Source organism: Micromonospora inaquosa (assembly GCF_003857055.1).
In the GTDB taxonomy this organism is placed as follows: Bacteria; Actinomycetota; Actinomycetes; order Mycobacteriales; family Micromonosporaceae; genus Micromonospora; species Micromonospora inaquosa.
Window position 1 is genome coordinate 1 of record NZ_QGSZ01000325.1, and the last position, 55,167, is coordinate 55,167.

At 72.3% G+C, this 55,167-nt stretch carries 50 protein-coding genes and 1 tRNA gene; 15 read left to right on the forward strand and 36 right to left on the reverse strand.

Annotated elements, in window-relative coordinates; translation table 11 throughout:
- The 4 genes from DLJ59_RS29485 to DLJ59_RS29500 all read right to left on the reverse strand — a co-directional run.
- The coding region (locus tag DLJ59_RS29485) for a GNAT family N-acetyltransferase (RefSeq protein ID WP_148096979.1) at nucleotides 1-613 on the reverse strand (613 nt) is incomplete at its 3' end.
- Nucleotides 610-1,887, reverse strand: coding sequence for a lysine N(6)-hydroxylase/L-ornithine N(5)-oxygenase family protein (locus tag DLJ59_RS29490; protein ID WP_124776750.1), 1,278 nt, complete (start codon nucleotides 1,885-1,887; stop codon nucleotides 610-612). The genes DLJ59_RS29490 and DLJ59_RS29485, both read right to left, overlap by 4 nt.
- A gap of 35 nt (nucleotides 1,888-1,922) precedes the next feature.
- Nucleotides 1,923-3,461 carry a pyridoxal phosphate-dependent decarboxylase family protein gene (locus tag DLJ59_RS29495; protein ID WP_124776665.1) on the reverse strand — a complete coding sequence of 513 codons (1,539 nt, stop codon included), beginning with the start codon at nucleotides 3,459-3,461 and terminating at the stop codon, nucleotides 1,923-1,925.
- Between the two features lie 80 nt (nucleotides 3,462-3,541).
- Complete coding sequence (locus DLJ59_RS29500) at nucleotides 3,542-4,573, reverse strand: ABC transporter substrate-binding protein (RefSeq protein WP_124776667.1); 1,032 nt, start codon at nucleotides 4,571-4,573, stop codon at nucleotides 3,542-3,544.
- A gap of 73 nt (nucleotides 4,574-4,646) precedes the next feature.
- Between DLJ59_RS29500 and DLJ59_RS29505 the strand changes: the two genes are divergently transcribed.
- The 4 genes from DLJ59_RS29505 to DLJ59_RS29520 are packed head-to-tail and all read left to right on the forward strand — an operon-like array spanning nucleotide 4,647 to nucleotide 9,734.
- Nucleotides 4,647-5,759 (forward strand): FecCD family ABC transporter permease, encoded by a 1,113-nt coding sequence (locus DLJ59_RS29505; protein ID WP_425271471.1) that lies wholly within the window; start codon nucleotides 4,647-4,649, stop codon nucleotides 5,757-5,759.
- Nucleotides 5,756-6,784 carry a FecCD family ABC transporter permease gene (locus DLJ59_RS29510; RefSeq protein WP_124776669.1) on the forward strand — a complete coding sequence of 343 codons (1,029 nt, stop codon included), beginning with the start codon at nucleotides 5,756-5,758 and terminating at the stop codon, nucleotides 6,782-6,784. Before DLJ59_RS29505 ends, DLJ59_RS29510 begins: the two co-directional genes overlap by 4 nt.
- Nucleotides 6,785-6,813: 29 nt before the next feature.
- A complete protein-coding gene (locus DLJ59_RS29515) occupies nucleotides 6,814-7,638 on the forward strand; it encodes an ABC transporter ATP-binding protein (RefSeq protein WP_124776671.1) in 825 nt (274 codons plus the stop codon).
- Nucleotides 7,635-9,734, forward strand: coding sequence for a penicillin acylase family protein (locus DLJ59_RS29520; protein ID WP_124776673.1), 2,100 nt, complete (start codon nucleotides 7,635-7,637; stop codon nucleotides 9,732-9,734). The genes DLJ59_RS29515 and DLJ59_RS29520 overlap by 4 nt, the downstream gene beginning before the upstream one ends.
- Before the next feature lie 60 nt (nucleotides 9,735-9,794).
- Here the strand turns inward: DLJ59_RS29520 and DLJ59_RS29525 are convergent, their stop codons facing one another.
- The 4 genes from DLJ59_RS29525 to DLJ59_RS29540 all read right to left on the reverse strand — a co-directional run bounded on the left by DLJ59_RS29525 (nucleotide 9,795) and on the right by DLJ59_RS29540 (nucleotide 16,282).
- Nucleotides 9,795-13,508, reverse strand: coding sequence for a S8 family serine peptidase (locus DLJ59_RS29525; protein ID WP_124776675.1), 3,714 nt, complete (start codon nucleotides 13,506-13,508; stop codon nucleotides 9,795-9,797).
- Nucleotides 13,509-13,629: 121 nt separating this feature from the next.
- On the reverse strand, nucleotides 13,630-14,244 hold the full coding sequence (locus DLJ59_RS29530) for a bifunctional 4-hydroxy-2-oxoglutarate aldolase/2-dehydro-3-deoxy-phosphogluconate aldolase (protein ID WP_124776677.1): 615 nt from the start codon (nucleotides 14,242-14,244) through the stop codon (nucleotides 13,630-13,632).
- Nucleotides 14,245-14,311: 67 nt separating this feature from the next.
- A complete protein-coding gene (locus DLJ59_RS29535) occupies nucleotides 14,312-15,337 on the reverse strand; it encodes a sugar kinase (protein WP_124776679.1) in 1,026 nt (341 codons plus the stop codon).
- An 84-nt stretch (nucleotides 15,338-15,421) separates the two neighbouring features.
- Entirely contained in the window at nucleotides 15,422-16,282 is an 861-nt protein-coding gene (locus tag DLJ59_RS29540) for a S1 family peptidase (RefSeq protein ID WP_124776681.1), read from the reverse strand.
- 154 nt (nucleotides 16,283-16,436) lie between these two features.
- Between DLJ59_RS29540 and DLJ59_RS29545 the strand changes: the two genes are divergently transcribed.
- The gene (locus DLJ59_RS29545) at nucleotides 16,437-17,621 is read left to right on the forward strand and encodes a low temperature requirement protein A (RefSeq protein WP_158630924.1); all 1,185 of its coding nucleotides are present in this window, start codon (nucleotides 16,437-16,439) and stop codon (nucleotides 17,619-17,621) included.
- A 10-nt stretch (nucleotides 17,622-17,631) separates the two neighbouring features.
- Here DLJ59_RS29545 and DLJ59_RS29550 read toward each other — a convergent pair whose 3' ends face one another.
- The 14 genes from DLJ59_RS29550 to DLJ59_RS29615 form a co-directional block, all read right to left on the reverse strand.
- Entirely contained in the window at nucleotides 17,632-18,204 is a 573-nt protein-coding gene (locus DLJ59_RS29550) for a nucleosidase (protein WP_124776685.1), read from the reverse strand.
- A 54-nt stretch (nucleotides 18,205-18,258) separates the two neighbouring features.
- Nucleotides 18,259-20,949 (reverse strand): Hsp70 family protein, encoded by a 2,691-nt coding sequence (locus tag DLJ59_RS29555; RefSeq protein WP_124776687.1) that lies wholly within the window; start codon nucleotides 20,947-20,949, stop codon nucleotides 18,259-18,261.
- A gap of 216 nt (nucleotides 20,950-21,165) precedes the next feature.
- On the reverse strand, nucleotides 21,166-22,440 hold the full coding sequence (locus DLJ59_RS29560; RefSeq protein ID WP_158630925.1) for a right-handed parallel beta-helix repeat-containing protein: 1,275 nt from the start codon (nucleotides 22,438-22,440) through the stop codon (nucleotides 21,166-21,168).
- A gap of 356 nt (nucleotides 22,441-22,796) precedes the next feature.
- Nucleotides 22,797-23,249: a GNAT family N-acetyltransferase gene (locus DLJ59_RS29565; RefSeq protein WP_124776691.1), complete on the reverse strand. Its 453-nt coding sequence runs from the start codon at nucleotides 23,247-23,249 to the stop codon at nucleotides 22,797-22,799.
- Between the two features lie 116 nt (nucleotides 23,250-23,365).
- Complete coding sequence (locus DLJ59_RS29570) at nucleotides 23,366-23,893, reverse strand: DinB family protein (RefSeq protein WP_124776693.1); 528 nt, start codon at nucleotides 23,891-23,893, stop codon at nucleotides 23,366-23,368.
- Nucleotides 23,894-23,987: 94 nt separating this feature from the next.
- A complete protein-coding gene (locus tag DLJ59_RS29575) occupies nucleotides 23,988-24,695 on the reverse strand; it encodes a RibD family protein (protein WP_124776695.1) in 708 nt (235 codons plus the stop codon).
- Nucleotides 24,692-25,369, reverse strand: coding sequence for a GTP cyclohydrolase II (locus DLJ59_RS29580; protein ID WP_124776697.1), 678 nt, complete (start codon nucleotides 25,367-25,369; stop codon nucleotides 24,692-24,694). The genes DLJ59_RS29575 and DLJ59_RS29580 overlap by 4 nt, the downstream gene beginning before the upstream one ends.
- A 59-nt stretch (nucleotides 25,370-25,428) precedes the next feature.
- Nucleotides 25,429-26,367 carry a lysylphosphatidylglycerol synthase transmembrane domain-containing protein gene (locus tag DLJ59_RS29585; protein ID WP_124776699.1) on the reverse strand — a complete coding sequence of 313 codons (939 nt, stop codon included), beginning with the start codon at nucleotides 26,365-26,367 and terminating at the stop codon, nucleotides 25,429-25,431.
- Between the two features lie 66 nt (nucleotides 26,368-26,433).
- Entirely contained in the window at nucleotides 26,434-27,252 is an 819-nt protein-coding gene (locus DLJ59_RS29590; protein ID WP_124776701.1) for a class I SAM-dependent methyltransferase, read from the reverse strand.
- Nucleotides 27,249-28,298 carry a glycosyltransferase family 4 protein gene (locus DLJ59_RS29595; protein WP_244236297.1) on the reverse strand — a complete coding sequence of 350 codons (1,050 nt, stop codon included), beginning with the start codon at nucleotides 28,296-28,298 and terminating at the stop codon, nucleotides 27,249-27,251. The genes DLJ59_RS29590 and DLJ59_RS29595 overlap by 4 nt, the downstream gene beginning before the upstream one ends.
- Nucleotides 28,295-28,693, reverse strand: a complete 399-nt coding sequence (locus tag DLJ59_RS29600) for a 6-pyruvoyl trahydropterin synthase family protein (protein ID WP_124776703.1) — start codon at nucleotides 28,691-28,693, stop codon at nucleotides 28,295-28,297. Before DLJ59_RS29600 ends, DLJ59_RS29595 begins: the two co-directional genes overlap by 4 nt.
- A gap of 2 nt (nucleotides 28,694-28,695) precedes the next feature.
- Nucleotides 28,696-29,679 carry a zinc-dependent alcohol dehydrogenase gene (locus DLJ59_RS29605; protein ID WP_124776705.1) on the reverse strand — a complete coding sequence of 328 codons (984 nt, stop codon included), beginning with the start codon at nucleotides 29,677-29,679 and terminating at the stop codon, nucleotides 28,696-28,698.
- Nucleotides 29,680-29,751: 72 nt separating this feature from the next.
- Entirely contained in the window at nucleotides 29,752-30,693 is a 942-nt protein-coding gene (locus DLJ59_RS29610) for an alpha/beta hydrolase (RefSeq protein ID WP_124776707.1), read from the reverse strand.
- A 55-nt stretch (nucleotides 30,694-30,748) separates the two neighbouring features.
- Nucleotides 30,749-31,345, reverse strand: coding sequence for a helix-turn-helix domain-containing protein (locus DLJ59_RS29615; protein WP_124776709.1), 597 nt, complete (start codon nucleotides 31,343-31,345; stop codon nucleotides 30,749-30,751).
- 82 nt (nucleotides 31,346-31,427) lie between these two features.
- Between DLJ59_RS29615 and DLJ59_RS29620 the strand changes: the two genes are divergently transcribed.
- The 3 genes from DLJ59_RS29620 to DLJ59_RS29630 all read left to right on the forward strand — a co-directional run bounded on the left by DLJ59_RS29620 (nucleotide 31,428) and on the right by DLJ59_RS29630 (nucleotide 35,578).
- Entirely contained in the window at nucleotides 31,428-33,002 is a 1,575-nt protein-coding gene (locus DLJ59_RS29620) for a bifunctional NAD(P)/FAD-dependent oxidoreductase/class I SAM-dependent methyltransferase (RefSeq protein ID WP_124776711.1), read from the forward strand.
- A 244-nt stretch (nucleotides 33,003-33,246) separates the two neighbouring features.
- The gene (locus DLJ59_RS29625; RefSeq protein ID WP_124776713.1) at nucleotides 33,247-34,881 is read left to right on the forward strand and encodes a coiled-coil domain-containing protein; all 1,635 of its coding nucleotides are present in this window, start codon (nucleotides 33,247-33,249) and stop codon (nucleotides 34,879-34,881) included.
- Nucleotides 34,882-35,008: 127 nt separating this feature from the next.
- Complete coding sequence (locus DLJ59_RS29630) at nucleotides 35,009-35,578, forward strand: DinB family protein (RefSeq protein WP_124776715.1); 570 nt, start codon at nucleotides 35,009-35,011, stop codon at nucleotides 35,576-35,578.
- Nucleotides 35,579-35,605: 27 nt separating this feature from the next.
- Here the strand turns inward: DLJ59_RS29630 and DLJ59_RS29635 are convergent, their stop codons facing one another.
- Both DLJ59_RS29635 and DLJ59_RS29640 read right to left on the reverse strand, forming a co-directional pair.
- Entirely contained in the window at nucleotides 35,606-36,076 is a 471-nt protein-coding gene (locus DLJ59_RS29635) for a hypothetical protein (RefSeq protein WP_124776717.1), read from the reverse strand.
- Between the two features lie 130 nt (nucleotides 36,077-36,206).
- Entirely contained in the window at nucleotides 36,207-36,749 is a 543-nt protein-coding gene (locus tag DLJ59_RS29640) for a YbhB/YbcL family Raf kinase inhibitor-like protein (protein WP_124776719.1), read from the reverse strand.
- A 143-nt stretch (nucleotides 36,750-36,892) separates the two neighbouring features.
- Here DLJ59_RS29640 and DLJ59_RS36480 point away from each other — a divergent pair, with 143 nt between their 5' ends.
- Nucleotides 36,893-37,048: a hypothetical protein gene (locus tag DLJ59_RS36480; RefSeq protein WP_158630926.1), complete on the forward strand. Its 156-nt coding sequence runs from the start codon at nucleotides 36,893-36,895 to the stop codon at nucleotides 37,046-37,048.
- A 51-nt stretch (nucleotides 37,049-37,099) separates the two neighbouring features.
- On the forward strand, nucleotides 37,100-38,281 hold the full coding sequence (locus DLJ59_RS29645) for a low temperature requirement protein A (protein WP_124776721.1): 1,182 nt from the start codon (nucleotides 37,100-37,102) through the stop codon (nucleotides 38,279-38,281).
- A gap of 63 nt (nucleotides 38,282-38,344) precedes the next feature.
- On the opposite strand, the gene DLJ59_RS29650 is transcribed toward DLJ59_RS29645, so the two are convergent.
- Nucleotides 38,345-38,431, reverse strand: a tRNA-Ser gene (locus DLJ59_RS29650).
- A gap of 161 nt (nucleotides 38,432-38,592) precedes the next feature.
- On the opposite strand from DLJ59_RS29650, the gene DLJ59_RS29655 reads away from it, so the two are divergent.
- Entirely contained in the window at nucleotides 38,593-39,591 is a 999-nt protein-coding gene (locus DLJ59_RS29655; protein WP_124776723.1) for an NAD(P)H-quinone oxidoreductase, read from the forward strand.
- Nucleotides 39,592-39,618: 27 nt separating this feature from the next.
- Here the strand turns inward: DLJ59_RS29655 and soxR are convergent, their stop codons facing one another.
- Together soxR and DLJ59_RS29665 are read right to left on the reverse strand one after the other, a co-directional pair.
- On the reverse strand, nucleotides 39,619-40,092 hold the full coding sequence (soxR, locus tag DLJ59_RS29660; protein ID WP_124776725.1) for a redox-sensitive transcriptional activator SoxR: 474 nt from the start codon (nucleotides 40,090-40,092) through the stop codon (nucleotides 39,619-39,621).
- A 122-nt stretch (nucleotides 40,093-40,214) separates the two neighbouring features.
- Entirely contained in the window at nucleotides 40,215-40,922 is a 708-nt protein-coding gene (locus DLJ59_RS29665) for a glycosyltransferase family 2 protein (protein ID WP_124776727.1), read from the reverse strand.
- 123 nt (nucleotides 40,923-41,045) lie between these two features.
- Between DLJ59_RS29665 and DLJ59_RS29670 the strand changes: the two genes are divergently transcribed.
- On the forward strand, nucleotides 41,046-43,310 hold the full coding sequence (locus DLJ59_RS29670) for a glycosyltransferase family 39 protein (RefSeq protein WP_244236298.1): 2,265 nt from the start codon (nucleotides 41,046-41,048) through the stop codon (nucleotides 43,308-43,310).
- A 187-nt stretch (nucleotides 43,311-43,497) separates the two neighbouring features.
- Complete coding sequence (locus DLJ59_RS29675) at nucleotides 43,498-45,099, forward strand: ricin-type beta-trefoil lectin domain protein (RefSeq protein ID WP_124776729.1); 1,602 nt, start codon at nucleotides 43,498-43,500, stop codon at nucleotides 45,097-45,099.
- A gap of 48 nt (nucleotides 45,100-45,147) precedes the next feature.
- On the opposite strand, the gene DLJ59_RS29680 is transcribed toward DLJ59_RS29675, so the two are convergent.
- The 6 genes from DLJ59_RS29680 to DLJ59_RS29705 all read right to left on the reverse strand — a co-directional run bounded on the left by DLJ59_RS29680 (nucleotide 45,148) and on the right by DLJ59_RS29705 (nucleotide 50,932).
- Nucleotides 45,148-45,747, reverse strand: a complete 600-nt coding sequence (locus tag DLJ59_RS29680; RefSeq protein ID WP_124776731.1) for a hypothetical protein — start codon at nucleotides 45,745-45,747, stop codon at nucleotides 45,148-45,150.
- Between the two features lie 56 nt (nucleotides 45,748-45,803).
- A complete protein-coding gene (locus DLJ59_RS29685; RefSeq protein ID WP_124776733.1) occupies nucleotides 45,804-47,270 on the reverse strand; it encodes a sensor histidine kinase in 1,467 nt (488 codons plus the stop codon).
- Complete coding sequence (locus DLJ59_RS29690; protein ID WP_124776735.1) at nucleotides 47,263-47,955, reverse strand: response regulator transcription factor; 693 nt, start codon at nucleotides 47,953-47,955, stop codon at nucleotides 47,263-47,265. The genes DLJ59_RS29685 and DLJ59_RS29690 overlap by 8 nt, the downstream gene beginning before the upstream one ends.
- 90 nt (nucleotides 47,956-48,045) lie before the next feature.
- Nucleotides 48,046-48,552, reverse strand: a complete 507-nt coding sequence (locus DLJ59_RS29695; protein ID WP_124776737.1) for a hypothetical protein — start codon at nucleotides 48,550-48,552, stop codon at nucleotides 48,046-48,048.
- A 111-nt stretch (nucleotides 48,553-48,663) separates the two neighbouring features.
- A complete protein-coding gene (locus DLJ59_RS29700) occupies nucleotides 48,664-49,677 on the reverse strand; it encodes a phosphotransferase family protein (RefSeq protein ID WP_124776738.1) in 1,014 nt (337 codons plus the stop codon).
- Between the two features lie 82 nt (nucleotides 49,678-49,759).
- A complete protein-coding gene (locus DLJ59_RS29705; RefSeq protein WP_124776740.1) occupies nucleotides 49,760-50,932 on the reverse strand; it encodes a thiolase family protein in 1,173 nt (390 codons plus the stop codon).
- Nucleotides 50,933-51,030: 98 nt separating this feature from the next.
- On the opposite strand from DLJ59_RS29705, the gene DLJ59_RS29710 reads away from it, so the two are divergent.
- Entirely contained in the window at nucleotides 51,031-51,459 is a 429-nt protein-coding gene (locus DLJ59_RS29710; protein ID WP_124776742.1) for a PH domain-containing protein, read from the forward strand.
- Here the strand turns inward: DLJ59_RS29710 and DLJ59_RS29715 are convergent.
- Both DLJ59_RS29715 and DLJ59_RS29720 read right to left on the reverse strand, forming a co-directional pair.
- Nucleotides 51,452-52,363: a rhomboid family intramembrane serine protease gene (locus DLJ59_RS29715; RefSeq protein ID WP_124776744.1), complete on the reverse strand. Its 912-nt coding sequence runs from the start codon at nucleotides 52,361-52,363 to the stop codon at nucleotides 51,452-51,454. The two genes, DLJ59_RS29710 and DLJ59_RS29715, sit on opposite strands and share 8 nt — an antisense overlap.
- Nucleotides 52,364-52,451: 88 nt before the next feature.
- Nucleotides 52,452-52,982 carry a peptidylprolyl isomerase gene (locus DLJ59_RS29720; protein ID WP_030331635.1) on the reverse strand — a complete coding sequence of 177 codons (531 nt, stop codon included), beginning with the start codon at nucleotides 52,980-52,982 and terminating at the stop codon, nucleotides 52,452-52,454.
- An 84-nt stretch (nucleotides 52,983-53,066) separates the two neighbouring features.
- Between DLJ59_RS29720 and DLJ59_RS29725 the strand changes: the two genes are divergently transcribed.
- On the forward strand, nucleotides 53,067-53,846 hold the full coding sequence (locus DLJ59_RS29725) for a hypothetical protein (protein WP_124776746.1): 780 nt from the start codon (nucleotides 53,067-53,069) through the stop codon (nucleotides 53,844-53,846).
- 103 nt (nucleotides 53,847-53,949) lie between these two features.
- On the opposite strand, the gene corA is transcribed toward DLJ59_RS29725, so the two are convergent.
- Nucleotides 53,950-55,098 carry a magnesium/cobalt transporter CorA gene (gene corA, locus DLJ59_RS29730; protein ID WP_124776748.1) on the reverse strand — a complete coding sequence of 383 codons (1,149 nt, stop codon included), beginning with the start codon at nucleotides 55,096-55,098 and terminating at the stop codon, nucleotides 53,950-53,952.
- Nucleotides 55,099-55,167: the final 69 nt, after the last annotated feature.

Sequence of the window (55,167 nt, forward strand, 5' to 3'; positions counted from 1 at the left end):
GGGTGGGGGCGGCACGGTCGGCGGCGGCCCGGGCGGCGGCGGCACGGGCGGCGGCCCGGTCGGCGGTGGCGTGGAACTGGGCTCGGGTGCAGACGCTGAGCAGAGCGTCCTTCTCGGGCTTGGCGATCGGGCCGACGACGGTGAAGCCGACGGCGGCGTTCAGCGCGTGCACCGCGGTGTTGCGCACGTCCGGCTCGACCACCACCCGCAGGGTCGTCGGGTCGGCGAAGAGCCACGCCATGACGGTGCCGAGCACCGCCCGGGTGAAGCCGTGCACGGGTGTGTCGACCGGCGCGCAGAGGAAGTGCATGCCCACGTCACCGGGCTGGTGGTCGTAAAGACCGACCAGCTCGACGTGGGCCGGGTCGTAGCGTTCCGCGAGGAAGGCCGGGCTCCCCCGCCAGGACCCGAGGTACGCGTCGTGGTGCGGATGCCCGGCGATCCGCCGGTACTCCTCGCTCACCTGGGCCTGATCGGCGTCCTGCATGAGCCAGAACGTCGCCTTCGGGTGCGTCACCCAGCTGTGCAGCAGCGCCGCGTCGGCGTCCGGGTCGAGCGGCCGCAGCGCGAACTCACCGAGCCGCTCGTCGACACGGGTGAAGACGGTGGTCACGACGACACCCCGAACTCCTGGAAGGTGATGCTCTTCTCGATCGGGTAGTGCTCCCGGCCGAGCAGCTCGGAGATGATCCAGGAGTTGCGGTAGGCGCCCATACCCAGGTCCGGCGAGGTGATGCTGTGCGTGTGGGTGCCCGCGTTCTGCAGGAAGATGCCCCGCCCGCTGTGGTCGATGCTGTAGTTGCGGGCCACGTCGAAGCGGCCGTGCGCGTCCCAGCGGATCCGGTCCCGCACGGGCGTGAGGAACTCCGGCACCCGGTAGTGGTAGCCGGTGGCCAGGACGAGACCCTCGGTACGCACTGTGAAGTCGCGCTCCTGCTCCACCTGACGCAACCCCAGCGTGTACTCCCCGTCCTGGTGGTCGGCGCTGACCAGTTCGGTGTTGGTGAGCAGGCGGGTGTTCACCGGTCCGTCGACGCTCTGCGCGTAGAGCAGATCGAAGATGTCGTTGATCAGGTCGGCGTTGATCCCCTTGAACAGGCCCTTCTGCGCGGACTCCAGCCGGTAGCGGGTCGCCTCGGGCAGCGCGTGGAAGTAGTCCACGTAGTCCGGCGAGGTCATCTCCAGCGTCAGCTTGGTGTATTCGAGCGGGAAGAACCGCGGCGACCGGGTCACCCAGTTGAGCTGGTAGCCGTACCGGTCGATGTCGCCGAGCAGATCGTGGTAGATCTCGGCGGCGCTCTGCCCGCTGCCCACCACGGTGATGCTGCGCTTGGTGCGCAGCGCCGCGCGGTGCTCCAGGTAGTGGGAGTTGTGCACGGCGTCGCCGGGCAGTTCGGCGACGGCCGGGGGCAGGTGCGGTGGGGTGCCGGTGCCGAGCACCAGGTGCCGGGCCCGGTACTCGACCGACTCCCCCGTGCCGGTGCCGGCCCGCACCACGTACCGCTCATCGGTGGGGTCGTACTCGACAGTGGTCACGGTCTGGCCGAAGCGCAGGTTCGGCAGTTTCGCCGCCGCCCACCGGCAGTACGCGTCGTACTCGCTGCGCAACGGGTAGAAGCTCTCCCGGATGTAGAACGGGTAGAGCCGACCGATCTCCTTGAGGTAGTTGAGGAAGGAGTACGGCGACGTCGGGTCGGCGAGGCTGACCAGGTCGGCGATGAACGGGGTCTGCAAGCGGGCCGACTCCAGCAGCATTCCGGGGTGCCAGGCGAGGCTCGGCCGGGCCTCCAGGAACACTCCGTCCAGCTCGTCGATCGGCGCGGTGAGGCAGGCCAGGCCCAGGTTGTACGGGCCCAACCCGATGGCGATGAAGTCGTGGGTGGACATCGGGGTCTCCAGGCGCGGGTGCGTGGTCACCGGCGTCAGCCGACGGGGCAGGTCAGGTCGGCGGCGACGTGGTCGTGCACGTACCGCCCGGCGTGGGTGGCGATCAGGTCGAGCACGTACCCGACGTCGTCGACGGTGGTGGCCGGGTTGAGCAGTGTGAACTTCAGGAAGTGCCGGCCGTCCACCCGGGTTCCGGCGACCACCGCGAGACCGGACGCCGCGAGCGCCTCCCGGGCGTGCAGGTTGGCGGCGTCGGCCAGCTCCCGGCCGGGGCCGGTGGGCAGGTAGCGGAACACCACGGTGCTCAACTCGGAGCGCGTCACCACCTCGAAGCGCGGGTCCTCGCTGACCAGTTGCCAGGCGTCGGCGGCCCGGTCGACAACCTCGTCGAAGAGCGCGCCGAGCGCGTCCGGGCCCATCACCCGCAGGGTGAGCCAGAGCTTCAGCGCGTCGAAGCGGCGGGTGGTCTGCAAGCTCTTGTCGACCTGGTTGGGGATGCGTTGCTCGACCATCCGCGCCGGGTTGAGGTAGTCGGCGTGGTAGGTGACGTGTCGCAGTGTCAGCCGGTCGCGGACCAGCAGGGCGCTGGAGCTGACCGGCTGGAAGAACGACTTGTGGAAGTCGATCGTCACCGAGTCGGCCCGCTCGATGCCGTCGAGCAGATGTCGGCGCGTCGGCGAGACGAGCAGACCGCAGCCGTACGCGGCGTCCACGTGCAGCCAGACGCCGGCCTCCGCGCAGATCCCGGCCAGCTCGGTGAGCGGGTCGATCGAGCCGAAGTCGGTGGTGCCGGCGGTGCCGACGACGGCCATCACCACCAGCCCCGCCTGCCGGCACCGTGCGATCTCCGCGCGGACGGCGGCTGGCCGGATCCGTCGCCGGGCGTCGGTGGGTACCGCGATCACCGCGTCCGGGGCGAGGCCGAGCAGCTTGGCCGACTTCTGCACGCTGAAGTGACCGGCGGCCGAGGTGAGCACGCGCAGCCGGGGCAGCAGCTCGGCGCGGGCCGCCGGATCGATGGCGGCGGCACACGCCTCCTCCCGGGCCAGCAGCAGCGCCTGGAGGTTGGACTGGCTGCCGCCGCTGGTGAAGACGCCGTCGGCGCGAGGGCCGAGGCCGATCCGCTCGGCGGTCCAGTCGATCAGCCGGCGCTCGATGAGGGTGGCACCGGCGCTCTGGTCCCAGGTGTCCAGTGAGGAGTTCACGGCGGTGAGCACCGCCTCACCGAGCAGCGCCGGGATGGCCACCGGGCAGTTGAGGTGGGCGAGGTAGCGGGGGTGGTGGAACCAGACGGCGTCGCGCAGGTAGACGTTCTCCAGCTCGTCCAGTGCGGCGCCGGCGTCGCCCAGCGGACGGTCCAGGTCCACCCGGTCGACCAGGGGGGCCAGCTCGGCCGGCGTGATTCCGGTGCCGGGACGGTCCACGGCGGCCACCCGGCGGGCGACCCGGTCGACGCCGTCGGCGATGGTCCGGCGGTACTGCTCGACCGAGCCGCCATGCAGCAGTTGGGTCCGCGCGGCGGTTGACGCCGGCGGCGCCGTGGTGGTCTCGACGGGGTACGTCGGCACGGTCACGGAATGTCCTTCCACGTTCTCGACGAGGGCAGCCGGAACCGACCCCAGGCGCGGCGGTGCGCCTCGGGGAGCGGTGTCGGTCAGCTGACCTTCTTCGCGTTCCGGATGGCGGTGGCGAGGTTCTCCAGCAGCGGTGCGGAGCCCGCGTACGAGAAGCGGGGCACGGCGTCCCACGGGGTCACCTGGTTGGCCTTGACCGCCGGCAGTTGCTGCCAGGTCGGCTTGGCGGTGAGGTCCTTGGCCTGTAGCGCGGTGGCACGGTTGTCCAACAGGATCAGGTCGGCCGGGAACTTGCCGGCGCTCTCCCAGCTCAGCGCCTCGAAGTAGTCGCCGGCTTCGAGCTTGGTGGGGACCACGATGTCGACGCCCAACTCGGCGAAGTACATCAGGTCGGTGCTGACCTTCGGGTTGGAGACGTAGAAGAGGTCGGGGCTGCCGGAGCAGGCCATCACCTTGATCCCGGGGTTGGCCTTGACCGCCTGCCGGACCGCCTCGGCGGCGGCGTCGAAGCGGGCCTTCCCGTCGGTGACCTTCTTGGCGGACAGGTCCGCGCCGAGCGACTCGGCCAGTGCCGCGTACCGCTCGATGGGCTTGGTCATCGGCACCCGGGCGGTGGTGATCGCCACACTCGGGGCCAGCGGGAGGATCTTGGCCTTGCTCTCGTCCGGCACGTACCAGAGCGCGTCCGGGTCGTACATGTGGGTGACCAGCAGTTCGGGGCGCAGGGCGGCGTACTTCTCCAGGCTGAACTCGCCCCACACGTTGCCGAGGATCTCGACGCCCTCGATGTTCAGGTCGCCGGCCTGCGGATCGGCCGTGCCATCCGCGCGCTTGGTTTCACCGAACACGCCCACGAGCTGCTTGTCGAGACCGAAATCGATCAGGGCTGCCGCCACGCCGGTGAAGGCCACCACCCGGGTCGGACGGGCCGCGGACTCGACCTTGGTGCCGCGGTCATCGGTGAACGACCAGGGGCCGCCTCCGTTACTGGCGGCGGGCTTCGGGGTGTCGCCGTTGCCGCAGGCAGCGAGCAGGGTGGCCAGCGTGGCGGCACCGCCGGCGGCCAGCAGGCCACGGCGGGAGAGACGGCGGGCGGACAGGGCATCGGGCATGGTGTCGTCTTTCGATCAAGGGTTGGCCGGTGTCGACCGGGGCAGCGGGGTTAGGTTAGCCTAACCTCGGTCATTGTCAACAGCGGTTCGCCGTTTCGCCACCACCCCGGAGCCCACACTGGACGCCACACCCACCGTCACCAGACCGGCACCGTCCGTGCCGGGCAGGGACACGGTCGCACCCCCACGCCGGCGTGGCCGCCGGGCGGCCCGCGCCGCCGGCCTCGTCGCCGCCGTGGCACTGCTCGCGGTGATCGTGGTGCTCAGCATCGCGGTCGGCGCGAAGGCCATGCCGCTCGTCGACGTCTGGTCCGGGTTGCTGCACCGCGACGCCACCGAGTACGCCGTGGTGCACCGGATGCGACTGCCCCGCACCCTGCTCGGGCTGCTCGCCGGCGCCGCCCTCGGGGTCGCGGGCGCGGTCATGCAGGCCCTCACCCGCAACCCGCTCGCCGACCCCGGGCTCCTCGGCATCAACGCCGGCGCCTCCGCTGCCGTCGCCACCGCCGCCGCGTTCCTGGGCGTCACCGCCGTCGGCGGGTACGTCTGGTTCGCGCTGCTCGGCGCGGCGGCGGTGACCGCGCTGGTCTACGCCGTCGGCGGCGGACGGGGCGCCACCCCGGCCCGACTCGCGCTGGCCGGGGCGGCGCTCAACGCCACCCTCTACTCCTACGTGAGCGCGGTGATGCTGCTGGACACCGCCTCGCTGGAACGGCTGCGGTTCTGGACGGTCGGCTCACTGGCCAGCGCGGACCGCGCGACCGTCACCCGGGTGCTGCCGTTCATCCTCCTCGGCCTGCTGGTCGCGCTCGGCGCCGCCCGTCCGCTGAACGCGCTCGCGCTCGGCGATGACGCGGCGCGAGCCCTCGGCGCTCGACCCGCGCTGATCCGCGCCTCCGTGATCGTCGCGGTCACCCTGCTCTGCGGCGCGGCGACCGCCGCGTGCGGCCCGATCGTCTTCGTCGGTCTGCTGGTCCCGCACCTGGTCCGGGCCCTGACCGGCCCGGACCTGCGGTGGCTGCTGCCGTACTGCGCGGTGCTCGCGCCCGCGTTGCTGCTCGGCGCCGACGTGCTCGGCCGGGTGCTGGGTCGGCCCGGGGAACTCCAGGTCGGCATGGTGACCGCCGTGCTGGGCGGCCCGCTCTTCCTGTGGCTGGTCACCCGCCGACGGGTGGCCCAACCGTGACCGTCATCCGAACCTCTTTCGGTCTGTCGTTACGGTTCCGGCCCCGCGCGTTGGGCGTCGGCGCCGCTGCGGCGTTGCTCGCGGCCGGGTTCGGCCTGGTGGCCCTGGGCAGTGGCGACTACCCGATGGGGCCGGCCGACGTGCTGCGCACGCTGACCGGCGGCGGCACCCTGGCGGAGCAGTTCATCGTGTACGACCTGCGCCTGCCCCGGCTGGTCACCGCCCTGTTGGTCGGTGCGGCGCTGGCTCTCGCCGGCACGGTGTTCCAGTCGCTGGTCCGCAATCCGCTGGGCAGCCCGGACATCCTGGGCTTCACCCAGGGCGCGTCAACCGGCGCGCTGGTGGTCGTGGTCCTGGGCGGCAGCAGCCTGGCGTTGGCCGGCGCGGCGGTCGCCGGTGGGCTCGGCACCGGCCTGCTGATCTACGCGCTCGCCTGGCGGCGCGGAGTGCACGGCTACCGGCTCATCCTGGTCGGCATCGGGGTGGCCGCGATCCTGACCGGCGTCAACGGCTACCTGCTCACCCGGGCGCCCCTGATGGACGCCGCCCGCGCGGTCCTCTGGCTCACCGGCAGCCTCGACGGGCGGGGATGGGCCAACGCCGGGCCGCTGCTCGCCGTCCTGGTCGTGTTGGCGCCGCTGGTGCTCGTCGGCTGCGCCCCGGCGCTGCGGATGATGGAGTTGGGCGACGACGCGGCCAGCGCCCTGGGCGTGCCGGTACGCCGGCTGCGCCTGGCGCTGCTCGCCGCCGCCGTGCTGCTGGTCTCGTTCGCGGCGGCCGCCGCCGGGCCGGTGTCCTTCGTGGCGCTGGTCGCCCCGCACGTGGCGAAACGGTTGACCCGGGCACCGGGCCCGAACCTGCTGCCGTCGATGGCCGTCGGCGCGGCGCTGCTGGTCGGCGCCGACCTGCTGGCCCAACGCGCGTTCGCCGGGCACCAACTCCCGGTCGGCGTGGTGACCGGCGTGATCGGCGGCGGTTACCTGGTCTGGCTGCTGGCGATGGAACGTCGGGCGGGCCGGCTGTGAAAAATCGTGACGCCCTCGAAGGAGCACCCATGCGACCCGGCGATTCCCGGCTCGGCGGCACCGCGCTGACCCTCGCCTACGACCAGCGCACCATCGCCGAGAACCTGACCGTGGCGGTGCCCGACCGATCCTTCACGGTGATCATCGGCCCGAACGCGTGCGGCAAGTCGACACTGCTGCGCGCACTGTCGCGGATGCTGCGCCCCAGCGCCGGTGCGGTGCTGCTGGATGGCCGGGACATTCACGACCTGCCAGCCCGCAAGGTGGCCCGTACGCTCGGTCTGCTGCCGCAGTCCTCGATCGCACCGGACGGGATCAGCGTCGCCGAACTGGTCGCCCGGGGCCGCTACCCCCACCAGGGGCTGCTGCGGCAGTGGTCACGCGAGGACGAACGGGTGGTCGAGGAGTCGATGGCCGCGACCGGGGTCGACGACCTCGCCGACCGGGCGGTGGACGAACTGTCCGGCGGGCAGCGGCAGCGGGTCTGGATCGCGATGGCGCTGGCCCAGCAGACGCCGCTGCTGCTGCTCGACGAGCCGACCACGTACCTCGACATCGCCCACCAGATCGAGATCCTGGACCTCTGCGCCCGACTGCACGAGGAGCAGGGCCGCACCCTGGTCGCGGTGCTGCACGACCTGAACCACGCGGCCCGCTACGCCACCCATCTGATCGCCATGCGCGACGGACGCGTGGTGGCCGCCGGGGAGCCGGCGTCGGTGGTCACCGCCGACCTGGTGGCGGAGGTTTTCGGGCTGCCCTGCCGGGTCATCGACGATCCGGAGACGGGCACCCCTCTGGTCGTCCCGGCGGCCCGCCGTCACGCCACCACCCTCGCCCCGGAGCCCGCGTGAGCGAGCCAACCAGCGAGCCAACCAGCGAGCCAACCAGCGAGCCAACCAGCACCGCCCGGCGTTTCCGCGACCCGTGGGGGGTGCCGCACCTGCGCGCCGACGACCCGCTCGCGTTGGCGGCGGCACAGGGCCGGGTGACCGCGTACGACCGGGCCTGGCAGATCGAGGTGGAACGGCACCGGGCCCGGGGCACCAGCGCGGCGTTCCTCGGCCCCGACGCGCTCGCTTGGGACCGGTTCGTGCGGCAGGTCCGGCTCGACGACACCGCCCGCCGCTGCCACGCGGCACTGGACCCGGCGACCGCCGGGTGGGTGGGCGCCTACGTGGACGGCGTCAACGCCGGTCTCGCCGCCGGGGCGGCCCGCTCACCGGAGTTCGCCGGCGTCGGGCTGCGCCCGGGGCGGTGGGAGCCGTGGACGCCGCTCGCGGTCTGGCTGGGCCACCACATCCTGTTCGCCGGGTTCCCCGGCAAGCTGTGGCGCGAGCACGTGGCGCGGCGGCTCGGGCCGGACGCGGTCGACCTGTTCGCCACCGACGGGCTTGCTGTGGCCGGCAGCAACGGGTGGCTGCTCGCCGCCGAGCGCACCGGCACCGGGGGCGCGCTGCTCGCCGGGGACCCGCACCGCTTCCTTGAGGATCCCGGTGTCTACCAGCAGATCCGGCTGGCCTGCCCGGAGTACGACGTGGTCGGGCTGGCGGTGCCGGGCGTGCCGGGCATCGCGCACTTCGGGCACACCGGCGAGGTTGCCTGGGCGATCACCAACGCGATGGCCGACTACCAGGACGTGTACGCGGAGCGGCTACGCCGCGACGGCCCCCGGGTGCAGGCGCTCGGCCCGGACGGCTGGCGTCCGGCGCACCGGCACGTCGAGACGATCGAGGTGGCCGGGGCCGACCCGGTCGAGGTCGAGGTGGTGGAGACCGTCCGTGGTCCGGTGATCGCCGGTGGGCCGGACGACGAGACGGCGCTCAGCCTGCGCTACCCGCCCCGGGTCCGGGGTGACCTCGGTTTCGCGACGCTGCCGGAGCTGCTGTGCGCCCGTACCGTGGCCGATGTGGACCACGCGTTGCGGCACTGGGTGGAGCCGGTCAACGTGGTGCAGGCGGCGGACACCACCGGAGGGCTGCTGCACCGGGTCGCCGGGGCGGTGCCGGTGCGGCACCCGGAGAACGGCCGGCGGGTGGTACCCGGCTGGGACTCCGCGCACGCCTGGCAGGGCTGGCACGCGCCGATGCCCCGCGCCGAGGTGACCGGTCGGGCGGTGATGGCCAACGAGCGCGGGCTCGCGGCACCGTTCGGGGTGGAGTTCGCGCCACCGCACCGGGCGCAGCGCATCGGCGAACTGCTCGACGCCCGTTCGGCGTGGACGGCCGACGAGATGGCCACCGTGCACACCGACACGTACCTGGGGGCGGCCGCGCCGCTGCTGGCGGTCCTCGCCGAGTCGACCGGGCTCGGCCCGGCCGCCGCCGCGCTGCGCGAACGGCTGCTGCGCTGGGATCGCCGGATGACCGCCGACAGCACTGACGCGGCCGCCTACGCCATCCTGCGGGCGGCTGTCGTACGCCGGATCGCCGCCCACCCGGCGCTGGCCGCGGTCGCCGAGCCGCCCGCGTACCCCGAGGTGTTCGCGCCCTGGCTGGCGCTGACGCCGCGCGTCGGTTACGCGCTGGAGCACCTGCTCGGCACGACCCCTCCGCCCGGTGTGGACATCGCCGCGCTGGTACGCGCGGCGGCCGAGGAGGTCGGCGAGGCGGCGGCCGGGCAGGTGCCCTGGGGTGACCTGCACCGGTTGGCGCCGTGGCGGGCCCTGCCCGGCCCGGACGCCGGGCCCGGCCCCCGACTCGACGGTGACCACGACTGCGTGTTGGCCACCTCCAGCGTGCCCGGGGTCACCCACTGGTGCTTCCGGGGACCGGCGGCGCGCTTCGTCTGGGACCTGGCCCGCCGCACGGACAGCCGGTGGGTGGTCCCGCTGGGCGCCTGCGGGGTGCCCGGCGACCCGCACCACGACGACCAGAGCGCCGCCTGGCTGGCCGGGGAACTACTGCCGGTGAGCACGGACTGGGAGCAGCTCACCGAGGAGCGGGACTGACGGCACCGGCCGCCGCCGGGGTACGCGAGGCACCCCGAGCGACGGCCGGTCACCACGGCGTCAGCGAAGGCCGAACGCCCGGGTGATGCGCTGGCTCACGGTGTTGCCGGCGGCGTCCCGCGCGGTGGTGCGCAGGCTGACGAAGCTGGCCTTCGCCGGTGCGGCCAGCGTGGTACGCCAGCCGTCGCCGTGCCGGGTCAGCCGCTGCTTCTGCCAGGTCGCCCCGTCGTCGTAGGACACCTCGACGGTCACCGCGCCGATCGTGCCCGTGACGTCGGGCAGGTGGGAGGCGACCACGGTCAGCGGTGCGCCGCGTGACGCCCGACCGGCGGAGTCGATGGCCACCTGGTAGTCCAGCTGGATCATCGGCAGCACCTCGGCCGACTCCTCCCCCGTGACCGCCGAGGTGAAGCCCCACTCGGTGCGGGTCTGCCGCGAGTACGGGTTGGTCCAGGCGGCCCGGTCGTTCTCCACCACCAGCCGGTACGGCAGTCGCTGAGCCGCCAGCCCGGCGACCTGGAGGTACTCGGCGTTACCCCAGTTCAGTTCCTTGTCACCCTGGTAGAGGGTGGTCCGGTTGACCATGTCGTAGTTGGCGTACGCCTCACCGATGTGGCCGCCTCCGTCGCCCCACCCGGGCGCGGGCAGGTAGACAGTGTCCAGGTACCGGATCGGCACGTAGCTCCCGCCCATCCGGGGGCGCTGGATCGGCCCGAACCAGGTGACGGCGTTCGGCTTGCCCGCCGGGTACGTCGTCACCGCCTGGAGGTGCTGGCCGGTCTCGCCGGCGATGAACGCGTCGTCGACCCACCGCTGGTCGGCGCTCACCCAGTCGGTCCGCCGGCCCTGCGCCGGGGCCGGCTCCTGGTTGCTCGACGCCCAGCCGCGCCAGACGTCGGTGCGGAACTCCAACGCCTTGCCCTGCCGGTAGTTGCGGAACTCCACGTCGACCCGGGCCAACTGCCGCTTCGTCGGACGGTAGGTGGGGTCGGCCGGCACCGTGCCGGTCCAGTGGTGCGCCACGTCGTACAGGTAGGTGGTCTCTGGGTGCGACTCGACGGTGAGCCGCACCGCACCGCCCTCCAGCGCCGCGATGAGCTGCCCACCCTCGTCGGCGCCGAGCGTGGCCACGGTCACCGGGGCCGGGCTCTCCGGGCTCCACGCGAACTCGTCCCAGGGCTGGAGCCGACCGACGCCGTCGTTGACCACGAGCAGCAGCTTCGCCCCGGCCGCCGCGGCGGCCTGCGCCTGGGTGGCGATGTCGACGCTGTCACTGCGGCGCACCATCACGGCCCGGTCCCGGACCGGCCGCTTGGCCAGCCCCGCCGCCGACGCGTCGGCGACGTAGACCGCGTCGAGCTGACGACGACCGGCCGGCAGCGCCGGGGTCGCCCGCTTCACCAACAGATCGTCGTACGAGCGACCGCCCGCCGAGACGGTCAGGGCCGGCTGCTCCAGCCGCCACCGGGCACCGAACTCGAACTCGCCGTCGGTCACCGGGCGGGTCGTCGGCAACGCCCACATGCTGTCGTACGAGTCGTCGGGCAGCACCTGACTCTCGGTGAGACCGTTCTTCGTGGACCGGTGGATGTCCATCCGCAGCGCGCTGGCGGTGGCCTCCTGCGGCACCCGGGCCTGCACCTGTCGGGCGGCGCGCGCGTCCAGGGTGACGGTGCGGTCGCGATCCAGGTTCACGTCGGTGAAGCTGAGCATCGCCATGCCCTTGGAGTGCGGGCCGTGCACACCGCGCACGTCCGCGGAGATCCAGCCGTTCCAGCTCGCCACCGGCAGCCGCAGCGTGGCGGTGCCACTCTCGGGCAGGTCCACGGCGGTGAACAGGGTGTCGGCGGTGAGGATGACCTTGCCGACGAGCGGCTTGCCGTCCCGGTCCTTGGCGACCAGCGTCAGGTTCTGCCGCTGGCCCTCCTTACCGGCCCCGATCAGGGTGCGGCCACGCACCGCACCGGCGTCGTCGGTGGCGACGATCATGCCGCTGACCTGCTTCTCCACCGGCAGCTTGTCGTACGCGGCGGTCACCGTCACGGTGGCGGTGCCGCCGGCCGGCACTGTCACCCGGTCGGTGGAGAGCGCGAACAGGCCGGCCGGCGCGGTGACCGCGTCGAGAGCCAGCTTCAGGGCGACCGGTGCGCCGCCGACGTTGGTGTAGGTGACCGTACGGTCGACGGTCATGCCCGGCTGCTGCGGCCACGCCTGGAAGCCGGAGTAGGCGCTCGGGGTGGCGAAGACGGTGGCGTGCGCGGCGGCGACCGCGTCGACCCGGCCGGCACCCGCCTGGTACGGGGTGTACTCGGGGGTGGCCTTGACCGTGCTGACCAGTGCTTCCTTGATGCGCTGACCGGTCCAGTCCGGATGCGCGGCGGCGACCAGCGCGGCCGTGCCGGCCACGTGTGGGGTGGCCATCGACGTGCCGCTCATCAGCGTGTAGTCCCCGGAGCCGCCGCGCACGAAGTGCGAGCGGGCCGCCAGGATGTCCACGCCGGGGGCGGTGATCTCGGGCTTGAGCCCGCCGTCGCCGGCGCGTGGGCCCTGGCTGGAGAAGTCGGCGAGGTGGTCGGTGGCGTCGACCGCGCCAACGGTGAGCGCGGAGTTGGCGGCACCCGGGCTGCCGATGGTGGCCGGGCCGCTGTTGCCGGCGGCGATCACGAAGAGGGCGCCGGTCTCGGCGCTGAGTCGCTCGACCGCCTGGCTCATCGGGTCGCTGCCGTCGGTGGCCTCGCCGCCCAGGCTCATGCTGACCACCCGGGCCTTCTGCTCCCGGGCCGCCCACTCCATGCCGGCGATGATCCAGGAGTCCTGGCCGCTGCCCTCGCTGTTGAGCACCTTGCCGATGTGCAGTCGGGCACCGGGGGCGACGCCCCGCTCGGCACCACCGGACGCGGCGCCGGTGCCGGCGATCGTCGAGGCGACGTGCGTGCCGTGGCCCTTGTAGTCGAGGATGTCAGGCTCCTCGGGCACGAAGCTGCTGGACTCGGCGATCTGGCCGACCAGGTCCGGGTGTTCGGCGTCCGCCCCGGAGTCGAGGACCGCGACGTCGACCCCGGCGGCGGTGTTGCCCTCGGCCCACAGCTTCGGCGCGCCGATCTGCGCTGTGGACTCGGCCAGGTCGGCGTGCACCCGGCCGTCCAACCAGACCTTCGCGATGCCGTTGGCCAGGGTTGGCGCGTCGCCGGTACGTCGGGTCGAGCCGGCGGTGAGCGCGGTCCAGAACCGGTCGGCGGTGGCGCGCTGGCGGGTCAGCGCCGCGCCCTGCACGCTGTCCAACGGTCGGACCAGTTCGGCGCCGTCCAGGGCGGGCCGGGTGCGGTTGCGGGCCGCCGCGTCGGTCATCGTGACGATCAGCGGAAGCGCGTCGGTGTGCGCGTCGTCGTAGCCGTCGGCGATCAGGTCGGTGACGTTGAACAGTTGCCGGTCCAGCACGCCGCTGGTGACATAGGACAGCGCCGCGTCCGGGTAGACGTAGGTGTCGCCGTCGCGCACGGTGCGGTGGAAGCTCGGGGTGCTGCCGTCCGGCCGGCGTACGGTCGAGACCGTGCTGCCGTCCGCCGCGGTGGTGACCGTGACCGTGTCACCGGTGATCAGGGTGACGGTGGACGCGCGCCCGGCGGCGGCCGGGGGTTGGCCCGCCGGGCGGTCGGGTTCGTTCGGCGGGGCGGCGGCCGCTCCCGCGCCGGGTGGGGTGAACCCGGCCGCAAGGGTGAGGGCGGCGCCGAGGGCGATCAGCCCGGATCGGCGGCGCCGGTGAGACAGAGCCACGGTGACCTCTTTGTGTCGAGAAGTGGTACGCACCACAGCATCGACGTAACATCCGCCCCGACCACGCACCGCACCCCGACGCATTTCCGCCATGGCGCAAACCCGCCACCGCCGACTCAGGTCACGGGCGCGCGCCGAAAGACGTCAGCTCGGCGAGCCGGTCGAGTTGGGTGGGGTCGGAGAGGGCGGAACCGACGGCCACCACGCGTACACCAGCTTGCAGGAACGCCCCCGCGTTGCTGGCGTCGAGGCCACCGGTGGCGACGAAGCGCAACTGTGGCAGCGGACCGGCCACGGCCTTGAACCAGGCCGGCCCGAGGGAGATCGCGGGGAACGCCTTGAGCCAGGTGAGGCCGTGCCGCAGTGCCTGCTGGGCCTCGGTGGGGGTGGCCACGCCGGGCAGGTGCGGCAGGCCACGCGCGGCGGCGGCGTCGGCGACCGCGAGGTCCAGGCCGGGCGCGACGGTGAAGCGGGCGCCCGCGTCGGCCGCCGCGGCGACCTGTTCGATGTCGAGCACGGTGCCGGCACCGACGATCCGGTCGCGTTCGGCGCCCGCCTCGACGGCGGCCCGCAGCGCCGGCACCGCGTCGGCGGTGGCCACCGGAACCTCCACCACGTCGATGCCGAGGTCCCAGGCCCGTTCGGCGAGCCGAACGGTCTCGGCGACCGGCAGGCCGCGCAGGATCGCCATCACCCGGGCGCCGCCGAAGATGTGGTCGAAGTCCGGTGTGGTCATGGTGCACTCCATCCGAGGTCGCTGTGAAACTGTTGCTGCTGGCCGGGTCGCTACCCGGCGGCCCGACTCAGGTCGTCGCCCCAAGGTCGGTCAAATCGAGCGGCGACCACACGTCGGCGGGAGCGTCGATCAGCTTCTCGAACCAGGCCCACGGAGGAACCGGGGCGTTGTCGCCGATGCTGGTCAACGCCTGCGCCGCGACCAGGTGACCGAGGCGCAACCGCCGCACGGGGTCGACGCCGCGCAGCAGCCCGGCCAGGTAGCCGGCGGCGAAGGCGTCTCCGGCGCCGACCGGCTCCACCACCGTCACCCGGGGCGCGGGCACGAAGACCGGTTCGGCGTCACGGACCAGTGCGGTGGCGCCCACCGCGCCGTCCTTGACCACCACCGTCTCCGGAGCGGGCAGCAGCTCGCGGACGGCCGTCGGGTCGGTGACGCCCCAGAGAGTCTCCGCCTCGTCCTGCCCGACGAAGACGAGGTCGCAGCGGTTGGCGAGGTCGCGCAGCACCGGAGCGGCCTGCTCGGCGGGCCACAGCCGGGCCCGGTGGTTGACGTCGAAGCTGACCAGCGCCGCCGGCAGCGGTCGGTCGGTCACCGCGTGCTCGACCAGCGCCCGGCAGGAGGCGGAGAGCGCCGGGGTGATTCCGGACAGGTGCAGCACCCGGGCACCGGCCAGCGCCGGGTCGGCCAGCGTGGCGGGGTCCATCCGGCTGGCCGCCGACCCGGCCCGGTAGTAGTGCACGGCGGTCCCCTCCGGGCCCGGGTCCTTGACGTACAGGCCGGTGGGGGCGGCCGGGTCGACGCACACCTGGTCGACGCGGACGCCGGAGGCGGCGACGTGCCGGACGACGGCGCGGCCGAACGGGTCGTCGCCGACCCGGCTCACCCAGGTCGTCAGGTGCCCCAGGCGGGCCAGGTAACCGGCCACGTTGGACTCGGCGCCACCGACCGAGACGGCGACCTGCTCGGCGCGCTCCAACGGTTCACCCGGCGCGGGGCAGAGCACCACCATCGTCTCCCCCACCGCGGCCACCTCGACCGACGCGGAGCCGGCCGGGACACTCGCCTGGTCGGGTCGGGGGTTGGTCGGCATCGGGCACACGTCCTCGCGGCAGGGGTGCTGGGCGTCGCCGAGCCTAGGTGTCCCGCGCGGGACGGGCAAGCCGGTGTCCCACGGTCAGGGCAGCGTCAGCCCGTACGCGGCCAGCACCTCCCCGATCGGCTGGTAGTAGGTGGTGCCGCCGGCCGTGCAGTTGCCGGTGCCGCCGGAGAGGATGCCGAGGATGGTGCCGGTGGAGGCCACGTAGAGCGGTCCGCCACTGTCCCCCGGCTCGGCGCAGATGTTGGTACGGATCAGCCCGTAGATCACGCCGGTGGCGTAGTTGACGGTCTGGTTGAGACCGGTGACGGTGCCGCAGCGCACCCCGGTGGTGCTGCCGCTGCGGCACACCGCCTGACCGATGTAGGCGTTGCCGGGGCCGTTGATGGTCAGCAGGCCGGGGTAGGTGTAGACCGCGCTCGGGTGGGCGATCCGCCCGGTGTAGCGGATCAGCCCGTAGTCGTTGGTGGGGTAGCTGGTGGCGGTACGGGTGCCGAGCACTGTGCTCTGGGTGCTGTCGGCGTACCAGGTGGCGGCGGTGGCGGTGCAGTGCCCGGCGGTGATCACGTAGTAGGTGCTGCCGCTGCGTGCGTTCGCGCCGAGCGAGCAGCGCCCGCCGCCGCCGTAGATGCCCTGCCCGCCGGCGATCAGCGGGCGCAGCGTTCCGGGTTCGCGGCGCAGCAGCACGCCGGCCCGGTCGGCCACCGCCCGCAGCGCGCTCAGTTCGCCGGGGGTCACGGTGTCGTCGACGGTGAGGGTCATCCGCCCGGTGGTGGGGTCGAGACCCCAGGCGGTGCCCGCGGTGCGTACCCCGGTCAGCAGGGCCACCGGGTCGGCGGCGGTCGCGGCGGCCCGGTCGGGGACGGCGGCCCGCGCCGCGCCGGGCGCGACGAGCAGCAGGATGGTCAGGACGAGAGCGACCAGCGGAGAGCGGCGCATCCGAACCTCCGAAGAGATCGAGATTGATGGATGCACTGAAGCATCCCGCGGCGTCCGACGCCGTGGCAACCTCCGGCCGGCGGGAATCACCGATCCGGGGACGGGCCGCGCCGGCACCGCCCATAATCCTCGGAGACACGGCGGGAGGCCGGGCATGACCACCGGAGGCGGCGCGGCGCTGGTACGCCGTCTGGACGGGTCGACCCGGGCGACGCTGCTGGAGTTGCTCTTCGACGTGGTCTTCGTGGCCGCGCTGGCGCAGACCTCGACACTCCTCGCCGACCAGGAATCCTGGACGCGCATCCCGACGGTACTACTGATGCTGACGGCGATCTGGTGGACGTGGTCGGTCACCTCCACCACGACGGAGTTCTACGACCCGCAGCAGCGTCCCATCCAGGTCATCCTGATGGTCGCCATGGTCGGCTCGGTGGGGATGGCCGCATCGCTGCCCATGGTCACCAGAGCGCAGGCCACGGTCTTCGCGCTCGCCTACGTCGGCACCCACGTGGTGCGCGGCATCATCCTGGTCAGCACGTTGTACCGGCAGCAGCACCGCTCGGCCATAGCACGAGCCACCCGGTTCCTGTTCTGGTTTCTGGTGTCCGGCGTCCTCTGGATCGTCGGGGTGCTGGCCGACACCGCCCGGTGGTGGATCTGGGCCACCGCGATCGCCATCGACCTGCTCTCCGCGGCGGCGCGCTATCCCACACCGTGGCTCGGCCGGGTTCCTCTCGACCAGTTCGACCGGACCACCGCGCACCTGGGCGAGCGGTACCAGCAGTTCGTCATCCTGGCCCTCGGCGACATCATCCTGGTGCCCACCCTGGAGCTCGGCCGCAGCGAATTCGACCGACTCAGAATCGCCGCCCTGCTCTGCGCGTTCGCCATCATGCTGCTGCTCTGGCAGATCTACGTCTACCAGGCCGGCGAGTTGCTCGAGACCGCGGCCGCGTCAGCGACCGGCCGGTCCACCCGGATTGCTCCCTACACCCATCTGGTGCTGCTGGTCGGCGTGCTCGTCACGGCGGCCTCCTTCGACCTCGTCGTCGACCGACCGAGCGGGACGACACCGGTGCGGTGGCTGACGCTGATCATCGGCGGACCGCTGGTGTTCGTGCTCGGCCGGGCCCTGTTCGCCTATCTGCTGTCCGGCCGCGTGCCGTGGGGGCGAGTGGCGTCGCAACTGCTACCCCTCCTGTTACTGCCCTGGGCCGGCGGCTGGCCACCCGTGCTGGTCACCGCGATCGTGGCCCTCGCGCTGGCCATGCACGTCCTGTTCCCCAGGGGCGGCCGGGAAACCAGGCGAGGGCTCGGACCGCGACGGCCGGCCGGATGACCCTCGACGGTCAAGCGAGGTGTCGAGCGGCCCAGTCGGCGAGGTCCCGGGCGCAGGCGTCGACCGACTCCTGCCAGGTCCGGGCCGCGCCGTCGCCCGCCTCGTCGCTGACCTGCTTGACCAGCCGGCACGGCACACCGGCCTGCGCGGCGGCCCAGGCCACCGCGTACCCCTCCATGTCGACCAGGTCGGCGCGCTGCGCCAACCGGTCCCGCTGCGCGTCGTCGGCCACGAAGGTGTCACCGGTGGCCAGCACCGCGCCCTCGGCGGCCAGCGACAGCGGCGCGCCGTACGTCTCGCCGGTGAGGGTGCGCAGCAGGTCGGTGTCCAGGTCGTGCTGGAGCACGGTGGCGACCTCGTGGATGCCGGCCAATCCGGGCCGCAGCGCCCCGGCCGTGCCCAGGTTGAGCAGCAGGGCGGGGCGCGGCCCGGCGGCCAGCACCGCGGCCACCGCGCTGGCGGCGTTCACCTTGCCCATGCCGGTGAGCAGGACCGGTAGCTCGGGCGGCAGGTAGCGGGCCTCCTCCCCGACGGCGAGCACCACCAACGGACGATCGGCGCGGACCGTACCTCGAAGATTCACCGGAGCATCGTACGAGCCGGCCCGAGGGCCGTTGACGTCAGTCGCCGGTTGACGTCAGTCGTCGGTGAAGCGGTACAGCACGAAGTCCTTCTCCGCGCCGCAGGCGATCACCCGGGTGTTCCACGAGCAGGACGAGCTGCGCACGGCCTTCAGCTCACCCAACTCGTCGGGCTCGCCCGACTCGGCCCACACTCCGGCCAGCACCCGGTTGTCGACGACCACGCTGGGCGCCTTGGCGAAGACCAGCAGGTTGCCCTCGTCGAGGCGGACCGCCACCCCGCCCCGGTCCCGCAGCACCGGCGTGCCGGCGGCGTCGAAGACGGTGACGGTCGGCTCCGGGGACTCCCGCTGGGCAAGCAGTTGCTCACCCAACGGGACCAGGCCGGTCACGCCCGGCGCCGACCATGTGATCGCGCTCTCGCCCTCGGTGACCGCCACCACCTCGGTGCGCGAAACGTCACTGTTCGGCACCTGCAACAGGCAAGCCCGCCGCTCACCGCAGGCGACCAGTTCCTTCGGGCGGTACTGGTCGTTGCCGGACCGGTGCAGCACCACCGGCTCGGCGTCGGAACCCAGGTCGTACGCGAGCAGCTGGTAACCACCCTCGTTGGCGGCCACGTACAGGCGGTCCTCGTGGGCGACCACCAGGTCGTCGAGGTCGGCGACGCTGCCCCACTGGCGTAGCACCGCGCCGGATGCCATGTCGAGCAGCCGCACCGACCGGTCCGCACCCACCTGGACGAGTCGCCGCCCCTTGCTCGGCCACGGGTTGCGGGGCGTGCCGTCGAGGAAGGCCGGCCCGCCCGCCGCCGCGTCGGTGCCGACCGGCCGGACCACGGTACGGCCACCGGCGTACTGGTCGCGGGGGTTGGGTTCGGTCCACTTCACCGAGCCGTTGGTCAGGCGCAGGCCGACCAGTTCGTCTGCGGCCCGGTCCACCAGCACCGCCGTGTCGTCGGCGAAGTAGACGTCGTCATTACCACGGAGAACGCGCTGCCAGCGCTGCTCGCCGGTACGACCGTCGAGGACTGCCAACGGTCGGGGGGTGCTGTCGCCGGGCGCGTCGGCGAGGACCGCGACCGCCCCGGGAACGGCGATGATCGCCTCCCAGTCGTCGGCCCGCACGTCGGTCTGTTCGCGCCACACCTCGCGGCGGTTGCCCGTGTCGACGGCCACCACCTCCAGCCGGTCGTCCGGCAGCGGAAACGCGAGGTAGGCCCGGTCGTCGAGCACCGCCGTCCACATGTTGGCCGAACGTTCGGCGCCGGCCGGCACCCGGGTCAGCTCGCGCAGCGATGTGAACTCCAGGTCCGGGTAGCGGTCCCGGGTGAGGTAGAGCGTCGCCGCGGTGGCCACCCCGGCCAGGGCCAGCACCGCGCCGAGCACGACCCAGCGCCCCCGCCACCAGCGGGTCCCGCCGCCCGGCGGGGTCGGGGTGGCGCCGGCCAGGCCCGGCCCGGGCGGCGGGCCCGCCGGCGGGGTGGATCCCGGCCAGGGCTGCGACGGTACGACCGGTGCGAGGGCTCCGGCCGGGCCGGGCGGGCTCACCGGAGCGGGCGCGGGTGGTGCGAGTGCCGCACCCGCGTACGCCGGGGTGGGCGTCGGCTTCCGCAGCGGCAGGTCGGTCAGTGCGCCCTCGGCCACCGGCAACTCGGGCTGGTCCAGCACCGTCGGTGCGATCCCCAGCTCGGCGTGGAGCATGCGGGCCACCAGCGGGATCCGTGACGACCCGCCCACCAGGAACAGCCCGGCGAGCTGATCGGGGCGGAGGCCGGCGGCGGCGATCACCTCCCGGGCCCGCTGCACCGCCCGTTGCAGCAGCGGCGTCGCCACCCGCTCGACGTCCGCCCGGGTCAGATGGATCGTCTCGGCCACTCCCGGCACCGCGACCGGCGCGACAGCAGCCCGGGACAGGGTCTCCTTCGCACCTCGCACCTCGTCCCAGAGCCGGATCTGGTCGCGACGCTGCGCCGGATCCGCCGGTCGGGTGAGCCGGGCCCACTGCGCGGCGTGCCGCTCACCGACCAGCTCGCCGACCCGCCGCACCAGCGCGGCGTCGAGGTCCAGGCCGCCCAGGTCGGGCAGGCCACCGTCGGCGACCACGCTGAAGCCGGAGTCACCCCAGGGGTCCGCGCCCTCGTTGCGCAGCACCGCCACGTCGAGCGTCCCGCCGCCGAAGTCGAACACCGCGATCGCGTCGCCGACCGGCACCGGGCGGTGCAGCACCTGCGTGTAGTAGCGGGCGGCGGCCACCGGCTCCCGCAGCAGTCGGGTGCCCGGCGGCGTCGGCCCGGCGAGGGTGTGCTCGGCCGCCTGCGGCCAGCCCGCCCGCAGCAGCGCGTCGGCGAGGACCTGCCGTCGCGTCGCGTCCCAGGCGGCCGGGCAGGTGACCACGGCCGGGGGGAGGAAACCCACAGCTCCCACCGCGGCCCGCGCGACCGCCGCCAGCACCGCGGCGAGCAGGTCGGCCGGCGGGTACGCGTGCTCGCCGAGCCGCACTGTCGGCTCGTCCACCCGACGCTTCGGGTTCGCCTCGAACCGGGCCGGGTCGGCCTGCGCCAGCCGGCGGGCGTCCCATCCGCTGTGCAGGGTGCCGTCCGGGTCGGCGTAGACGGCGGACGGACTGAGCGGTTGACCGTCCATCAGCAACGGACGGGTCCGCCCGTCCGGCCAGCGCAGCACCGCCACCGTGTTGGAGGTACCGAGGTCGATGCCGAGAGCGAAACCCTCGTGCTGGCCTGCCATTGCCCGATACCTCCGCCGCGACGAGGGGAACTCGACCCCGCATCGTACGCAGGCCCCGCCGCACTGCTGATCACTCGGTCAGTCACACTCGCAGCCGTCAAGACGATTGGCGTCCGCGGGAGAGCGGGGATCGGCGCGACAGCCCGAACGGCTCAGCGCAGCGGTCGACCTACCGACCGCCGGAGCACGTCGCGGCGCTCGGGCGGCGGCGTCACGTCACAGCTGAACGTTGTCGGCGAGCACGGTGCCGGTCGCGCCGTTGCTGATGCCGCCGGCACCCAGCGAGCGCCATCGTGTGCCGGTGACCGTCATACCCACCCCGCTGGTGATCGCGACCGCATGCTTCGCATTGCCGTAGGCGACGTTGTCGCGGGCGGTGACCCGGTTCGAGCCGACGATGTCGATGGCGCTGTAGGTGTTGGGCGTCTGGTAACCGGCGTCGGAAACCGTGTTGTGCGCGACCTCGGTGATGTCGACGCCGCTCAGGTGGATGCCCTGCTGGAGCGGTCGGTAGATCCGGTTGCCCAGCACGCGCACCAACTCGGCGTTGACCACCTTCACTCCGTAGCTGCCGGCACCCGCTACGTGGATGTCGTTGTCGGACACTGTGATCCCGGTGACCTGGGAGAGGTTGTTCCGGGCGATCTGGACGCCGCCGTCGGTGGGCTCGGTGATGGTGTTACCGACGATGGTGACCCCGATGACCAGGGCCGGGGTCACCGTCTCCTGGCTGAGGACTCGCACCCCGCGCTGGGGCCGGTTGAAGGTATTGCCGTTGACGACAATGTTGGAGCTGGACGGGTCGCCGACGAAGACGCCGTCCTTGCCACCCTTGGTGCTGTTGCCGGCGATGGTGATCGTGTTACAACCCCAGCAGTCGATGCTGTTGTCGTCGAAGCCGACGACCGTGTTGTCGGCAATCTTGCCGTTGCGGCCGTGGCGGTTCGAGATGCCCTGCGAAATCGCAACGGGGGGACTGACCGCGGTGATGACGTTGGACTGACAGGTATAGAAGTTGATGCCAACCGCAGCCGAATCGCCGCGGAAGATGATGCCCCAGTTGCAATTGAGGACTCGGTTGTCGGTGACAGCGCAGAAGTCGGCATCGGCGACGTAGATCGAGCTGCGATAGTTGTTGTCGGCCACCGTGGAGCCGTGCCCGCAGTGGTCGAAGAAGCAGCCGGTGACTGTGACATGGTGCGCACCGGAAGAGACGGACACGCCTGAGGCGCCGATGTTCGTAAACCGACAGTTGACAATGGAGCTGTACTGAGCGTCACCCTCGACGATCACACCGACGCCACCCGGCTGGCTTGTTCCGTCGAAGTTGAGGCCGTCGAGCGAGTGGCGCGCCCTGCCCAGACGCATCAGGTTGACTGCCGCACCCGCCTTGATGGTGGCACCGTGACCTCGCAATATCTGCGGCACGCTCCGGTAGACCGTGAGCGTGTTCGTGATCAGGTAGACGTTGTCCGGCCCGCCGAAGTCCACGGCCCGGCCCTGCGACAGGCACCGCTGCACCGCCGCGGTGTCGTCCGTGACACCGTCACCAACCGCGCCATAGTCCTTCGGCGACACCACCGACGTGTCGGAACCCGCCGCCATCGCCGGCTCAGCGGCGGTCAGCGCCGCAGCTCCCGCGAGCACCGGCGTGCCGTAGAGCAGAGCGCGGCGGCTAAGGCTGTTCTTCGTCATGTCGAGCGATCCCCGTAGATTGGCTTCGCAACGCTGGGAGCCTACGCGGGGTAGGTCCGACGCGGTGCCCCTCGGAATGGGGCGGCAGTCACCACCGTCGCGCCCGCCGACCGCAGCTTAGGCCATCGAACAACCGGGGTGACGCCACCTGGTCAGTGGACGGACCGGACGGCGACGATCTGACCTCCGCTGGTCTCCCCGGTCGGACGGAATCCGAGGGTGAGATAGAACCCCTCCGGGCCGTCCTCCCCCGATTCCCAGGTCGTGTAGATCTGGTCGTGCCCTCGGCTGCGGGCCTCCGCACGGACGGCGTCCACCGCGAAGCGGCCGTACCCCCGGCCCTGGTGCTCGGCGGCGATGTTCAGCCGCCACAGGCCCGAGCGCCTGTCGTCCGGTCGATCCCACTCGATGTCGAAGAAGCCCATCAGGAAGCCGACGATCTCACCACCCTCCACGATCAGACGTGGCCAGGCGATTTCGGGCTGCGCGTACGCCTCGGCAAGGGACCAGGCGACCGGGGACGAATACTTCTCCTGGTCGGGTCGCACCTGCAACCGGCACGCGGCTTCCACGTTATGTTCAGTGATCTTCACCAGTCCGGGCACGCCCGCCACCCTATCGAGCGGAGTCCCCCCCCAGCAGGCCGTCGAGCGGCCCGCACCGACCGCACCGGAACCAGGTGTCAGGACGTTGACCAGCGCGACGCAGTCCTGGTCCGCCCTTAGACCGGCTGCGCCGCGCGCATCAGCCGGAGCTGGCCGATCTCCGCGACGTTCTTCATCAGCTCGGAGTTGACCCAACCGATCGTGTGCGTGACGGTGTGGTGGGTCCCGTCCGGCCAGGGGAACGTCGCGATACGGTCGAGGTCACCCTCGCTGAGCTGGTCGAGCAGACCCAGCCACTCGGAGCGCAGGCCACGCAGCCAGGCGACACTCGGCTCGCCCGCGCCCGGCCAGGCGACCGCCGTGCGGTCCCGAGCGGGCACCCCCCGGAGATGGTCCATCGTCACCGTCCACCACCAGCCGACGTGCCAGGTGAGCCAGCCGATCGTCGGCACCGGGACCGGGTCGGGTTCGGTGTCGGCCCAGTCCGGGGTCCAGGTGCCGTCCATGCCCTGCCGCACCGACCAGCAGTGGGCGGCCGGCTCCCAGAGGAAGTCCGCACCATCGAGTCGCTCGAGGTGGTACTCGAACAGCGACCAGGTCAGGTCGAACTGCCAGCGCAGAAGGGCCAGCGGCGGAACGGACATCAGGGGATTCTGCCCGGGCGCCGGCACCGCCGTCGACAGAATATTCACCCGACGGCTCGCGACGGAGCCCGGCGGCTCGGTGCGCAGGCCCCCATCAGTCGGCGGGGCAGCGGGCGGAGAGGGCGTAGCGGAGCAGGACCACGTCGCCGATCTGGCGGGCCTCGGCCAGGCGGGCGCGGCGACCCGGGTGCCAGGGGAAGCGACCCTCGCCGACGAACCGGGGCGCCCGGCCGTCACCGACGAAGAACGGGGCGACGACCAGGTGCAGTTCGTCGGCGAGACCGGCGGCGAGGAACTGGGCGTGCACCGTCCCGCCGCCCTCCACCATCAACCGCCGTACGCCCCGCGCGGCCAGGTCGGTCAGCAACCACCCCGGGTCGACGGGCTCACCCGCGTCGATGACGGTGGCCAGTCGGCCGAGGCGTTCCTGGGTCTTCTCCAGCGCCCCCGTGGCGCAGTAGACGAGCCGGGCCGGATCGCCGGCGGTGAAGAAGCGGGCGGCCGGGTCGAGATCGCCCTGGGCGGTCAGGGTGACCTTGGTGGGCGACGCGGGCCGACCGGCCGTCACCCGCTCGGCCCGGCGATTCGGGGAGCGCACCAGCAGCCGAGGGTCGTCACGTCGGACGGTGCCGGCGCCGACCAGGATGGCATCGCAGCTGGCCCGGACCGCGTCGACGCGGTCCAGGTCCTCGTCGTTGGAGAGCAGTAAACGCTGCGAGGAGGCGTCGTCGATGTACCCGTCGATGGAGGCGGCGCAACTCAGCAGCACGTACGGTCGCGTCGGCTCCGGCCGCCGACTCATCGGGGCCGCTCACTGGTACGACCCGCGAGCGCATCCATCGCCTCGACCTCCGCCGCCTTGGCCGCCTTTGCCGCCAGGTAGTCCGCGTTGGCCGGCGACAGAAAGACGCTGGTGAGCACCCGTTCGGCAACGTCCACACCCAGCCGGGTCAACTGGTCGGCCTTGTCCGGGTTGCTGCTCAGCAGGCGGACCCGGGGCACGCCCAACGTGGCCAGCATCTGCGCGGCGGCCGTGTAGTCCCGCTCGTCCTCACCCCGGCCCAGCGCGACATTGGCCTGGTAGGTGTCCAACCCGGCGTCCTGCAACGCGTACGCGTCCAGTTTGGCGTACAGGCCGATGCCACGGCCCTCCTGTCGAAGGTAGAGCAGAAAACCTCCGGTCTCGGCGATCCTCTGCACCGCCTCGCGCAGTTGCGGGCCACAGTCGCAGCGTTGGCTGCCGAACACGTCGCCGGTCAGGCACTCGCTGTGCGGACGGACCAGCGGGGCCTCTCCCCCGGCCGCGAGCCGGCCCAGGGAGCCGGCCCAGTCGCCGAGACCGAGGGCAAGGTGCTCCCGACCGTCCACCAGGCCCTTGAACGTGAACACCCGGACGGTCGTGGCGTAGCCATCCGGAAACGCCAGCGGCACCGTGACCTGCGTGCGGATCGTGGCAACCGGCAATGCTTCGGGCATGGGACTCCTTCGTCCGGCGCCGCCGCCGTCCGGCGACGCGTACCGTCTCACAACCGACTTCAACAGCCGCCGCCGGAGACGGCTTCCCGGGCGGCGACCGGAATTCGCCGCCGACGGGCCAGCAGCACGGCGGCGCCGGGAAGGCTGGCCACCAGCACCAGTGCACCGTAGACGGTGGCGGTGGCGACACCCTCGGCCGCGCTGAGGCCGGCCGCGCCGAACACCCACGCCGCCACCCCCTCCCGCGGCCCGAAGCCGGCCACGTTCAACGGTAGTCCCATGGCGAGCAGGGCGAGCAGCGTCAACGGCAGCAGTCGGGACAGCGGGGCGTCCGATCCGGCGGTACGCGCCGCCACCAGGAAGGTGGCCAGGTGGCCGGCGACCATCACGGCCGAGGCGACCAGCACACCGAACCAGGTGCGCCGTGCCAACAGTCCCGACCGCACGTCCGCCACGGCGGTACGCAGCGCCGCCGCCCAGCGGGACCCGCCGCCGTTCGGAAGCACCCGGGCCACCAGCACGGCGACCAGCCCACCGGCGACGAGCAGCGCGGCGACGACCGGCAGGTACCGCCGCACCGGGGACGGGAAGGCCGCGAGCACCACCAGCGCGACTCCGACCAGGACCACCTGCCCGGCGGTCCGCTCCCAGACCACCGCGCGGATGCCCCGGCTGACGTCACCGGCGTCGCGGCCGTGGCGGACCGCCCGGTGCACGTCGCCGATCACCCCGCCGGGCAGGGTGGCGTTGAGGAAGACAGCCCGGTAGCAGTGCGCCACCGCGGTCGCCAGTGGCAGGCGGACGCCGAGGCCGCCGGCGACCAGGCTCCACCGCCACGCCGCGCAGACCGTGGTGAGCACCCCGATGACCAGCGCCGCTGCCAACGCCGGCGCGTCGATCAGTCGTACTCCGGCGAGGAACGGGCCACTGCCCACCTGCCACAGCAGGACGGCGAGCAGACCCACCCCGCCGACCACTCGTGCCCAGGCCCAGAACATCGGCGCCGGCCCTCCCCTTGAAGATCGTCCACTTGCCCTAGTGCACGTACCCAGGGCGTGAACGGTTCATCCACCGGCGAGGAGGTCGGTGTGGTCGACCAGCACGGTGAGTCGACCGGCCGCCGCGTCGGCCAGCCGACGTCGGGCGTACGCCTGGGCGGGGCCGGCCAGGTCGGTGCGCTGCTCGCAGGCCGCCCGGAGCCAGCCCCGGAACCACTCGGCGGCCAGGTCGGCCTGCTCCGGGCCGAGACGCCACGGGCTGGGTCGTTCCCGCACGTCGACGCCGCGCCGGGCGAACGCGGCGGCGGTGGCGGCGCCGGCATCCGGGCCGAGCAGCCGCCGGCCCTCGACGGTACGCCGCTGGTGGTCGTTGAACGCCGCTCCGACCGCCTCGTCGAGCGGGTCGGCCGGGGTGAACCTGACCTTTCCGGTCACCGAGATGGCGAACAGGGCGGGCCGGCCGGCGCACGCCGCCACCACCCGTTCGACCTCCTCCGCGGTGAGCATGTCCAGCAGCGCGGACGCGGTGACCAGGGAGGCGTCGGCGAGGTCGGCGGCGGTCAGCCGGGTGAGGTCACCGCAGCGGGTCTGGACGGTGACCGGGGCACCGTCGGCGGCTCGCACCCCGGTCATGCCCTCAGCGGCACGGGCCAGCAGGTCCGCGTCCCGGTCGTGCAGCACCCAGTGCTGCGGTCCGGGCAGCCGGGCGGCCAGCCAACGACTCATCGAGCCGGTGCCGCTGCCCAGGTCGTGGATCACCGTTGGATGCTCGCCGGTCAACCGGACGCGCACCGCCTCCAACAGGTCCTCGGCGCGTGCCGCCGCGTCGGCCGGCTCGCGCAGCATCAGCCAGTCGGCGAACGGCAGGGTCTCCTCGACGGTCATCCCGCCACCTCCTTCAGCACTGCGGCCAGCAGCGCGGTGGTCACCGGCCAGTCGGTCAGGGTGTCGCGCCGGGCGAGGGCCGCACGCCGCAGCCGATCCCGCAGCTCGTCGTCGCCCAACCACCAGCTCAACGCGCCGGCCAGCGCGGCCGGGTCGTCCGGCGGGACCAGCAGCCCCGGAACGTCACCGTCGGGGGTACGGCCCAGCGCCTCCGGTAGTCCGCCCACCTGGGTGCCCAGCACCGGTAGGCCCCGGGCCAGTGCCTCGGTGACGACCATGCCGTACGTCTCGCCTCGCGACGGCAGCACGAGCAGGTCGGCGCTGGCGTACGCGGCGTCGAGCGCCGCACCGGTCAGCGGGCCGGCCAGTCGGACCCGGTCGGCGAGCCCCGCGCTGGCGAGCCGGTCGCGCAGCCGGCGCACCAGCGCGGGCTCCCGGGTCAGCGTGCCGGCACAGACCAGCGTCCAGGGCCCCTCGGCCACCACGGACAGGGCGTCGACCAGCACGTCGTGGCCCTTGTGGTGGGTGACCGCGGCCACGCAGAGCAACCGGCCGCCGGTGGCCGAACCGGGGGGCGCCGGCGGCGCGGGCGTCACGCCCGGCGGCGCGACCCGGACCCGGTCGGCCGGCAGCGAATGGCGGGCCAGCAGGCGGCGGCGGGTCCAAACGCTAGTGGTGACGACGGCCCGCGCGGCGGCGAGCGCTCGCCCCTCGGCCTCGTCGTTGAGCGGCATGTGCACGAGGACGACCAGGCGCAGCCGGCGGGCCTGCGGGGCGAGCAGGTCCGGCACGGCCGAGGCGACCAGACCGTCGAGCAGCACCACGGCGTCGTCGGGCGCGGCGGCCAGCAGCGTTGCCAACTCCGCCCGTTCGGCCCGGCCGGGATGCGGCCACGCCCCGGGCACCGTGTGTTCGCGCACCACCCAGCCGGCCTCGCCGAGCCCCGCGCAGATCCGCCGGTCGTAGGTGTTGCCGCCGCTGGGCGTGGCCGGGTCGTCGATGTCACCGGGCAGGACGACGTGCACCGCCCGGCCCGCATCGGTCACAGCGACCGCTCGTAGCTCGCCCAGGCGATGTGCGACTCGTGCAGGGTGATCGTGATGCCGGTCAGGTCGCGCGCTCCCGGGCCCAGCTCACCGGCGTGCACCCGGTCGACCAGTCGGTCCGCGACAGTACGGGCCAGCACCTCCGTGGTGGTGTTCACCCCGGCGAAGGCCGGCTCGTCGTCGAGGTTGCGGTAGGTCAGCTCGCTCAGCACGGCCCGCAACTGCTCGGTGGCCAGGCCGATGTCCACCACGATCCCGTCGGCGTCCAGGTCGGGCCGACGGAACGTCGCGTCCACCACGAACGTCGCGCCGTGCAGGCGTTGGGCGGGCCCGAACACCTCGCCCCGGAAACTGTGGGCAATCATCATGTGGTCCCGAACGGTCACGCTGAACACGGTCACTCCCCGTCGTCGTAGGTGATGAGGTGGCAGAGGGCGGGCAGGTCACCCGAGCTGAGTCGGGCGAGCACGTCGGGCAGCTCCGCGAACCGGGACGCGCCGGTGATCAACGCGTCGAAGGCCGGGTCGTCGAGCAGGTCCAGGGCGAGCGCCAGGCGATCGGCGTAACTGCGCCGCCCCCGTCGGGCGGGTGCCACCATGCCGACCTGGCTGCTGCGCACGGTGAGTCGACCGGAGTGGAACGCACCGCCCAGCGACACCTGCACCGGGCGGTCGCCGTACCAGCTCAGCTCGATGACCGTGCCCTCGGGGGCGAGCAGGTCCAGCGACTGTTGCAGGCCGGCGGCGCTGGCGCTGGCGTGCACGACCAGGTCCCGGTCGCCGCGGGCGTCGGCCGGGTTGGCGAAGTCGACACCGAGCGCCCCGGCCACGCCGGCCCGACGCGCGTCGGTGTCGACCAACTCGACCTGTACGCCGGGGAACCGGGCGAGCAGCGCCGCGACGCAGCACCCCACCATGCCCGCGCCGATCACGGTGACCCGGTCGCCGACCAGCGGCGCGGCGTCCCACAGTGCGTTGACGGCGGTCTCCACCGTGCCGGCGAGCACCGCCCGGGCCGGAGGCACCCCGTCCGGCACGGGCACCACGGCGGTGGCGGGCACGACGTACGCGCTCTGGTGCGGGTGCAGACAGAAGACCGTCCGCCCGAGCAGCTCCGGTGGGCCCTGCTCGACCACGCCGACGCTGAGGTAGCCGTACTTCACCGGGCCGGGGAAGTCACCCTCCTGAAAGGGCGCGCGCATCGCGGCGTGCTGGTCGGCGGGCACCTGGCCGGCGAAGACCAGCGTCTCGGTGCCCCGGCTGACCCCGGAGTAACTGGCCCGGACCAGCACCTCGTCGGGGCCGGGGGCGGTCAGCGACACCGGCCGGATCTCGGCCGCGCCGGGTTCACGCACCCAGCAGGCGTACGCCTCGCGGATCACCGTCGCGCACCTCACGTCTGCTCCGGGCCGAACCGATCGGCCATGTCGGGGTCCCCCGATCGGGGTTGTCGATCATAAACACGGAGGTACGGCGCGCACGGTTCGAAGCTCGCCCGACACAACCACGTCATCGGCGATCACCGGCTCACCCTGGTGAGGCGGCAGCACCCCGGGGTCGGGGGCGAGCACCTGGCTGAAGAACGCCAGAGTGTCGCGGATCAGCGGTTCCAGCGGCACCCCGCCGAAACAGTGGTCGGCCCCCCGCACCACCGACAACTCGACCTCGGCACCCGCCGCGGTCAACGCCGCGGCAAGCTCTTCGCTCTGCCCTACCGGCACGACCAGGTCCTGGTCGCCGTGGATCAGCAGCACGGGCGGGGCCTGCTCGGTGACGAAGCTGATCGGGCTGGCCGCCCGGCCCAGCTCTGGGTTCCCGGCCAACGGGGCACCGATCAGCAGGGACTCGGGCGAGTCTGCGGCGTCGTGGTCGATCGTCCCGGCCGGAAGGGCCTGCGCCTGAATGGTCAGCAGGTTCGACGGGGCATACCAGCAGACCGCGGCCCGCACGCGGGTGTCGTCCTGGTCCTCCCCCGTCAACGCGAGCATCGAGGCCAGATGCCCACCGGCCGACTCGCCCCACACAGCGATCCGCTCACGGTCCACGCCCACCGTGTCGCCGTGTCGGCGCAGCCAGCGCACGGCCGCCTTCACGTCGTCGAGTTGCGCCGGGAAGTGCGCCTCACCGCTGAGCCGGTACTGCGCGGAGGCGACCGCGAATCCGGCCCGGACGGCGGCGGTGAACGGATCCGCCTCCATGAGCCAGTCCGGCGGCTGCTTGGGCGAGCCGAACAGCCACGCGCCGCCGTGGATCCACACCAGGACCGGGACCGGATGGGGGGCGTCCACCGGCACCACGAGATCCAGTGTCAGCGGGCGGAAGCCCGGGACCTCGTTCACCACGATGTCGCGGTGCTCGACCCGGTCGGTCCAGTCGCGGGGTGCCGCATCGATCATCACGTCATCTTCGCACCACCGGCCCCGGGCGCGCCGAGTCACGACCTTGAATTGATCACTGCTGCTTGTCGGAGGTGGCGGGGCGGGCCCGGACGTGCAGCCGCTCCCCCTGCGGCCCGAAGAGACTGAGCGCTTCGGCGGTGCCGGGGCCGGGGTTGAAGAAGAGGTGCGGGACGCGGGTGTCGAACTCGGCCACCTCGCCCGGGGTCAGCGTCAGATCACGGTCGCCGAGCAGCAGGCGCAGGCGGCCGGAGAGCACGTAGAGCCACTCGTACCCCTCGTGGGCCTGCGGGATCCGGCCTCCGGCGGACGGGTCCGGCGGGAAGATCTGCTTGAACGCCTGCACACCGCCGGGCCGGCGGGTCAGCGGCAGGTACGTCACGCCGTGGATGATGATCGGTTTGGGGCGTACCCGGGGGTCTCCGGTGGCTGGGGCGTCGACCAGTTCGTCGAGCGCCACCTGGTAGGCCCGCGCCAGCGGGAGCAGCAGCTCCAGGGTCGGTCGACGGGTTCCGGACTCCAGCCGGGACAGGGTGCTCACCGAGATGCCGGTCAGGTCGGCGAGCTGGGTCAGCGTGGTGCCGCGTTGGTGACGTAGGGCACGCAGCCGGGGGCCGACGGCCGCCAGCGCGGCGCTGTCCTCGTTTGCCATAACGGCAAGGATAGTTGCCACCTTGCTGGCGGCGACGGATGGTGGGCGCAGCCGACAGAGCAAGCAAGAGGGAGACAAACCAATGGACGAGACATACGACGTGGTGGTGGTGGGCGGCGGCGCCGCCGGGCTCAGCGGCGCCCTGGCGCTGAGCCGCGCCCGCCGATCGGTCCTGGTGATCGACTCCGGTGAGCCGCGTAACGCGCCGGCCGACCGGATACACAACTACCTGGGCCGGGAGGGGACGCCGCCGGGCGAGCTGCTCGCGGTCGGCCGGGCCGAGGTGGCCGGGTACGGCGGGCAGTTCCGCACCGGACTGGTGCAGACCGCGACCCGGGACGACGACGGGTTCAAGCTGAGCCTCGACGGCGGCGAGTCGGTGCGGGCCCGGCGGCTGCTGGTGACCACCGGGCTCACCGACGAACTGCCCGACGTGCCCGGCCTGGCGCAGCGGTGGGGTCGCGACGTGCTGCACTGCCCGTACTGCCACGGCTGGGAGGTGCGCGACCGCCGGATCGGCGTCCTCGCGACCGGACCGCTGGCCGTGCACCAGGCCGAGATGTGGCGACAGTGGAGCCTCAGCGTGCTACTCCTGCTGCACGACGCCCCGGCGCCGGACGCGGAGACCGCCGAGCGGCTCGCCGCCCGGAGCATCGCGGTGGTGCCGGGCCCGGTCGCCGCCGTGGAGGTGACCGACGACGCGCTGACCGGGGTACGGCTCGCCGACGGGCGGGTGGTGGCGCTCGACGCGCTCGTGGTGGCGACGCGGCTGACTCCCCGCGTCGACCTGCTGGTGGGGTTGGGTCTGGCCCCGGAGGAGGTGACGATGGGTGAGCATGTCATCGGTGCCCAGATCCCGGCCGACGCCACCGGCGCGACCAGCGTCCCGGGTGTCTGGGTGGCGGGCAACGTGGCCGACCTCCGCGGTCAGGTGATCACGTCCGCCGGGGCCGGGTTGAACGCGGCCGCGGCGATCAACGCCGACCTCATCGCCGAGGACACCCGCGACGCGGTGGCCGCGTACCGGCAGTTGGTGGCCACGACGTTCGAGGAGCCGGCGTGGGAGGAGCGCTACCAGTCCCGCCCCTCGGTGTGGAGTGGCCGGCCGAACCCGCAACTGGTCGCCGAGGTCACGGACCTGGCCCCCGGGCGCGCGCTGGACGTGGGTAGCGGTGAGGGCGCCGACGCGGTGTGGTTGGCCGCGCGCGGCTGGCAGGTGACGGCGGTGGACATCTCCAGCACGGCGCTGAGCCGGGCCGCCGCGCACGCCGAGACCGCCGGCGTCGGCGACCGGATCGAGTTCACCCATGCCGACCTGCGGGACAAGCCGCCCACCGAGGAGGCGTACGACCTGGTGTCCGCGCAGTTCATGCACCTGCCCCCGGAGCAGCGGCGGGAGTTGTTCGGCAGGCTGGCCGCGGCGGTGGCACCGGGCGGCGTCCTACTGATCGTCGGGCATCACCCGTCGGACCTGTGGGGGGCGGCGCACCGGATGCACATGCCGGAGGCGATGTACACCGCCCAGGACGTGGCCGCCGATCTGGACCCCGCCCGCTGGGAGGTGCTGACGGCGGAGGAACGCTCCCGCCCCGCCACCAACCCCAACGGCGAGGAGATCACCCACCACGACGCGGTCCTCGTCGCCCGCCGACGCTGACCCGCCCCCGTCGACCTGCGTCGATCATGGAGTTGTGCTGGATGACAAAGGTGGTGGAGCACCACCTTTCCGGCACCACGAGTCCGTGATCGGCGCGGGAACGGGGGAACGCGGGGCGACAACGTGAGAGGTGGTGGGGCAGGACTTCGCACGAGGTGCGCTCGGCGGTAGCGTTGCGCCACACTGACGGCCCGTGGGGCAGGCGACCGCCGACCCTGACGCCCGATCGTACGGAGGATGGTGCATGTCCATCGGCGCTGAGCCGCACGCAGCACGCGACGATGCGGCCTCCCGGCCGAGCTTCGAGCTCGCCCTGCGCGGATACGACAAACGCCAGGTGGACCGGCACCTGGAGCAGCTCGACGGTCAGATCGCGATGCTGAGCGGAGAGCACGGGCGCTCCGCCGTCCGGGTCCGAGAGTTGACCGCCGAGGTGCAGCGGCTGCGTGCCGAGCTGGCCGAGCTTCAGGAGCAACCCGTGCAGGTGGACCGCGCCTCGTTCCACGACCTGGGCCCGATGGTCGGCGAGATCATGGCACTCGCCGAGAAGCAGGCCGGGATGATCACCGAGTCGGCCACCGACCGGGCGAACGAGCTGCGCAGCGAAGCTGAGCGGATCCTCGCCGACACCCGTGAACGGGCCGCGCAGGCCCGTCAGGACCTGGCCGAGGAGTTGGCCGCCCGGCGGGCCGAGCAGGAGCAGGCCCACGAGGAGCGGCGCACCCTGGCCGAGGCCGAGTTGACCGCGATCCGCGAGCACGCCGAGCAGTTGCGGGCCGACGGTGAGAGCGCGCACGAGCGCGCCCAGCACGAGGCCAAGCGGATCACCGAGCAGAGCGCGCAGCAGCTCAACCAGACCCGGGTCGCCGCCGACGCGCTGATGAAGTCAGCCCGTACCCAGATTCAGCAGGAACTCCAGTCGGCCCGCGCCAAGAACCAGCAGGAGATGGCCCAGTGGCAGGCCAATGTGGAGCGAGAGGTCAACGAACGGCGTACCGCAGCCGAGCAGGACATCGCCGAACAGCAGGCCGCCGCTGAGCAGGAGTTGGCCGAGCAGCGCAGCGCGACCGAGCAGCAGATCGCCGCGTTGCTGGCCGAGGCGCAGCAGCATGTGACCGAGCTGCGCAACCGCGCCGACGAGCAGGCCGCCAGCCACCAGCAACAGCTCGCCACCTTGCAGAAGGAGCTCGCCGAGCGCCGGCAGGAGGCCGCGGAGCTGCACGCCGAACTGGACACCGGCCGCCAGCAGCTCGCCGAGATCCGCCAGGAGGGCGAGACGCTGGAGAACGAGCTGTCCCGGATGCAGCAGCGGCTCAGTGAGGTCCGCCGGGACCTCACCGCCGAAAGCGCCCGGCTGGACGAGGCCCGCCGGGCCGGAGACTCCGCCGAGCGGCACGCCAAGGAGGTCCGCGCCCGCGTACAGCGGGAGGCCAAGCGGGTGGCCGACCTCGCCGCCGCCGCGGTCATGGCAGCGGCAGCCGGCGGTACGGAGACCGCGGAATACCCGATGGTCGGTTCCCGCTCCAGCGCCGACCGACCCACCCCCGAGCGGGTAGGCGTCGAGCGGCTCAACCTCGACCGCGTCGCCGTCGACCGGCACCCCGCCGACCGACCCACGGTCGACGACGCGGACGCCGACCGCGCCCGCGTCGACAGTGGCCCTGCCGACCAGGCCCCGACCGAGCAGGTGAACGGCGAGCACGGTGGCGCACCGGCAACGGACGAGTCGGTGACGGACGACAGCACGGCCGCCCCCGAGGTGAGCGCCGACGACGCCGAGCCGACCTTCCCTCGGCACATCGGCACGGACACACCCACGCCCGTACCGTTCATGGCCTTCGGGCAGCCGGTCAGTGAGAACGGTGCCGCCCGGCACTGACCTCAGCAGCGGTTGCACCCGGGCCCGGAGCGAATCCGCGCGGGCCCGGGGCGGCCGGCCCGGTCGTCGTTCAACGACCCCACCAGCCGGGTCGCAGCCGGGTCTCCGTCGTACGTAGTGTGCGGAGATGACAAGAAGCGAGCGACTCGCGGACCAGTTGGACCGGCACTGGCACAAGAACCTGCGTCCGCGGCTGAACGGTCTCGCCGATGAGGAGTACTTCTGGGAGCCGGTGCGCGGCTGCTGGAGCATCCGTCCACGTGGCACGTCTGTCGCACCGATGTCAGCAGGTTCGGGGGAATGGACGGTGGACTGTGCGTCCGCTGACCCGGCGCCGGCCCCGGCGCCGGTGACCACGATTGCCTGGCGGCTGGCGCACATCATCGTGTCCTGCCTGGGCTATCGGGTCGGATGGCACTTCGGCGGCCAGGACGTCGACTCCCAGACATTCGCCTACGCGGGGACCGCTGACGAGGCGCTGAAACAGCTCGATGAGATGTATGGGAGATGGAACGCGGGGGTCCGCGCGCTCTCGGACGCGGACCTGGAAAATCCGCCCCCGGTGGGTCCCGAGCGGTTTCCCATGGAGGGCATCATCCTGCACGTCAACCGGGAGCTGATCCATCACGGCGCCGAGATTTCCCTGCTGCGCGACCTCTACCGCTGGCAGGACGCGGCCGAACCGCGCCGAATATGACGTGTCGTCGTTGAACGACCCCGCCACTCAGGAGGGAGGTTGGACTGACCGAGCGAGGCAGCTCCGCAGCTCAGCGACTTCATCCTCGGTGAGGACGGGAGCGAAGTCGAGGTACTCGCTGGGGTGGACGCCGGTGCCGGAGCCGGGCACCGTGACGAACCAGGCGCCCTCGTGGTCAAACCAGTGCGCCTGACCGGCCAGACCAACGTCGAGGGATTCCCCGCCGGTGGAGTCGCCGGTTGCGACGATGCGCACCCACTGCCCGTCGCGCCCGTACGGCGGCTGAGGGATCACTACGTCCAGGAGGGCCTCGGCGATCTGATCCACCGGCACGCCGAACAGGCGGGCGGCACCCTGGCGTGCGACAGTGCGCACCTCCCGCAGGCTGCCGGTGGCGCCGACCAGCACCTCCCCGTCAGGTCCTTCGACCAGCACCGCGTACGACCGGTCCGGCTCATGGCGGGCCCGTGCACGAAACTGCGGCGGAATGTCAAACATCCACCAATGATCCCCCACCAGGCTCGCCGAACTATCCCTTCTTCGCGATCTTGCACTTCCTGTCGTCGTTATGCCCTGCTATGTCAGGGATGCCGGGACAGTAAGTGCAAGATCGCTGCGGCTGGAGGGGTTACTCCTTGATCTGGTAGGTCGGGCGGATCACCGCACGGGCCAGGGTGTGGAACGTGAGGTTGAAGCCGACGTACGCCGGGCTGGAGCCCGGGGTCAGGTCCAGGCTGTCGACGTCCAGGGCGTGCACCGCGAAGACGTACCGGTGCGGACGGTCACCGGGCGGCGGAGCCGCCCCGCCGTAACCCTGATCGCCGTAGTCGTTGCGGACCGAGAACGCCCCACCGAGGTCGGTGCCCGCCGCGCCGCCAGCCCCGCTGGGCAACTGGGTGACGCTGGCCGGCACGTTCACCAGCACCCAGTGCCAGAAACCGCTACCGGTCGGTGCGTCGGGGTCGTAGCAGGTCACCGCGAAGCTCTTCGTCTCGGCCGGAAAATCCGACCAGGTCAGCTGCGGCGAGACGTTGTCACCCCCGGTGCTGCCATGCGCGTGCCGGGCGTCCATCGGCTCGCCGTTCTGCACGTCGTCGCTGGTCAGCGTGAACGAGGGCAGCGTCGGCAGCAGCTCGTACGGGTCCGGGGCGATCGGTCGTTCCAGGGTCATGGGGACGTGTCCTTCCGATGTGCGGAGATACCAGCCCCTTCATACCCCGCCACGGCCGTCTCGACGACCGGAAGTACGCGCTGACCGATTGTGGTTTCGCGAAGCTACGTTTGAGTTCGGGCAACGTTCCGCAGGGGGACATCGTGGCCGGCATCTGGCGGGATTTCGTGGTAGCCGTTGTCACCGCGCTCCGCCGCCGGGACGAACAAGCCATCGCCGACGAACGCCGACGCGCGGTCGAGCGGCTGGCCGAGGAGACGATCCGCCAGCAGCGGCGAACCACCGACCCGCCGGAGTGATCCGGACACGCAGCACCGGACCACTTCGCGACTGACGGCCAAGATGACCTGATGGGGCGGATTTTCGGGGCACGACCGAGGGTTACCCCGGAGACACACCGACCCATTCTGTTCGAGATCTTCTTTGACCTGGTCTTCGTCTTCGGGCTCATCCGGGTCACCACGTTCATGAGCCAGCGGCCCGCTCCGGTGACCCTGACGCAGGGATTCCTCGTACTCCTGCTGCTCTGGATTTCCTGGTTGGTCTACTCCTGGCTGGGCAACCACGTCCGGATCGATGTCGGGTTGATCCGTGCCGGCGTCACCGTCGCGATGGCGGCCGTCTTCCTCGTCGCTCTCGTCATCCCCGACGCCTGGAGGACCGGACCGGGTACGACGGGATCCCGGCTGATCCTGGTGCTGGCCTACATCGCGCTTCGAGTTGTCGATCTGGTTCTCTTCCGCTGGGTGGCGGCGGGCGACCGGCAGCTGCGCAGGACAATTCGCCTCTACTCCCTCTCTACCGCGCTGTCCTGGGTTCCACTCGTCCTCGGCGCCGTGTTCGGCGGCACCGCACAGATCCTGCTCTGGGCGCTGGCCCTCACCATCGACATGGGCGGCGGGGTGGTCTCCTCGATGCTGAGCGGGTGGCCCGTACTCAGCCCCGGCCACTTCGCCGAGCGGCACAGCCTCGTGGTGATCATTGCGCTCGGCGAATCCCTGATCTCGGTCGCCGCCGGCGTCGGGATTCAGCGGATCCGTGGACCGATCCTGCTGGCCGCGCTCCTCACCCTGGGTGTCACTGTGTGCCTGTACTGGCTCTACTCCGCGAGCGCGGCAACCTCCAAGCACGCGCTGACGACGGAGTCCGGGCTGCGGCAGGCCCACGTGGGTGCCGACGCCTACAGCGTTGCCCACTTCCCGGTGCTCGCCGGGACCATCTATGTGGCATTGGGAGTCGAGCAGGTGCTGGCCGGCCTGGCACATGAGGAGCCCCACGGCATCTCGGATTGGATGCCCGCCGTCGCGTTGTTCGGCGGGACCGCCCTGTTCCTCGCGGGCCGGGCGGCGTTCCTGAGTCTCAGCGTCCGGTGCGTACGACCGGGGCAGTTCGTCGCTCCCGTCGTGGCGCTGCTGTTGCTCCCCGTCGGGCGTCACCTGCCCGGCCTGGCCGCGCTCGGCCTGCTCACCGCGTTCCTCGCCGTGCTGCTCAGCTACGAAACACGGGCCAGGCGATCGACTCAGGCTCGGTGATGTCGGGGTGTCCCAGGAGTCCTGACACCCCGACTTCCGGGAAGTCGAGTGGATCAAGATGGGCGGAGGGTGTGGGATTCGAACCCACGAAGACATCGCTGCCTTACCGGTTTTCAAGACCAGCGCCATCGGCCACTAGGCGAACCCTCCTGGGCCGTCACCCGCAGGCGTACGGCCACGCATAGTCTGCCACGGCTCGCTTCGGGCGGCCCGGCGTCCCTCCCCGGTGCGCCGGCCAGGAGTCCTGACCCGTCCACTGTGGGCTGGAGGGTGCGCCTGCGGCACCCGGTGCGATCGGGAAGACTGGGCCCATGCGAGCCATCACGATTCCGGAGCCCGGTGGTCCCGACGCGCTGGTCTGGGCTGAGGTGCCCGACCCGGAGCCGGGCCCCAACGAGGTGATCGTGGAGGTGCGGGCCAGCGGGGTCAACCGCGCTGACCTGCTGCAACGGCAGGGGCACTACCCGCCGCCGCCGGGCGCGTCCGCGTACCCCGGGTTGGAATGCTCTGGGGTGATCACCGTGGTTGGCGCGGAGGTCGCCGGGTGGGCGGTCGGGCAGCAGGTCTGCGCGCTGCTGTCCGGCGGCGGTTACGCGGAGCGGGTCGCCGTGCCCGCCGGGCAGTTGCTGCCGGTGCCGGCGTGCGACCCGGTCGACGCGGCGGCGCTGCCCGAGGTGGCCTGCACGGTCTGGTCGAACCTGATCCAGGTGGCCCGGCTCGGCGCGGGCGAGACGCTGCTGGTGCACGGCGGGGGCAGCGGGATCGGCACCTTCGCTATCCAGTTCGGGGCGGCCCTCGGCGTGACAGTGCTGACCACCGCGCGGGAGGCCAAGCACGCCCGGCTGCGCGAGCTGGGCGCGGCGCACATGATCGACTACCGGGGGCAGGACTTCGTCGAGGAGGTCCGGCGGATCACCGACGGGCGCGGCGTGGACGTCATCCTCGACATCATGGGCGGGTCCTACCTGGGGCGGAACGTCTCCGCGCTGGCCACCGGCGGTCGCCTCGTGGTGATCGGGATGCAGGGTGGGCGCAAGGCCGAGCTGGATCTGGGCGCGCTGCTGACCAAGCGGGCGAGCGTCACCGCGACGTCGCTACGGTCCCGTCCGCTCGCGGAGAAGGCGGAGATCGTCCAGGGCGTACGGGATGACGTGTGGCCGCTGGTCGAGGAGGGCCGGATCCGGCCGATCGTGGACCGGCGGCTGCCGATGACCGAGGCGGCCGAGGCCCACCGGCTCGTCGAGTCGAACGACCACTTCGGCAAGGTGCTGCTGACCCGCCCGCCGGGTGGCGGGTCGGCCGTCAGCTGAGCGAGCCCGAACCAGGCAGGTCGGCCGTCAGCCGAGCGAACGTGCCGGGGTGGGGGCGTCCGTCGGTCGGGGCAGCACCAGCCGGGCACCCGGGCCCTCGCCGGCCAGCGTGTCGCCCGGGTTGTTGAGCGTGCAGCGCTGCAGGGACAGGCAGCCGCAGCCGATACAGCCGTCCAGGTCGTCGCGGAGCCTGCTGAGCAGGCGGATTCGTTCGTCCAGCCGGCTCCGCCAGCTCGCCGAGAGCCGCGCCCAGTCCTGCGGGCTGGGGGTGCGGGCCTCGGGGAGCGAGTCGAGTGCCTCCCGGATCTCGTCGAGCGAGACACCGACCTGCTGGGAGATCCGGATGAAGGCGACCCGGCGCAGCTCGGCGCGGGCGTAGCGGCGCTGGTTGCCGCCGGTACGGTCGGCGCGGATCAGCCCGAGGCGCTCGTAGTAGCGCAGCGCCGACGGCGCCGCCCCGGAGCGGGCGGACAGCTCACCGATCGTCAGAAGGTCCGGCATCACCAAATCCTTGAGTTGAAGTGCACTTCAACTCAGAGAGTAGTGCCGTGACATCGCAGTGACCACCGACAGCAGTTGGACGCCGACGACCCTGCGGCGGTCGATCAGCGCGGCCCGAAGGGTCAGTTGGTGGCTGAGACGGCGGGGCGGCGGCGAGCGCGCTCGCGGCCGAGGATCCAGATCGCCTCGACGCCGTCCTTCCAGGTGATCTTCTTGCCCTCTTCCCGGCCGCGCGCCCGGTAGCTGATCGGCACCTCGTACGGCCGGATCCGGCGACGCAGCAGCTTGCCGGTCACCTCGGCTTCCATGCCGAAGCCGCGCGAGCGCACCTCAAGCGAGCGGTAGAGCGCCACCGGCATCAGCTTGAAGCAGGTCTCCAGGTCGCCGATGTACGAGTTGAACAGCACGTTCGCCGCCATCGTGACGCCCTTGTTGCCCATCACGTACCAGAAGCTGTAGGCGCTGTGGCTGCCGAAGGTGCGATTGCCGTAGACCACCGTGGCCCGCCCGTCGAGCACCGGGTCGAGCAGCTTGGGGATGTCCTGCGGGTCGTACTCCAGGTCGGCGTCGAGGATGACCATGTAATCGCCCTCGGCGCTGTCGACCGCCGTCTTGATGGCGGCACCCTTACCGGCGTTGCGCTGGTGGGTGATGACCCGCAGACGTGCGTCGTCGGCGCGGCCGAGGACCTCGCCGGTGCCGTCCCGGCTGCCGTCGTCGACAACGACCAGCTCGACCTCACAGGGGTAGTCGACCGCCAGTGCCTGCTTGAGGGCATCCGCGATGCGTTCTTCCTCGTTGTAGACCGGCATGAGGATCGAGAGCTTCACGGGGATCTCCACGGTGGCGGCAACACGTCGGCCATAGCCTAGCCTGGTTGGTTTGTTCACCGCCTACCGCCACTGCGGGGCGGTAGGCGCTGCGGGTTCAGATCCATGGTGTTTACTTCCGCCATGTCGGCTGCCGGCTCCCTGCTCACGGTGGTTCCAGTTGCCGCGGTGCTGCTGCTCACCGTCGCGGCGAGACCACGCGGGGTAGGTGCTGTGGCACCGCTGCGGCTCGCGGTGGTGCGCGCCGTCCTGATCGGCGGGGCGTACGCGGTGCTCGTCGTCGAGGTGCTCGGCGCGTCGCACGCGCTGACCCGGCCCGCGTTCGTCGTCGCCTGGCTGCTCTTCCTGATCGCCGCCGCGACGGCGGCCGGTGTGCGCTGGCGACGAGCGGCCCACCTCGGGCAGGAGTCCACGGCCGCGCCGCAACCGGTCGGCGCCGCGCCGCGGCCGGTGCCGGTCGGCGCGGTGGTGTCCGGCGGCAGCCCCGACGTGTCCGCCCAGGTCGCCGAGCGCGGCGAGCCCGACCGGGCGCCGGCCCGGGTCGGTCGAGGGCCCGCCGACCTGCTCGCGGTGGCGGTCGACACCTGGCGTACGGCCCGACCGGGTGAGCGCCTCCTCGCCGGCACGATCGGCGGGCTGGTCCTGGTGGAGCTGCTGGTCGCGCTGCTGGCCGAGCCGAACAACTTCGACTCGCAGACCTATCACCTGCCGAAGGTGCAGCACTGGGTGGCCCAGGGTGACCTGGACTTCTGGCCCACGGCCATCCACCGGCAGGTGACCATCCCGCCCGGAGCCGAGTACCTGCTGCTGCACCTACGCCTGCTCACCGGCGGGGACCACCTGCACAACCTGGTCCAGTGGGCGGCCGGAGTGGTCTGCCTCCTGGTGGCCGCCCGGATCACCGCCCAGCTCGGCGGTGGCCGGCGGGCCCAGTTGCTCACCGCGTTCGTGTTGGCGACCACGCCGATGGTGGTGCTCCAGGCGACCAGCACGCAGACCGACCTGGTCTGCGCGGCGTGGGTGGCCTGCGCGGCGACCCAGGCGCTGGACGGGCTGCGTCGACGGACCGGCTGGGGCACGCTGCTCGGGCTGGGGGCGGCCGCCGGGCTGACCGCGGTGACCAAGACCAGCGGCCTGATCGCTGTCGGCCCGCTGCTGGTGCTGTGGGGGTTGGCCCAACTGCGGTTGGCCCGGGCCGAGAAGGTGGCAGCGGCGGCCGATGGCCCGGCGCCGGCTGGCGACGGTCGGCGGTCCTGGCTGGTCGGCGGGCTGGCCCGCACTGTCGGCGGTTCGGTGCTGATCCTGGTGGTCGCGGCAGTGGTGGTCGGCCCGTTCCTGGCCCGGGTGACCGCCGAGTTCGGGCACCCGCTGGGGCCACCCCGGCTGCGCGAGTCCATCCCGATGGAGCGGCACGACCCGGCGTCGATAGTGGTCAACGCGCTGCGGATCGGGCACACCGCGTTCGACACGCCGCTGGCGCCGCTGCGCCGGGCCGGCGCCGAAGTGATCATCAGCGGTGCCGAGGCGATCGGGGTCGACCCGCAGGACCGTGCGACCACCTTCGGTCGGGAGCTCTTCCCGGAGCCGGCCTGGTATCCGGACGAGGACCGGGTGGCGTTTCCGCTGGCCGGGGTGTTGGCGGTGATCGGCGCGGTGATCGCGCTCGGCCGGCCACGGCAGATCGCTCCCGACCGGGCCGGGTCGCTGCGGGCGTACGCGGTGGTGGTGCTGACCGCCGTGCTGCTGCACACCGTGATGATCAAGTGGCAGCCGTGGGGCAATCGTCTGCTGCTCTACGCCGTGGTGCTCGCCGTGCCCCTCGCCGGCCTCTGGTTGGACGCGCTCTTCCGCCGCCGCGCGGGTGACGCCACACCCGCCGTGGGTGACGCGGCTGCCACCGGCGCGTCGATGAGTGGTCGTGGACGTCGTTCGGTGGCCACCGTGGCCGCCGTTACCGTGCTGGCCACCTCGGCGTTGGCCGGGGTGCTCGCGCTGTCGTACGGCTTCCCGCGCCGGCTGGTCGGCGCCGGCTCGGTCTTCACCACCTCGGACTGGGACACCCGGTTCCTGCGCCGGCCGCAGTGGGCCGACGAGTTCCGCTGGGCGGCGACCGCGGTCCGGGACAGCGGTGCGCGCCGGATCGGGCTGGTGCAGCAGAACGACAACTGGGAGTACCCGTGGTGGCTGCTGCTGCGGCAGCCCGACGGCGACTCACCTGATTTGGTGGCGTTGCAGTCGGTACTGCCGGAACGACCGCCAGCCGATCCCGCCTCGGTCGACGCGATCGTCTGTACCGGCAGCAAGGCGGCCTGCGCGAAGCTCGTCCCGGCTGGTTGGCGGCTGGAGTTTCGCGGGTACGTCGGCTACGCCCTGCCGCCGGGCCGCTGAGCCAGCAGACCGGTTCAGCACGAGGCCCCAGGGCCGTCGGTCGCTGACCAGAGGCCCGGATAGTCCGATCCGGGCGGTTCTGCATTCCGCGCGCAAGGATCCGAAGCGCATTCACATCCGTTGATCCGCACGTTACCGTCTGGTAACTCAATCGACGTCCCGCGATTGAGCCGAAAGGAGTGCGTCGATGCCTGCAATCCCCGCCAGGCCCGAACGCGCGACCCGACGACGGGCCATCACCGTCGCCGTCGCCGTCGCCGCTCTCGTCCTACCGATGCTCGCCGGACCGGCCACCCCCGCCAGCGCCGCCGACCGACCGACCGTCCAACCACTCCCCGCCAACCTCGAAGCCATCCGGGCCGCCGAAGCGACCGCCCTCTACGGCAGCCCGGCGATCCGCCCGATCGAACAACGCCGCACCGCGCTGATCACCATGGGCGACAGCGAGATCTCCGGCGAAGGGGTCGGCAACTACGTCCCCGGCACCCACCAGGACGGCAACTGGTGCGACCGCTCATACGACCAGGCGGTTTTCCGCACCGGCATCGCGTCGGACGCGCAGTACAACATCGCCTGCTCCGGTGCCACCCCCTGGAACCTGATCGCCGGCGGCCCGACCCAGCACAACGAGCTGAACCAGGGCGACTACCTGGGCATCAAGGCCCGCAACACACACGTGAAGCTGATCTGGGTGGTGGTCGGCGCGAACGGTGACGGCACCATCCAGTTCGGTCCCGTCGCCACCGACTGCGCCGTCCGCCGGGTGTTCTTCCAGGGCGCCTGCTACCCCACCTACACCGACCAGTGGACGATCCGCACCGACGGCAGCCGGCAGGCCGTGGAGTCGGCGCTCACCGACATCCGGCAGACCATGACCAACGCCGGCTACCTACGGTCGGACTACGAGCTGGTGCTGATGTCGTACCCGAGCCCCGGCAGCCCCGACGTGGAGGACAACCCCAACTTCCCCGGCTGGTACTCCGGCGGCTGCCTGCTCTACCTGGCCGACGCGGCGTTCGCCCGGAACAAGGCGGTGCCGATGTTCGAGTCGGCGCTACGCTCGGCCGCCGCGAACACCGGCACCCGCTACCTGGACGCCAGCCGGCTCTTCCACGGCCATGAGGTGTGCACCGACAACACCTCGGTCCGCGGCCTGTACATCGAGCTCGGCATCTGGAACGAGAACGCCGCCCGCCAGTCGTTCCACCCCAACGCCCGTGGGCACGGCATGTTCGCCCAGTGCATCACCCAGTTCTGGAACTCCGGGCAGACGCGGGCCAGCTGCGTCGACCCGGCCAGCACCGGCGGTGGCGTGCTCTACCCGGGGCTGCTGGAGTTCAAGCAACTGCGCAACGTCGCCACCGGCACCTGCGTCGACGGCAAGGGCTACGACTCCCGCAACGGCACCGTGCAGCAGCCGTACTCCTGCCATGGTGGGCGCAACCAGGGCTTCTGGTACGACTCGGGCCGGCGGTCGCTGCACTCGGAACTGTCCCACGACCGCTGCCTGGACGTCGCCAACAGCTCGATGACCGCCGGCACCGCGGTCAACATCTACGACTGCAACGGCACCGGCGCGCAGCAGTTCGTCTTCGTGGGTAACCAGATCAGGCCGGCGAACGCCAACAACCTCTGCGTGGCGTTCGACAACCCGCTGCTCGGCAGCTCCCGCCTGCGGTTGGCGACCTGCTCCAGCAGCACCCGGCAGCAGTGGTCGTTCGAGGCCCGTACCGCCGCCAACCCGGTCGGCTACGGTCACGACGACTTCATCGGCTCCCGCGTCTACTGACGGGAACGCGTCCAAGGGGGCCCTGGCGCCGGCCAGGGCCCCCTTCGCTCACTTGGCGCGAGGGATGAGGATGAGCCGGGCCACGCCCCTGTCGCCGTCCTTCGCGCCGGCGACACCGAGCGTCGCGCCGACCTTGACCTCGCTCGGCTGCACGGTGGCCCGGCGCTCGACCACCCGCAGGTCGTCGCCGAAGGTCCAGACCATGGTGAAGCCGTCGGTGGACTTGACGGTCATCGAGTCACCGTCGATCGCGGTCACCTCGCCGCGCTGCACGGCGACGGTGCGCGTACCGCCGTCCTTCGCCTTCACCACCGCCTCACCGTGCACTGTGTTCTTGCGCAACAACACGCGGGCCTGGCGGCGCTTGCGCCACTCCTCGCCGCGCTTCTCCCGGGCCTTCTCCTGGGCGCTGGGGGGCGCACCCGGCGTCGGGGTGGCCGGTGCGGCGACGGTCCGTACGTCCAGGTCGTCAGCGTCGAAGCCCATCGCGGCCAGCGCCTGACCCTCGACCCCCATCGCGGCGGCGACCTCGACGGCCGCCTCCCGGGCCGGCTGGCTGGCCACCTCGGCCGCGCTGCAACCGCTGACGCCGAGCGCGACCGCTGCGAGCAGTGCCGTGGTGCTGGTGGCGAAACCCCAACGTGGCATGACTGTCCCTCTCGTCAGTGAAGCCCGCAGCCTTCCCGGGAACGACGAGCGGAGCGTCAGGCCGATGTTCGGGTCAGGTAAGGATCGCCGGGCAGCCGGACCGTGAACGCGGCACCACCCTCCGGCGCGTGCCCCGCGACGATCTCCCCGCCCAACCGGCGGACCAGCCCGGCGGCCAGCGCCAACCCCAACCCGCTGCCCACCTTGCGCACCCCCCGGTACCGCTCGTGCAGCGCACCGCGTTCGAACGCCACCGCCAGGTCGTCGTCGGTGAAGCCGGGCCCACCGTCGCGAACCTCCAACACGCCGCCGTGCGCCGGGTCCGCGCCGGCCGCCCGGACCGCGAGCACCACCGGCGACCCCGGGGGTACGACCCGCAGCGCGTTCTCCAGCAACCCGTCCAGCACCTGCCGGATCCTCCCCGGATCGGTGTACCCGGGCACCGGCTGACCGGGCGTCTCCACCCGGAACGGCACGCCCACCGCCGCGCACCGGCCGGACCAGGTCGGCTCCGCGTCCACTGCCAGTTGGGTCAGGTCCACCGGCACCGGTTCAAGGGGGAAGTCGGCAGCCTCCAGCCGGGCCAGTGCCAGCAGATCACCGATCAGCCGGTCCAGGTGTTGCGCCTCGGCCAGCACCGTCCGACCGGTGTCCACCGTGTCGTCGGCACCGAGCACCCCGTCGGCGAGCGCCTCCGCGTACCCCCGGATCGCGGTCAGCGGGGTGCGCAGCTCGTGTGAGACGGAGAGCAGGAACTCCCGTTGCCGGCCCTCGCTGGTGGCCAGCGCGGCAGCCAACCCGTTCAACGCCTCGGCCAGGTCGGCGACCTCGTCCGGCGGCTCGACCGGCACCCGCACGGCGCGGTCGCCCGCGCGCAGCCGGGCGGCGGCGGTGGCCGCGACGCGGATCGGCCGCGCCAACCGGCGGGCCAGCAGCAGCCCGGCCACCACACCGGCGGTCAACCCGGCCAGCAGCGGCAACCAGAGACTGAGCAGCACCCGGGCCCACAGCCCGGTGGCCAGGGGGCGGGAGAGCACCACCCCGTTGCCGCCGGCCAGCGCCCGACCCTCGACCAGGGCCCGCTCACCGTTGACCGGGCGGCGAGCCGACACGTTGCGGCCCTGCCCGATCCGCTGCACCACCCGGGGAGGCAGACCTGACCGGTCGACGGCCCCACGCCGGATCAGGTACGCGTCGATGCCCTGGTCTCGCAGTTGTTGGATGAGCCGCTCCTCGTCGGCGCCGCGACCCCGGTCGAGGCGGGTCCGCAGCACCTCGGCGGCGAGCCGGGCCTGCGCGGCGAGCGCCTTCTGCTCGCCCCGCTGCGCGCCATGGATCGCCAACGGCACCGCGACGAGGGCGGTGACCAGCACCGACACCAGCGCCACCGCGCAGGTGACGAGCACCGCGCGGGCGGTCAGCGTGCTGCCGAATCGGCCTCGTCGCGGTGCGGCCGGCGGGCCGGTGCCGACCACCGGCAGGGCCATGGTCGGCGACTCGACGTGGCCGCGGTGATCAGGCATCGACCGCGTACCCCACCCCGCGATGGGTCCGGATCACGCTCGCCGGGCCGAGCTTCGCGCGCACCTGGGCGACGTGCACGTCCACCGTCCGCGTGCCGGCGTGCGCCGCGTAACCCCAGACCCCGGCCAGCAGCTCTTCCCGGGTGAAGACCCGGCCGGGCCGGGCCATCAGGTGGGCCAGCAGGTCGAACTCGGTGGAGGTGAGCTGCACCGGGGCGCCCGCGGCGGTGACCGTACGGCGGGCCGGGTCGAGCGTCACCGGGCCTACGACACGTGGCCGGTCCGCGCCCTCCGGGCCGCCGGCGGTTCGGCGCAGCACCGCGCGCACCCGGGCGACCAGCTCCCGTGGGCTGAACGGCTTGGTGACGTAGTCGTCGGCGCCCAACTCCAGGCCAACGATCCGATCCACCTCGTCGTCGCGGGCGGTGAGGAAGAGGACCGGAGTCCAGTCGCCGGCCTCACGCAGTCGGCGGCAGATCTCGGTGCCGGGCAGGCCCGGCAGCGCGATGTCCAGCACGCAGGCCACCGGTCGCAGCCGGCGGGCCGCGCTCAGACCGGCCTCGCCGTCACGTTCGAGGTGGACGCCGAACCCGTCTCGGGTGAGGTAGAGCCGGACCAGGTCGGCGATGGCCCGCTCGTCCTCCACGACGAGGACGAGCCCGCGATGCGGCGGTTCGACGGTCACCGGCCCATGATTGCCGACTCGGTGTGCTCGGTGCGATCGGCGCGTGTTCGAGTTCGGTAAAGGCGGTGCGACGCCCGGTGAGGCGTCAGCTCACCAGGACGGAGCGAACATCCCGGGCCGCGCCACGGCCGGTGTGTCACCGATGCTGGCGACGACCCGCGCGCCGGTCGGCCGCAGGCGGGTCCGGAACGCCTGGTTGAGCAACGCGTCGAGCTGCCAGACCTGCTTCGGGTGGCTGGTCCGGATCAGGAACCGCTCTCGGATCCCGTCGATCGCGGTGGCCGCCATCTCAACCGACTGCAGCCTCGGGTCCGGGCTCCAGGTGACGTTGCTGAGTTCGCGAAGCTCGGTGTTGAGGTGCAGACGCAGTCGGTGCAGGAGGCGGGTCTGCTGGGTCACCACCAGTCGGCGGTGCGTGAGCAGTAACAGGTAGTCGCCGGTGACCGGGCGGTCGGGGCGGCTGCAACGGGTGACCAGGATGGTGGCGTCACCGGAGCCGACGCAGCGTCGGAAGACCGGCATGTGCCGGCTCACCGTCTGCACGGCCAGGCCAGCCTCAGCGGCGGCCGGGAGGAACGTTCGGGAGAAGACGTCCATGACCTGCCCAACGACCTCCCCAGTGGGGTGACGCGGGTCACGGAGGTTTTTTGGAAGTTCCACGCCGCCTGTCGCACTGCCTGTCCGATTTTCGACTCGGACGGGTAGTGGTCAGACGTTGGGCTGAAGTGGACTGGCGGCGAAGAGCTCCTCCAGCCAGCCCGGGACCGCGTCGGCGTACTCGGCGCGGGACTCGGCCGCCGTGTCCAGTGCTCGACGCCAGGAGAGCGACCGACTCACCGGCCCCAGGCCGACCGCGAGGTCGGCGGCCTCCACGAGGGTCCGCCGGTCGTACCGCTCGGTCCACGCCTCCAGGTAGGCGTCGCGCAACCGAACCAACTGGGCGTCGTCGGCGGCGAGGTTCCTGGCGTGCCCGATGGAGCGCAGGGTCACCAGCAGCGTGCCGAACGGGTGCGCCACCGAGGCGTCACCCCAGTCGAAGTAGCGGTAGCCGTCCCGACCCGCGAAGACGTTGCCGTCGTGCAGGTCGTCGTGTTGCACGGTGGCCGGGATGCCGATGTCGGCGAGCCGGCGGCACCGCTGCGCGTACGACGGCAGCTCGGCCCGCAACCGCTCGTGCATCTCCGGGCTGAGCCCGCCCTCGGCACCGATCAGCAGCGCCCCGCGATCGTCGAGCAGTTCGACGAAGAGGTCGGCCAGCACCTCCGGACGCTGATCCGGCACGCCCAGGGCGATCAGCTCGTCGGCGCGCGGCGCGCTCGCCAGTTGCAGCGCCGCGTACCCGGGCAGCGCCCGCTCCCAGTGCGCCAGATCGGGGTCGCGCGCCAACACGTCACGCAACGACTCGCCGCCGTCGGGCAGCAACGACCAGCCCTGCGCCGGGTCCACCGCGATCGGCGTCAGCACCCGATCGGGCGTCAACTCGGCGAGCGCCGCGATCAGGACCGCCTCGTGCAGGGTGCCCGGGTTGTTGGCCTTGAACCAGACCGGGCCATCATCGGTGGGCACCCGCCAGACCATCGACCAGGGCCGCACCCGCGGCTCCACCGGCCCGGTCACCCGCCGGCCGGCCCGGCTCAGCTCAGCGTCGACCCAGGACCGGGCGCGCACCTGCCACTGCTCGCTGGACCAGTCGGCAGCGCGCTCACCGGGGATCGTCGTCACGCTGGGCACCTTAGGCGGCCCTCCCGGGTCGCGGCCACGTCTTTTCCCACCGCGCGACCGCGCGCCCTTTTTCGACCGCGCTTCAGACCAACTCGACGATCGTGGCGTTGGCCATGCCGCCGCCCTCGCACATGGTCTGCAGGCCGTAGCGGATCCCGTTGTCCCGCATGTGCTGGAGCATGGTGGTCATGATCCGGGCACCGGAGCCGCCCAGCGGGTGACCGAGGGCGATCGCCCCGCCGCGCGGGTTGAGCCGCTCCGGGTCGGCCTCGGTCTCCGCCAGCCAGGCCAGCGGCACCGGCGCGAACGCCTCGTTCACCTCGTACACCCCGATCTCCTCGATGCCCAGCCCCGCGCGGCGCAGCGCCTTCGCGGTGGCCGGGATGGGTGCGGTGAGCATGGTGACCGGGTCGTCGGCGGCGACCACTGCGGTGTGGATCCGGGCCAGCGGGCGCAGGCCGTGCCGGCTGGCCCAGTCGGAGGTGGTCACCGCGAGGGCGGCGGCGCCGTCGGAGATCTGGGACGCGGAGCCGGCGGTCACCACGCCGTCGGCGCGGAACGGGGTGGCCAGCTCGCCGAGCTTCTCCAGGGACGTCTCCCGGCGGATGCCCTCGTCGGCGGCGAACTTGCCGCCATCGGCGAGCGGCACCGGGGCCAGCTCCGGGTCGAACGCGCCGGCGTCCTGCGCGGCGGCTGCCTTCTCGTGGCTGGCCAGCGCGAACTCGTCGAGCTGGGTACGCGACAGGCGCCACCGCTGGGCGATCAGCTCGGCACCGACCCCCTGGTTGAACGGCAACGGCGCGTCGTCGGCGAAGCCCTCGACGCCCCGGTAGCGGGCCCGCAACTGGTCACTGAACGGCGTACCGCCGGCCACACTGGAGCCCATCGGCACCCGGGTCATCGACTCGACGCCACCGGCGACCACCAGATCTGCCTGGCCGGAGAGCACCGTCGCGGCGGCGAAGTGCAGGGCCTGCTGGCTGGAGCCGCACTGCCGGTCCAGGGTGGTGCCGGGCACCGCCTCGGGCCAACCGGCGGCGAGCACGCCGTTGCGGGCGATGTTCCAGGACTGCTCGCCGACCTGGGACACACAGCCCCAGAAGACGTCGTCGACCTGGGCCGGGTCGAGCCCGGTGCGCTCGGCGAGGGCGCGCAGGACGTGCGCCGAGAGGTCGACCGGGTGGACGCCGGCGAGGCTGCCCTTGCGCCGCCCGACCGGGGTCCGCACCGCGCCGACGATGACCGCGTCACTCATGTTTACTCCCCGGTAACTTGGGCTGCCCCGATCCTACGTCGTCAATCGACAGGTCGTCCGCCCAGGCGGTACCCGAGCACCGCTGGCATGCTGGGCGGGTGGACGAGACCCCCCCGGTACGACAGTGGCGAGTGCCGTCGAGCCTGCCGGCGGCGAAACTGGCCGGCGCCGTCCTGCTCGTCGCGCTCGGGCTGCTCTTCGCCGACGGCGACCCGGTCCGCCTGACGTTGGCCGTCCTGGCCGCCGCCGCAGTGGCCGGCTGGGCGGTACGTGACCTCATCGCGCCGGTCCGGTTGGCGGTTGACCCGGCGGGGCTCACCGTCATCCACGGCTTCGCGGGCCGGCGGCTGCTGCCCTGGTCGGCGGTCGAGGCCATCGCCGTCGACCGCCGGCCCCGACTGGGGCTGACCAGCGAGACCCTGGAAATCGACGCGGGCAACTCGCTGCACCTGTTCGGCCGGTACGACCTGGGAGCCACCCCGGAAGAGGTGGCCGCCGCGCTGCGGGCCGCCCGCCCGGTCAGCTGAGCAGCTGGGCGGTCCGGAAGAGCACCAGCGCGAGCAGCACCGCCAGGATGATCGCCCCGCCGGCGACCTGCACCAGCGTCCGCCGGCCACGCGGGGCGTACGCGAGCACCAACGCCATGGCCCCACCGACCACCAGGCCACCCAGGTGCCCGGGAATCGAGATGCCGGGAACGGTCAACGTGAACACCAGGTTGATCACCAGGATCGGGATCACCTGCGAGATGTCCCGGCCCAGCTTGCGCTCGATGATGATCAGCGCGGCGAAGAGACCGAAGACGGCCGTGGACGCACCGGCGGTGGCCGAGTTCTGCGCGCTGAACAGGTAGGCGGCGACGTTACCGCCGAGGCCGGCGATCAGATAGAGCGCGGCGAAACGCGCCCGCCCCAGGTTGGCCTCCAGCGAACGGCCGAGCACCCAGAGCGCCCACATGTTGAGCAGCAGGTGGATCACGCCGTAGTGCAGGAACATCGCGGTGACCAGCCGGTACCACTGGCCGTCGGCGACGCCGCCGAGCGTGCCGTCGGGAAAGACCGCCAGCCCGAGCACCGAACCCCAGTTGGTCAACGGCGTACTGCCGCCCATCAGACCGCCGAAGCCGGAGCCGCCCACCGCCGCGTCCCCACCCCGGTCGGAGGCGATGGAGAGCAGCATGAGCAGCACGTTCAGCCCGATGAGCGCCTTGGTGACATAGCCGTGCCGGCCGGCCGTACCGCCGCCGAAGGCGGTACGCGCCGGCCGAACACTGCGACGCCCCTCGTTGACGCACTCCGGGCACTGGTGCCCGACCGACGCCTCCCGCATGCAGTCCGGGCAGATCGGCCGGTCGCAGCGGGTACACCTGACGTAGGTCTCCCGGCCGGGGTGCCGGTAGCAGACCGGGGTGGTCGGCGGCGACTCGCTCACCGGGCCGACCCTCCGTTCGCCACCGCGCGGTCCACCGGCCGTGCTCCGGAGCGCTCAATCATGCGAGCAAAGGTACCTCGCCCGTCGCTCAGGAAGCGGACCGCTCGATCTCGACCCGCTCGATGACGACGTCCTGGAGCGGACGGTCGCTCGGACCGGTCGGGGTGTTCGCGATCGAATCCACGACCTTCACCGACTCCTCGTCGGCGACCTGGCCGAAGATGGTGTGCCGGTTGTTGAGGTGCGGCGTCGGGGACACGGTGATGAAGAACTGCGAACCGTTGGTGCCCGGTCCGGCGTTCGCCATCGCCAGCAGGTAAGGACGGTCGAACCGCAGCTCCGGGTGGAACTCGTCGGCGAACTTGTAGCCCGGTCCGCCCCGACCGGTACCGGTCGGGTCGCCCATCTGGACCATGAAACCGCTGATCACCCGGTGCGAGATGGTGCCGTCGTAGTACGGACCGTTGCCCGGCTGACCGGTGCGCGGGTCGGTGTACTCACGGTTGCCCTCGGCCAGGTCGACGAAGTTGCGGACGGTCTTCGGCGCGTGGTTCGGGAAGAGCTCCAGCCGGATCGGGCCAGCGTTGGTGTGCAGGGTGGCGTAGACAGCCTCGGCCACGGGTACTCCTCACTCGTTGGTCAGTTCCATGCGGATCCTCCCATGTGCCCGATCTGGCATCGCGGAGGCATCCGAAGGTGGAGGATGACGAAGGAACAACTCCCAGGAGGTAGGACCGTGTTTGGATTCGGGCGGCGGCAGTCCCAGGCGCAGCTGGCCAAGGCCGAGCTGAACCAGAGCATCAGCCACCTGATGCTGGCAGCCAACCACGCCGCGAAGGGCGCGGGCGCGACCGTTGGCCCGCGGGTCCAGGTGGCCCGGGGCTACGTCGGGCCGACCGCGGTGAGGGTACGCGAACGCGCGGCGACCGGCTGGGGGACGACTCTCACCACGCTGGCACCGCTGGCGGCGGCTGCTCGTGACGGCGCCGCACAGGCAGGGCCGCTGACCAGAAAGGCCAAGTCGAAGACCATGCGGATCACTGGTAAGAAGAAGCAGCCGCGTCGTCGCGGCTCGATGATGACCGGCCTGTTGGCGGCGGGGGCCATCGCCGGCCTGGCCGGCGCGGTGGCGTTGCGTCGCCGCCGGGAGCAGCAGGAGTGGGCCGAGTACGACCCGACCCGCGGCACCCTGGAGCCGATGCGCGACGAGGTCGACTCGATCGAGGTACGGACGCCGTCCACCGCCCGGGGTTCCGACGGTTCCGCCATGTCCGGCGCGGCGGGGATGACCGGCGCGGGCAGCTCGGCGGTGGCCGGCGGTGCCAGCGCCAGCACCACCGCCCCGGCCAAGCAGACCGGTGTCCGCCCGACCGACAAGGTTCCGTCGGTCGCCGAGGGCGCCACGGAGGTCTCCGGTCGGCCGACCGACGACCTCACCAAGGCGCTGGGCAAGGACACGGCCCGCACCAACGGCCGCCGCTGAGGTCAGTGGCAGCGCATGAAGCGCCGACGGGTGGGCCCATCCACTCGTCGGCGCTTCCGCGTCACGGTCAGAGCCAGCCGTTGGTCAGAGTCAGCCGTTGCGGTCAGAGCCAGCCGTTGCGGCGGAACCAGCGGTAGAGGGCCAGCGAGACGCCGAGCATGAGGGCCAGGACGACGGGATAGCCGTACGTCATCTTCAGCTCGGGCATGTTGTCGAAGTTCATCCCGTAGATGCCGGCGATGGCGGTCCACACCGCAGCGATGCCCGCCCAGGCGGCGATCTTGCGCATGTCGTTGTTCTGGTCGACGGTGACCTGGGCCAACCGCGCCTGGAGGATCGAGTTCAGCAGGTCGTCGTAGGAGTTCACCTGTTCCACGGTGCGGCTCAGGTGGTCCTGCACATCCCGGAAGTACTTGCGGATCTCCTTGGGCACGTCCCGGTTGACCTGCGAGGTCAGCGTCATCAGCGGCCGTTGCAAGGGCACCACCGCCCGCTTGAACTCCACCAGCTCGCGCTTCATCTGATAGATCCGCTGGATCCGCCCGTGGCCGTGCCGGTCGAAGACCTCCGCCTCCAGCATGTCCAGGTCGTCCTCGATCTGGTCGGCCACCTCCAGATAGAGGTCGACCACCCGGTCGGTCACCCCGTACGCCACTGCCCACGGACCGTGCAGCAGCAACTCCTGCTTGGTTTCCAGGTCGGCGCGGATCGGGGCGAGCCGGCAGGCGTCCCCGTGCCGGACGCTGATCACGAAGTTCGGGCCGATGAAGAGCATCACCTGCCCGGTCTCCACCACCTCGGAGTTCTCGGTCAGCTCGGTGTGCTCGCAGTAACGGGCGGTACGCAGCACCAGGAAGACGACATCGCCGAACCGCTCCAGCTTGGGGCGCTGCTCGGCCTTGACCGCGTCCTCGACCGCCAGCTCGTGCAGGCCGTAGGTCTCCGCGATGGCGGTCATCTCGGCCAGCTCCGGCTGGTGCAGGCCGATCCAGACGAAGCCGTGCTCCTCCCGGCGGGCCGCGGCCAGCGCCTCCGCGTACGTCCAGTCGCCGGGCTGCCGCTTGCCGTCGACGTAGAGCGCGCAGTCGACCACCGCGCTGCGGCCGGTGCCGGTCGGGGCCGGGGCGGGCGGCGAGCCGTCGGCGTTGAGGATCCGGGTCATCGCCCGCACCGGGGAGGGCCACGCCCGAGGTCGCAGGACCCGCCCGGTGGTCGACGGTGCCGTCCGGTCCCGCTCTGTCCGATCCGTCATCGCGTCACCTCCCGCGCTCAGCCGCGGCTTGCAGGCTACGCCGACTGCGGTCGAGGACCGGTGTGACGG

Coding starts and splice junctions, on each gene's coding strand:
- DLJ59_RS29570 (WP_124776693.1), bottom strand. CDS start 23,893: ATGTCCGTTCCGCCGCTGGCCCTTCTGCGCTGGCAGTTCGACCTGACC.
- DLJ59_RS29540 (WP_124776681.1), bottom strand. CDS start 16,282: ATGCGCCGCTCTCCGCTGGTCGCTCTCGTCCTGACCATCCTGCTGCTC.
- DLJ59_RS29630 (WP_124776715.1), top strand. CDS start 35,009: ATGACAAGAAGCGAGCGACTCGCGGACCAGTTGGACCGGCACTGGCAC.
- DLJ59_RS29685 (WP_124776733.1), bottom strand. CDS start 47,270: ATGCCTGATCACCGCGGCCACGTCGAGTCGCCGACCATGGCCCTGCCG.
- DLJ59_RS29615 (WP_124776709.1), bottom strand. CDS start 31,345: ATGGCAAACGAGGACAGCGCCGCGCTGGCGGCCGTCGGCCCCCGGCTG.
- DLJ59_RS29635 (WP_124776717.1), bottom strand. CDS start 36,076: ATGTTTGACATTCCGCCGCAGTTTCGTGCACGGGCCCGCCATGAGCCG.
- DLJ59_RS29585 (WP_124776699.1), bottom strand. CDS start 26,367: ATGTTCTGGGCCTGGGCACGAGTGGTCGGCGGGGTGGGTCTGCTCGCC.
- DLJ59_RS29640 (WP_124776719.1), bottom strand. CDS start 36,749: ATGACCCTGGAACGACCGATCGCCCCGGACCCGTACGAGCTGCTGCCG.
- DLJ59_RS29515 (WP_124776671.1), top strand. CDS start 6,814: ATGCGACCCGGCGATTCCCGGCTCGGCGGCACCGCGCTGACCCTCGCC.
- DLJ59_RS29705 (WP_124776740.1), bottom strand. CDS start 50,932: ATGAGTGACGCGGTCATCGTCGGCGCGGTGCGGACCCCGGTCGGGCGG.
- DLJ59_RS29680 (WP_124776731.1), bottom strand. CDS start 45,747: ATGCCACGTTGGGGTTTCGCCACCAGCACCACGGCACTGCTCGCAGCG.
- DLJ59_RS29610 (WP_124776707.1), bottom strand. CDS start 30,693: ATGATCGATGCGGCACCCCGCGACTGGACCGACCGGGTCGAGCACCGC.
- DLJ59_RS29530 (WP_124776677.1), bottom strand. CDS start 14,244: ATGACCACACCGGACTTCGACCACATCTTCGGCGGCGCCCGGGTGATG.
- DLJ59_RS29625 (WP_124776713.1), top strand. CDS start 33,247: ATGTCCATCGGCGCTGAGCCGCACGCAGCACGCGACGATGCGGCCTCC.
- DLJ59_RS29500 (WP_124776667.1), bottom strand. CDS start 4,573: ATGCCCGATGCCCTGTCCGCCCGCCGTCTCTCCCGCCGTGGCCTGCTG.
- DLJ59_RS29655 (WP_124776723.1), top strand. CDS start 38,593: ATGCGAGCCATCACGATTCCGGAGCCCGGTGGTCCCGACGCGCTGGTC.
- DLJ59_RS29545 (WP_158630924.1), top strand. CDS start 16,437: ATGACCACCGGAGGCGGCGCGGCGCTGGTACGCCGTCTGGACGGGTCG.
- DLJ59_RS29590 (WP_124776701.1), bottom strand. CDS start 27,252: ATGACCGTCGAGGAGACCCTGCCGTTCGCCGACTGGCTGATGCTGCGC.
- DLJ59_RS29645 (WP_124776721.1), top strand. CDS start 37,100: ATGGGGCGGATTTTCGGGGCACGACCGAGGGTTACCCCGGAGACACAC.
- DLJ59_RS29555 (WP_124776687.1), bottom strand. CDS start 20,949: ATGGCAGGCCAGCACGAGGGTTTCGCTCTCGGCATCGACCTCGGTACC.
- DLJ59_RS29490 (WP_124776750.1), bottom strand. CDS start 1,887: ATGTCCACCCACGACTTCATCGCCATCGGGTTGGGCCCGTACAACCTG.
- DLJ59_RS29580 (WP_124776697.1), bottom strand. CDS start 25,369: ATGCCCGAAGCATTGCCGGTTGCCACGATCCGCACGCAGGTCACGGTG.
- DLJ59_RS29670 (WP_244236298.1), top strand. CDS start 41,046: ATGTCGGCTGCCGGCTCCCTGCTCACGGTGGTTCCAGTTGCCGCGGTG.
- DLJ59_RS29725 (WP_124776746.1), top strand. CDS start 53,067: ATGACGAAGGAACAACTCCCAGGAGGTAGGACCGTGTTTGGATTCGGG.
- corA (WP_124776748.1), bottom strand. CDS start 55,098: ATGACGGATCGGACAGAGCGGGACCGGACGGCACCGTCGACCACCGGG.
- DLJ59_RS29620 (WP_124776711.1), top strand. CDS start 31,428: ATGGACGAGACATACGACGTGGTGGTGGTGGGCGGCGGCGCCGCCGGG.
- DLJ59_RS29695 (WP_124776737.1), bottom strand. CDS start 48,552: ATGGACGTCTTCTCCCGAACGTTCCTCCCGGCCGCCGCTGAGGCTGGC.
- soxR (WP_124776725.1), bottom strand. CDS start 40,092: ATGCCGGACCTTCTGACGATCGGTGAGCTGTCCGCCCGCTCCGGGGCG.
- DLJ59_RS29535 (WP_124776679.1), bottom strand. CDS start 15,337: ATGCCGACCAACCCCCGACCCGACCAGGCGAGTGTCCCGGCCGGCTCC.
- DLJ59_RS29575 (WP_124776695.1), bottom strand. CDS start 24,695: ATGAGTCGGCGGCCGGAGCCGACGCGACCGTACGTGCTGCTGAGTTGC.
- DLJ59_RS29675 (WP_124776729.1), top strand. CDS start 43,498: ATGCCTGCAATCCCCGCCAGGCCCGAACGCGCGACCCGACGACGGGCC.